Source organism: Amycolatopsis silviterrae, assembly GCF_042684085.1.
GTDB lineage: Bacteria > Actinomycetota > Actinomycetes > Mycobacteriales > Pseudonocardiaceae > Amycolatopsis > Amycolatopsis silviterrae.
In genome coordinates, this window is sequence record NZ_JBHUKS010000027.1 from 323,770 (window position 1) to 381,440 (window position 57,671).

Sequence of the window (57,671 nt, forward strand, 5' to 3'; positions counted from 1 at the left end):
AGCCATCTTGGCTCAGTTTGGCACCACTATGGCTCTAGTGGTGCCATATCCCCAGGTCAACGCGTGGTGCCACGCGAAAAATCAAGCCGGCTTAGCCGCCTTCGCGACCGGCAGTTCGATCCCGGCACGGAACCAAGGGCACTCGTCCAGAGCGCCGTCGTGCCGGCACGTCATGAGGTGATGCAGGTACGTTTGCGCGTCGAGCAGCCGCGTCACCTGCTCCTGGATCGCGTCGATCCGGGCGGTGACCGTGCTCCGCCAGCCGTCGTCCTGCCCGCGGCTGCTGAGCAGCACCGCGATGTCGTCCAGGCTCAGCTGCCCGGCCTCCCGCCAGGTGCGGATCAGCGCGATCCGGTAGAGCTGGTCGCGGTCGTAGTACCGCCAGCCGGAGCGGCGGTGCGGCTGGATCAGGCCGCAGCTCTCCCAGTAGTGCAGCGTCGACACCGGCACGTCGAAGCGCGCCGACACCTCGCCGATCGAGTACAGGTCCATACCACATTGCACCGCACCTCGACGACCGAAAGCAAGGTTAGGCTAAGCAAACCTTCTCTCTATTCGGCAGCCACAATCCGCTCGACCGCGTCGGTGATCAGTTGCTCCCGCTCCGCTTCGGAGAAGACGTCCGGCAACGTGAGCTGCTCGACGATCAACCAGTTCAGCGCGAGGATGAGCAGCTTGACCGCGGTGGCGTCGCCGGGAAGCCCGGACACCTCGTGGTACGCGACATTCGCCTCGACATCCGCGCGAACCCGCTCCGTGAGCACCCGGCGCAACTCCGGCCGCCGGGTCGCTTCCAGCCGCAACTCCAGCAACGCGAGATAGCCGGTGCGGAACGCCGCGATCCGGCTGACCAGCTCACGCATCAACTGCGCATACGCGGCCCGGTCCCCGTTTCCCGGCGGAATCGAGTCGTCGTCCGGCTGCAGCCGCTCGTACACCCGCGCCCCCGCCTGCGTGAACAACTCGTCCCGATTGGCGAAGTAGTTCGACGCGGTCCCCGCCGGCACCCCCGCCTCCCCGTCGACCGCCCGGAACGTAAGCCCTCGCGCCCCCTCGCGCGCCAGCACCTCGATCGCCGCGTCGACGAGCGCCGCCCGCCGCTGGTCGTTCCTCCGCACCATTTGACACCACTCCAGCTGTAGTTGTACGGTTCAAACCACTTCATCCATAGTACTACAGACGGAGTTACCAGATGCGAAAGCTCGTGTACTACATCGCAGTCACCCTCGACGGCCGCATCGCCGGCCCCGCGGGCCAGTTCGACTTCTTCCCGCAGGGCGATGCCCAGCAGACCGCCGCCTACATGGGATTCATGAACTCGCTGTATCCGGAAACAGTCCCGACCGCCTTCCGCGCCATGGCCGGCGTCGAAGACGCCCCCAACCGCCGCTTCGACACCGTCCTGATGGGCCGAGCGACGCACCAACTCGACCCGGCCATGCCCAGCCCGTACGCGCACCTACGGCAGTACGTCGTGTCAAGCACCCTGAAACCGGACGCCGCCCCCGACGTAACCGTCGTCCCCGGCGACCCGATCGGCCTGGTGCGCGACCTGAAGAGAGAGGAAACCGGCCTGGACATCTGGCTCTGCGGCGGCGGTACCCTGGCGGGCGCACTGATGCCGGAGGTCGACGAGATCGTGCTGAAGAGCTACCCGGTAGTGGCAGGCGCGGGCATCCCGATGGTGGACGGCGAGTTCGACCCGACGGTGTTCTCGGTCGCCGAACGGACGGCGTTTCCGAACGGGGTTACGGCTACCCGCCTTGTCCGGAACTGAGCAGTGCCGTTCTTGGGGGCTGGGGCGGTTGTACGAGTGCCCTGGACACTCGCCCCAGGCAGCCGATGAACAGCTGCCGTTGTCCGCGCCGGAGCTGGGGTGAGTTCGCCGGGCGCGGCGAAAAAGCTGTGGTCGGCGGCTCCGCCGTGGCCCCAATGTGACCATTGGGTGCGTTGAGCGAGTCTGCGGCGCGCAGCGCCTCCGTTGAGGGTGGTGGCGGGGGCATGGATGGAGCAACGAACGCCACATTGGGTGCGTCAGATGCACCCAATGCGGCATTGGGGCGCTCCTCGGCCGGAGCCGTCGCAGCCAGGCGAGAAATCTCGCGAGCCCTGACGCCGCACCATCGCTCGGCCAGCGACGAGCCTGATCACCCAGCGACCGCCCCGGCTTCGCGAACCTCGATCAGGCCAGCCACAGCGGATTACCCACCCGGCCCAACACCAGCTGGGGCAGAGCTGGACCAGACCCCGCACCAACCCACGCCACCTCAAGCAGGCCAGCCACCCCAGCCTCAGCTCCAATGCCAGGAATTTAAGGCTGCGTCATGTGTGCGGCGTGAGGCGCGTCCGCCCAGGCCAAAGGGGCGGTGGGCTCTTGCCACGCCCAGCACGAGCGGCAAGAGCAGGATCATCGTCTGTGAGGGCCTCCCTGAGGGAATCAGATTCCCTCAGGGAGGCCCTCACCGCCCTGCACACCCGGTCACATGGGTATCAATCAGGCATTTCGCCACTACTGGCGTCCTTTGTGGACGGTTGATAGGCACGGCGTCACGCAGCTGAAGTTCCTGGAATTGAGCCTCAGCGCTGCCGCGCGACCCACCCGAGCCAGAACTAAGCCAGATCCCGCACCAACCGCGCCACCTCCGGGAACTCCTCAGCCGGACCAGCCGCCGCGATGTAAGCATCCGGACGCAACAGCACGAACCCCTCCCGCGACCCGCCAGCACTGAAGTGCGCCACCATGCCCGGCATCCGCGTCGCCAGTGCGGCCGCGTGGGTTGCCAGATCGCTGCTCGGCGAGCCGAACGTCACGAGCTGGAACTGCCCCGCCAGGTCCCGGTCCATTTTCGGCAGCCATCGCGGGTCCCGGGTGCCCGGGCGCGGCCACGAGCGGGACGTGGCCGGTTTTCCGTTGCCCGGCAACGGGTTCGGGCATTCCGCGCGCCATCCGGCCAGGGTCGGGGCGAATTTCCGTTCCAGCACTCCGCTCGACTGCGCCAGCCGCCAGGTCAGGTTGCGCACCCGGCGCGCGATCGGGCCCGCCACCGATTGCCGGGCCATCATGCCGGTCGCGCGGAGGGTTTGCTGGATCGCGGCGCGGCGCTCGGGGTCGTAGGTGTCCAGGATCGCCGGGGCGAGGCGGCCGTGGTGCACGCCGGCCAGTTTCCACGCGAGGTTGCGGCCGTCGGGGATGCCGAGGTTCAGTCCTTGCCCGCCGATCGGGCTGTGCACGTGCGCGGCGTCGCCGACCAGGAAGACGCGGTCCGCGCGGAGCTTCGCGGCGATGCGTTCGTCGCTGGAGAACGTGGTAATCGTGCGCAGGCTCGTGACTTTCAGCCCGCCGGGACCCCGTTCGTCCAGGAGGCGTTGCACCTGGCGTTCGTCTGGTTTTTCGCCAGGCGGGAACGCGCCGGAGATCCGGAACTCGCCGCCGGGGAGCGGGGCCAGCAGCAGGACGCCGGAGTCGCTGAGGAAGTAGTGCACCTCGTCGCGGCGGATGTCCCCTTCGAGATTTCCTTCGGCCAGCAGGAAGGAGACCGGGATGTGCTCGCCGTCGAACGCGATGCCGAGCTGGGTGCGCACTTCGCTGCGGTGGCCGTCGGCGCCGATGACCCAGTCGGCCTCGAACTCGCGGGCGGTTCCGTCGGCGGTGGTGGCCGCGACGAGCACGGATTCCCCGCCGGGCACGACTTTCGTCACGCGCACCCCGCGTTCGACGGTCCCGCCGAGATCGTGCACCGCCTGTTCCAGCAGCACCGTCGTCTTCTCCTGCGGCAGCACGAGCGGCCGGTTGTCGTCGTTGAGCGCGACGCGCGCGCCCACCCCGGACGGCAGGTGGTAGTGCAGCGCCGCCGGCCCCAGCCCCTGTTCGCGCGCCCGGTCGGCAACGCCGAGTTCGGCCAGCACCTCCAGCACCGGCGGCCACAACAGGATCGCGCGGGACCCGGTACCCGGTTCGGGCTCGGCGTCCACGACGGTCACCGGCACGTCGAGCCGCGCCAGCTCGGCCGCGACCGCGAGCCCGCACGGCCCTGCTCCGATGACCAGGACTGTCGTTCGCTCAGTCATGACTTCTCCACCGCCAGCTTCTCCAACCATTCGTGTACCGCCTTCGCGGCGTCGTCGGCCTCGTCCTCGAGGATCGTGAAGTGATCCCCCGCCAGGTCCGTCGTGTCGTGCGGGCCCGGCCAGTGCGCGCGGGGTCCCGCGGTGGCTCTGGCCAGGAGCACCGGGGTGTCGATCTCCGCCGGGGCGAACGTGTGCAAAAGGCCTAAGTACGCACCCATCGCGGACAGCCGGGCGTCGTCGGCCAATCCGGTCTCGGCCAACCGGCTGGCCAGGCCCTCCAGGACACCAGACCACGATGCCCGGCCCAGGACGAACGTGTCGAGTAAGACCACTGCGGATGGAGTAGTACCCGTTCGCTCCAGCGCGGCGGTCACGGCGTTCGCGAGGAGGCCGCCGGACGAGTAGCCGACCAGCACGAAGGGTCCCTCGGTCTTCTTCACTTCGGCGACGAGGGTGTCGACCAGAGCTTCGAGGCTGTCCGGAAGTGCTTCTCCGCTCTGGAACCCCGGCAGGGAAAGCGCGGACACCGGCCGCTCGTCGCGCAGGGCCGCGGCGAACCGGGCGAACTGGTGCGGACCCGACGTGGCCAGCACCGACGGCAGACAAACCAGCCTTGTCGCGGTCCCCGTCGTGGTCAGCGGAACCGTCGCCGGCCGCGTCTCCGCGCCGGACGGCCGAAGTTTGGCCGCCGCCGCGAGGACGTCGAGAAACTCGGGCAGCTTGCCGGACTCCCGGGCTTGCGTCAGGAGAGTAGCCAGCGGACTGTATACAATCTCCTGTCCACCTAATTCATCATTCAGGTAAACAGTCAACGCTTCCGGCGTGGAGTGCTCGAGGAACGCGGAGACCGGCACTCGCAGCCCGGTCGCGGCGTTGAGCCGGTTGCGCAGGTCCACTGTGGTCAGTGAGTCGAAGCCGTGTTCCAGGAAGCGGCGGCGCGGGTCCACCGAGGTCGCCGAGGGATGGCCCAGCACGGCGGCGGCTTGGCTTCGGACCAGGTCGAGCAGGACCTCGTATCGCTCTTCGGCGGACAGTCCGGTGAGGCGATCGGGCTCAGCGGCCGCCGACACCGCACGGGCGGGTGCCAGGTCGGCGATCAGCGGCCGGTCGCCGGTGGCGCGGTAGGTGTCGGCGAACGTCGGCCAGTCGAGGTCGGCGAGCATGATCTGGGACTCGCCAAGGGACAGCGCGGACATTGCCCGGTCTGGGTCGAGCAGGCGGATTCCCCTGCTGCCCAGGCGTTCCCGACGTGCGTCGTCGCCGGTCTCCCATGGGCCCCAGGCGACGGAGAAGGTTCCGTCTTGCTCGGCCAGAGCGTCCAAAGTGGCGGTGACACCGGCGTAGACACCCTGGCCGACGCCGCCGAACGTGCCGGAGATCGAGGAGAACAGGACCAACGGGACATCGGCCAGGTCCTGGAGGTTCCGAGCACCGGACACTCCGGACTCGAACATCTCCGGCGTCAGGTTGTCCAGCGCGCCTTCCTCCAGGGGGACATCCGCGTGCACGATCGCGGAGAATTCTTTCGCGGCCAGCAGATCCACGACTGCGGCACGGTCGGTGAGGTCGCATTCGACGACGCGCTCGTCCAGCGGTTCAGCGTGTCCTGGTTGGACAGTCAGGACCAGCTCCGCGTCGGTGTTCTCGGCGAGCCACCGGGCGGTGTGGGCACCCACTGGAGTGTCGGCACCGGTCACGAGGACGGTTCCTTGCCACGACCAGGTTCCGGCGCGAGGTGTCGCGCGGACCAGGCGGCGGGCGAACAAACCGGTGTCCCGCACCGCGATCTGGTCCTCGCCGGTGTCGCCGGACAGCGCGGCTGACCACAGGGCGGCGGTCGGCCCGTCGAGTGCTTCCGGCAGGTCGATCACACCGCCCCATAGGCCCGGACGCTCCACTGCGACAGCGGCGGCGAGGCCCCAGATCGCGGCTTGGTCCGGATCGGGAGTGGTGCCGTCGGCTGTGACTGCGCTGCAGGTGGTCAGCCACAACGGGACGTCGGTGTCGAGGGTCTGAACCAGCGCGAGGGTGTCCGCGAAGTCGAGCAGCGAGATGATGCCCCGGGTGCCGGTCAGGAGGTCTCGGTCGAGTTTGGTGGTCCAGGTCAAGTTCACGCCGTGTCGGGTCAGGGCGTCGAGGCAGTGGTTGGCCCAGGTGCTGTCCGCTGGCACGACGGCGAGCCAGTTGCCGGAAAGTGTTGCTGTCGACGGTTCGGGCATTGGCTGCCACGCGATCCGGTACCGCCAGGAGTCCTCAATGGACTTCTCCTGCCGACGCCGGTGCCACGCGGTGAGCGCGGGCAGCACCTCGGACAACGGCTCTTCGTCAACATCCAGCGCCCGCGACAGCTCCCCCGTGTCGGAACGGTCCACGGCGTCCCAGAAACTGGCTTCGACCGGGTCCGCAGTGGACTGTTTGCGCGCTTCCGGCCAGTACGTTTCGTGCTGGAAAGCGTACGTGGGCAAGGTAACGCGTTGTGGTTCCGCGCCCTCGAACGCCGGGGTGAAGTCCACCGGCAAACCGTGCACTTGTGCGTCCGCGGCGGAAAGGAGGAACCGCGCCAAGCTGCCTTCGTCGCGACGGAGCGAGCCGATCGTCACTGCCTCGACGCCGGCGTCTTCACCGGTTTCCGTGATCGACGACGTCAGCACCGGATGCGGGCTGACCTCAATGAAGAACCGATGCCCGGCTGCGATCAGCGCACGGATACCGCCGTCGAAGTTGACCATTTCGCGGACGTTGTCGTACCAGTACTCGGCGGTGAGGGATTCGGTCGGGACGAACTCGCCGGTTACCGTTGAGCAGAAAGGAATTCCGCCCGGGCGCGGGGTGATGTCGACGACCATCTTCAGGAACCGCTCACGCAGCGGTTCGAGCTTCGGCGAGTGCGAAGCCACTGTGGACACTGCGCGAGTGCGGATTCCGTCCGCCGTGCAGTCCGCGACGAACTTCTCCAGCGGAGCGAGTTCCCCGACTACCGTTACCGCGCTCGGACTGTTGATCCCGCCGATCGTCAGCTGACCGCCGAAGGCAGCGAGGCGTTGTTCCACCAGAGCGGCCGGGGCGCCGACTGCGACTACGGCACCGCGGCCTTCCAGCTCCTCGGCGAACAACCGGCTGCGGAGGACGACGATCTTCGCAGCATCCTCAAGGGACAGTGCACCGGCGACACAAGCCGCAGCGACCTCCCCTTGGCTGCTGCCGACGACGGCGGCCGGGGAAACTCCGTAGGACTTCCAGAGCGCCGCCAGCGAGACCATCACCGAGAACAGCGCTGGCTGCACGACGTCGATCCGCTTCAGCAGCTCCGCGTCACGGATGGCGTCGTACAGCGACCAGTCGACCAGTCCGGAAAGGACAGACTCACACTCCGCCATGGAGCGAGCGAAGGCCGGAGCGGACTCCCACAGTTCGACGGCCATTTCGGTCCACTCGGAACCTTGGCCGGGAAAGACGAAAACCGCCTGCTCCACCGGATTCGCCAGCCCGCGCACCGCTGCTGCGTCTTCGTCGCCGGCGGCCAGCGCTCGCAGAGTCCGGCTCGCGGCAGCCCGGGTGTCGGCCACGACCGCTGCTCGATACTCGAACTCCGGCGAACGCAGCAGCGACCAGCCGAGGTCGGCAAGCCGCGCCGGTCCGTCGACGAACGGCAGCAAACGTTCAGCCTGGGCGCGCACCGCGGTTTCGCTCCGGCCAGAAAGCAGCAGCGGGACCGGCGCAGTGAACTCCGGAGGCACGACGTCGGGCTCGGGCTCGTGTTCCAGGATCACGTGCGCGTTGGTTCCGCTGATGCCGAAGGCGGATACCCCGGCCCGGCGCGGACGGTCGGACGCGGGCCACGGCTTCGGTTCGGTGAGCAGAGCGACGCCGCCTTGTGCGAAGTCGATCTTCGGCGACGGTTCGTCCACATGCAACGTTTTGGGCAGAGTTCCCGCGCGGAGCGCCATGACCATTTTGATCACGCTGGCCACTCCGGCGGCTGCCCCGGCGTGGCCGAGGTTGGACTTCAGCGATCCCAGCCACAATGGACGGCCGGCCGGCCGGTTCCGTCCGTAGGTGGCGAGCAGGGCGTTGGCCTCGATGGGGTCGCCGAGTTCGGTGCCGGTGCCGTGGGCCTCGACGGCGTCCACATCGGCAGCCGGGACGCCAGCGTCGGCGAGGGCTTGGCGGATCACGCGTTCCTGTGAAGGACCATTCGGTGCGGTGAGGCCGTTGCTGGCACCGTCGGAGTTGATCGCGGTTCCTCGCACGACCGCCAGCACCGTGTGTCCGTGTCGCTGTGCGTCGGAAAGTCTTTCCAGGACAAGGAGGCCAGCCCCTTCGGACCATGCGGTGCCGTCTGCAGCTGCGGCGAAGGCCTTGATCCGGCCGTCTGGAGCCATGCCGCGCTGACGGCTCATCTCGACGTATCCAGCGGGCGTGCTCAGCACGGAAACCCCGCCCGCCAGCGCCAGCGAACACTCATCGCGGCGCAGCGCGCGGCACGCCAAGTGCAGTGCCACCAACGATGATGAGCACGCGGTGTCCACTGTGAGCGATGGACCTTCGAAGCCATAGGTATAGGAAAGCCGCCCGGACAGCACGCTGCCCGCGTTGCCGGTCATCAGGTATCCGCCGAGGTCTTCGGCCGCCTGTGAGACGACCATGCTGTAGTCCGGCGCGCCGCTGCCGACGAAGACTCCGGTGGCGCTGCCGCGCAAGGCCGCGAGGTCGAGGCCGGTCCGTTCGAGCGCTTCCCACGAAACTTCCAGCAGCAGACGTTGCTGCGGGTCCATCGCTTGCGCCTCGCGCGGCGAGATTCCGAAGAACCCGGCGTCGAAACCGCCTACTCCGGAAAGGAATCCGCCCTCGCGCACGTAGGTCGTGCCGATGTGGTCCGGGTCCGGATGGAACAGCTCGTCAAGGTCCCAGCCGCGGTCGGCAGGGAACCCGGAGATCGCGTCGCGGCCCTCGTCGACCAGGTCCCACAGGTCTTCCGGCGACCGCACGCGGCCCGGATAGCGGCAGGCCATCGCGACGACCGCGATCGGTTCCGCGGCGCGGTCCTGGATTTCCTTCAGCCGCTTCCGGGTTTCGTGCAGGTCGACAGTGACCTTGCGCAGGTATTCGCGAAGCCGTTCTGCGTCGCTCATGTCAGGTCAACTCCATGTCGATGAACCGGAAGATCTCCTCGTCGGAGGCCGCCCCGAGCCGGTCCGCGACCGGTTCGTCCTTGGCTTCCGGCGTCAGCTCGGCGACGAGTGCCGCCAGTCGTTCCCGTACGCGGCGACGAGTGTCCTCATCGGACTCCGCGGTCAGCATCCCGTGCAGCCGGTCGAGTTCCTCGTCCACCGAACCCGCTGGCGCGCCGGGCGATTGCGCCGCGGTGAGCTGAGTGCGCAGGTGCCGGGCGAGGTCGGCGGGGGTCGGATAGTCGAAGACGACGGTAGCCGCGAGCCGGACACCGGTGGCCGCACCGAGCCGGTTCCGGAGGTCGACCGCGGCGAGCGAGTCGAAGCCGAGTTCGCGGAACGCCCGTCCGGACGGCAAGGTCGCCGGGTCCGGATGGGACAGCACGGCCGCGACCGCGCCGCGGACCAGGTCGGTCAGCTCGCGCAGCTGGTCCTCTTCGGACAGTCCGGCGAGCTTGGCCAGGAGCGTCGGCTCGGCGGCGCCGTCGTTCTCCGGGGCCGTCTCCAACTCCTCGAACAGTGCGCTCGGGCGGACCGCGGTGAACGCGGGGAGGAACCGAGCCCAGTCGATATCCGCGAGGACGACGGCGGGGTCGCCGTTGGCCACCGCATCGGCCATGGCAGGCAGAGCGCGTTCGGCGGGCAAGGCGAACACGCCGCGTCGCCGCAGTTGTTCCCGGCGGTCGCGTTCCGTTTCCTCGTCAGCTCCGCCGAGGCCCGCATCAGCCCACGGGCCCCAGGCTACGGACGTCGCGGGCAATCCCCGCTGACGCCGGTGCTCAGCCAACGCGTCCAGGAAGGCGTTGGCCGCCCCGAACGCGCCCTGTTCGGCCGCGCCCCACACGCCCGAAACCGAGGAGTAGAGCACGAAGGCGTCCACATCGGACACCAGCTCGTGCAGGTTGATCGCGCCGAGCACCTTCGTCCGCACAGCGGCGGCAAAGGCATCCGGCGTGGTGTCGGCCAGCGCGCCGGAAGTGACTTCGCCCGCTCCGTGGATGACGGCAGTCGGCTGATACTGGGCGAGCACCCGGGAAAGCGCCTCCCGGTCAGTCACGTCGCACACCTCCCGGATGACCGGCACGCCGAGGTCTTCTGGGAAGGGATTCCCGTCGCCGACCAGGACCAGTCGTTCCGCGCCGTTCTCCGCCAGCCAGCGGGCGGTCGGCTCGGTGAACTGGCCCTCGGTGAGCAGCACTGTGCCGCGCGGCTGCCAGCGGTCGTCTGTCCGCAATGGGGCGGGGACGAGCCGACGCGCGAGCACAGTGGACTCACGGATCGCCACCTGGTCCTCGTTCCCGTTCAGCACCACGGGAAGCAAGGCAGGGTCGGTGAGGTCCACGACGCCACCGCGGCGGCGCGGGTATTCGAGAGCGGCGGCCCGGGCCAGCCCCCACACCATGGCTTGCCGGGGCGTAGTGACCTGGTCGCCGACCGCACCCGAGGTGACCAGCCACAGTGGAGTGTCCCCAGCGGACTTGATCAGGTCGAGGGTGGCTTCGAGCCCGTCCTCGCCGAGCGCGAGCAGGGAGACAATGCCGTCCACCGCACCGATCGGCTCACCCGGCCGGACGGTGACCACCGAAGCGCCGGCGTTCTCCAGCGCCTGGACGTAGGCCTGGTTCTCCTCGCGGGAAACCACTGCCCAATGACCGGTGAGTCGGGCGTCGGCGGCGGGTTGCGGTCGCCATACCGTCCGGTATCGCCAGGAGTCCACATCGGAACGCTGCTGGCTCTTCTTGCGCCAAGCGGACAAGGCGGGAAGGACAGGGGCGAGCGTGTCCTCCTCAACCCCGAGCAACGTGGCCAGCGAGTCGCCTTCGACCGCCGCCCAGAAGCTCGCGTCCTCGGCATCGGCGCTGGTCGCGGGCGCGTCGAGCCAGTATCGCTGGCGCTGGAAGGCGTACGTCGGCGGCTCGGCGGGCTGGATCCCGGCGGGGAACGCCGCCGCCCAGTCGACCTTGACACCTTGCACGTAGGCCTCGGCTATCGACTCATGGAACCGGTCGAGCCCGCCCTCGTCGCGGCGGAGCGAGCCGGCCGTGATCGCGTCCGGCACGCTTTCGGCGATCGTCGGGACCAGCACCGGGTGGGGGCTGACCTCGATGAACGTCCAGTACCCGGCCGCGTACAGCGCGCGCACCGACTGATCGAATTGGACGGTCTGGCGGAGGTTCCGGTACCAGTAGTCGGCGTCGAGGCCGTCGGTGTCGAGCCAGTCGCCGGTGACCGTCGAATAGAACGGCACCGCGGCCGGTCCGGCGCTGCTCCCGGCGAGGTCCGTGGCCAGCTGGTCCTGAATGGACTCCACCTGGGTGGAGTGCGAGGCGTAGTCCACCGCGATCCGGCGGGCCCGGATGTCCCGGGATTCGCACACCTCCAGGAGCTTGTCGACGGCCGCCGGACTGCCCGAGACCACTGTGGACGACGGGCCGTTGACCGCCGCGACTTCGAGGTCCACGAGCAGGTCGGCCAGGTCGTCGACCGGCAGGGCGACCGAGACCATGCCGCCTTGTCCGGCCAGCACCTGCCCGATCAGCCGACTCCGCAACGCGACGATCCGCGCACCGTCCGTTAAGGACAGTGCGCCAGCGACGCACGCGGCGGCGATCTCCCCTTGGCTGTGACCGACGACGGCGGCCGGCTCGACGCCGTAGGAACGCCACAGTTCGGCCAGCGAGACCATCACCGCCCACGACACCGGCTGCACGACGTCCACCCGCTCCAGCAGCGCACTGTCGGTCAGCGCGTCCTCCAGCGACCAGTCCACGAACTCACTGAGCGCCGTGGCGCACTCCGCCAGCCGCGACGCGAACACCTCCGAGCCTGCCGCCAGCTCGCGGGCCATCCCGACCCACTGCGAGCCCTGGCCCGGGAAGACGAACGCCACCTGACCGGCGGCCCGGACCGTCCCCTCAACCAGCCCAGAAGTCGAGTTTCCGCTGGTCAGCGCATCAAGACCGGCAGCGAGCCCGACCCGGTCGCCCGCGAGCAGGACCGCGCGGTTCTCGAAGGCAGTCCGCGCGGTGGCCAGCGTGTAGGCGGCACCGGACCAGTCGGCGTCATCATCGAGCCAAGCGCGCAGTCGTGCGGCTTGGGCGCGCAACGCGGGTTCGCCCCGGCCGGACAGCACCACCGGCACCGGGCGTTCCGGCTGCTCCGGCAGTGCGGCGACCGGCGGCTGCTCCACGATCACGTGCGCGTTCGTGCCGCTGATGCCGAACGACGACACCGCCGCCCGGCGCGGGCGATCCACCTGCGGCCACTCCACCGGCTCGGTGAGCAGCTGGACCGCGCCGCTCTCCCAGTCCACATGCGACGTCGGCTCGTCCACGTGCAGCGTGCGAGGCAGCCGGCCGTCGCGCATCGCGAGCACCATCTTGATCACACCCGCGACCCCGGCGGCGGCCTGGGTGTGACCGATGTTCGACTTGATCGAACCCAGCCACAGTGGACGGTCCCGATCCTGTCCGTAAGTCGCGAGCAATGCCTGCGCTTCGATCGGGTCGCCGAGCGCGGTCCCGGTGCCGTGCGCTTCCACCGCGTCGATGTCCTGAGTGGACAGGCCTGCCGACTGCAAGGCGGTCCGGATGACGCGTTCCTGCGACGGACCGTTCGGTGCGGTCAGGCCGTTGGACGCGCCGTCCTGGTTCACCGCGGAGCCACGCACGACGCCGAGGATCCGGCGGCCGTTGCGTTTGGCATCCGACAGGCGTTCCAGCAACAGGATTCCCGCGCCTTCACCCCACACGGTCCCGTCCGCCGCCGACGAGAACGCCTTGCACCGGCCGTCCGGGGCGAGGCCGCGCTGACGGCTGAACTCGGTGAACAACCCGGGTGTCGCGAGCACCGTGACACCGCCGGCCAACGCGAGCGTGCATTCCCCAGCACGCAGCGACTGGGCCGCCAAGTGCATTGCCACCAACGACGACGAGCACGCAGTGTCCACAGTGACCGCTGGTCCTTCAAGACCGAACGAATACGAAACCCGGCCCGACGCCACGCTTCCGGCGGTGCCCGCGCCGAGGTAGCCCTCCGCTTCTTCTGGCAGGACTGGCATCCGGCTGGCGTAGTCGTGATGCATGACGCCAGCGAACACTCCGGTCCGGCTGCCGCGGACGGATGTCGGATTGAGCCCGGCGCGCTCGAAGGCCTCCCAGGACACTTCCAGCAGCAACCGTTGCTGCGGGTCCATCGCGACTGCCTCGCGCGGGCTGATGCCGAAGAACTCCGCATCGAACTTCGCCGCGTCAGCGAGGAAGCCGCCCTCGGTGACGTAGCTGGTGCCGGGATGATCGGGGTCCGGGTGGTAGAGCCGGTCGAGGTCCCAGCCGCGATCAGACGGGAACGCCGAGATGCCGTCTCCGTCGCGGGAGACCAGCTGCCACAGGTCTTCCGGGGTCTCGACACCGCCGGGATACCGGCAGGCCATGCCGACGATCGCGATCGGCTCGTCCGACGGAGCGGTCACCACGGTGCGCCGGGTGGTCGCCTGCTCGGTCAGCCTCGTCAGCAGGTAGTCCACAACGGACTCGGTGGTCGGATGGTCGAACACCAGCGTCGTCGGCAGGCGCAGCCCGCTCACTGTGGACAGTCGGTTGCGCAGTTCGACCGAGGTCAGCGAGTCGAAGCCGAGGTCGTTGAACGCACGGTGTTCATCGGCGGGTTCGTCGTGCCCGAGAGTCGCGGCGACCGCGGAGCGGACGGTGTTCAGCAGCAAGCGTCGACGGCTGGCTTCGTCGAGCGCGGCCAGCTCGGCACCCAGGCCGGATGTACTGACCACAGTGGACTTGGCGGGAACGCGGACCAGGCTGCGCAGCAGCACCGGGTTCTCCCCCGCCCTGGCGCGTTCGCGCAGCGCGGGGAAATTCAGCCGGAGTGGCAACGAAAGCGGTGGTCCAGCAACAGCGGCGTCGAACAGACGCAGACCTTCGTCCGGAGTGAGCGGGGTTAGGCCGAGGCGTTCGATCCGGCGGCGGGAAGCCTCGTCCAGCGCGCCCGCCATGCCGGAGGCCCACGGGCCCCAGGCCAGCGACACCGCGGAAAGCCCATCGGCGACGCGGCGGTGCGCTATCGCGTCGAGGAACGCGTTGGCCGCCGCGTAGTTGCCCTGACCGGGGCTGCCCAGGATGCCTGCGGCCGAGGAGAACAGCACGAAGCGCGGCACGTCCGGAGTCAGCTCGTGGAGGTTCCAGGCCGCGGTGGCCTTGGCACGGAAGACGTGCTCAAGGCGTTCCGGCGTCAGGGATTCCACGACGCCGTCGTCCAGCACGCCCGCTGCGTGGACGACCGCGCCGAGGTGGTCGATCGAGGCGAGCAAGGCAGCGGTCGCCTCGCGGTCGGCGACATCGCAGGCTTCAATCTGGACGGTCGCGCCGAGTTCCGACAGCTCGGCTTCGAGTTCCGCCGCTCCGGCTGCCGCGCGGCCGCGACGGCTGACCAGCACCAGGTCGCGCACGCCGCGTTCGGCAACCACGTGCCGGGCCAGCAGCGAGCCGAGGCCGCCCGTTCCACCGGTGATCAGGACAGTTCCGGTCCATTCGCCGTCCACAGTAGACGGGGCGCGGATGAGGCGCGGAACAAAGGCTTTTCCGTCCCGCAAGGAGATCTGCGGTTCGCCGGAGGCCAGTGCGCCAGCGAGGTCGGGCGAGTCGGTGTCGGCGTCCACCAGGACGAACCGGCCGGGGTTCTCCGCTTGGGCGGAGCGGACCAGACCGTGCACTGCGGAGGCAGCCGGGTTCTCAGTTGCGTTCTTCGTGAGCACGACCAGCCGGGACTGCCCGTCTTCCAGCCAGTTCTGGAGAATAGGCAACACCCGGTGCAGCTCGGTCAGCGCGTCCTCGGACGAACTCCGCAGCACGACGAACTCCGACGAGGGATCGGCGGCGGGAAGTTCGACCGGCTGCCAGTCCACAGTGAACAGTGCGTCGTCGACCTGCTGGTGCAGCGCTATCGGCCGCAGTGCCAGCGATTCCACTGACAGAACCGGTCGGCCGTGCTGGTCGGTCGCGGTCAGCGAATAGCCGCCGGGGGCCGGGCTCAGCCTAACCTGCAGCGCGCGAGCGCCCGTCGCGTGCAGCGTCACGCCGCTCCAGGAGAACGGAAGCGACGCGGTGCCCGATTCGTCCCGAGCAGCCAAGGCGTGCAGGGCCGCGTCTAGCAACGCCGGGTGCAGGCCGAATGCCTCCTGCTCGGTTTCGTCCGGGACCGTGACCAGGCCGATGAGGTCGCCGTCCGGAAGCCACACCCTCCGCAGGCCGCGGAACACCGGACCGTACTCGAGTCCGCGGTCCGCCATCGTCGCGTAGAGATCGTCTACGTCCACTTCGGACTCGCCGTCCGGAAGCGTCGGCCATTCCGCCTCGACCGGCTCAGCGGGAGCCAGGACCCCGCGCGCGTGCCGGGTCCACGGCAGCGCTGGGTCCGATCGCGAGTAGCAGGTCAGTTCACGGCGGCCGGACTCGTCCGGTTCACCCGCTGCCAGCTGGACCGTCACGCTGCCGTCCGCCGGAAGCACCAGCGGCGTGTCCAGGATCAGCTCGGCGACCGCCCCGCAGCCCAGTTCGGCACCGGCGCGAAGAGCCAGTTCCAGCAGCGAAGTCCCGGACACCACGATCTGCCCGGACACCACGTGGTCGGCCAGCCACGGTTGCGCGGAAACGGAAAGCCGGCCGGTGAAGATCGCCCGGTCGCCGTCGGCCAGCGCGACGCTCGCGCCGAGCAGCGGGTGTTCGATCGGAGCGAGACCGGCGGCAGCCGCGTCCCGTTCCGGCGTCGCGAGCCAGAAGTGCCGGTGCTGGAAGGCATACGTCGGCAGATCCACGACCGCGGCCTCGCGACCGGCGAACACCGCAGCCCAGTCCGGAGAGAAACCGTGCACGTGGAGCCGGGCCACAGTGTCCAGGAGTGCCGGAACTTCCGGGCGGTCCTTGCGCATCGACGGCACCAGCAACGCGGCCATCGATTCCGGCAGACAGTCCACAGTGGTCGCAGTCAGCACGCTGGCCGGGCCGACCTCCACAAAGGCCGTTACGCCCAGCTCCGCCAAACACTGCACAGCAGGGAAGAAACGGACACCCTGCCGCAAATGCCGCACCCAGTAGTCCGGAGTGCACATTTCGTCCGGAGCGACGAGCTGTCCGGTGACCGTCGAGACGATCGGGATCTCCGGTGCACCGAAGGTCACCGTGGCGACAGCTTCCCGGAATTCGCCGAGAATCTCGTCCATCTGCGGAGAATGCGCGGCGACACTGACTTCAAGCCGGCGCGTCCGGCGGCCCCGGGCACGCCATTGCGCGGCAATCTCCGTGACGACGGAATCGTCCCCGGACAGCACCAGCGACGTCGGCCCGTTGACCGCGGCGATTCCGACCTCATGGTCGCGGCTGACAAGAGTCGGGGCCATTTCGTCTTCGGTGGCCTCGATGGCGAACATCGCGCCGTTTCCGGACGTCTGGTCCATCAACCGGGCCCGCGCGCCGACCACCGCGGCAGCGTCGGCCAGACTCAACACCCCCGAAACGTGCGCGCAAGCCAGCTCGCCCGCCGAGTGTCCGGCGAGGTAGTCCGGGCGCAGTCCCCAGTATTCGAGCAGCCGGTACAGCGCGATTTCGGTGGCGAACAACGCGGCCTGGGTATAGCCGGTGCGTTCCAGCAATGCCGCCTCGGGCGTGCCTTCTTCGGCGAAGACGATCCCGCGAATTCCGCGCGGGAGGTGCGGGTCCAGCGCCTGGCATGCCTCGTCGAAAGCGGCCGCGAAGACCGGGAATTCCGCGCTGAGTTCGCGGCCTGCGCCGAGTCGTTGCGATCCTTGGCCGGAGAAGGTGAAGGCGAGTTTTCCGGCCTCGGCTCGCCCGGTGACCACATTCGGTGCGTCCACACCTTCGGCGAGCGCCGCGAGACCGGCACGGAAATCGGTGAGCACTGCCGCGCGATGCGGATGCGCCGTCCGTGTCGTGGCGAGCGCCCGGGCAAGGTCTGGCTCGTCCACAACGGACAGCAGGCGTGCGGCCTGGTCGGCGAGTGAGCGCGGGTTGCGCGCGGACAGCACCAGCGGCGCGTCGAGCGGCTCGCCGGACGGAACCGTCGCGGCTGGCGCCTGCTCAAGAATGATGTGTGCGTTCGTGCCGCTCACACCGAAAGACGAGACAGCGGACCGGCGCGGGCGATCCGTCTCCGGCCAGTCCGTCGGTTCGGTCAGCAGTTGCACCGCGCCGGAACGCCAGTCGACGTGCGGCGACGGTTCATCGACGTGCAGGGTGCGCGGCAGCAGGCCGTCCCGCATGGCCAGCACCATTTTGATCACGCCGGCCACCCCGGACGCCGCCTGGGTGTGACCGATGTTGGACTTGACCGAGCCGAGCCACAGTGGACGGTCGCGGTCCCTGCCGTAAGTCGCGAGCAGCGCTCCGGCCTCGATCGGGTCGCCCAGGGAAGTTCCGGTGCCGTGTCCTTCCACCGCGTCGATGTCCGTTGTGGACAGACCGGCGGACGCCAATGCCGCCCGGATCACCCGTTCCTGCGAAGGACCGTTCGGCGCGGTCAGGCCGTTCGACGCACCATCCTGGTTCACCGCCGAGCCCCGCACCACCGCCAAAACGCGGTGGCCGTTGCGTTCGGCGTCGGAAAGGCGTTCCAGCAACAGCATTCCCGCGCCTTCGGCCCACGCGGTACCGTCGGCGGCTCCGGCAAACGCCTTGCACCGGCCGTCCGGGGCCAGCCCGCGCTGACGGCTGAACTCGGTGAACAGACCTGGCGTGGCCATCACGGTCGCGCCGCCGGCGAGAGCGAGATCGCATTCGCCGCGGCGAAGGGCGTGCCCGGCAAGGTGCATCGCGACCAGCGACGACGAGCACGCCGTGTCGACCGTCATCGCCGGGCCCTCGAAGCCGAAGGTGTAGGACACCCGGCCGGACGCGACGCTCGCCGCGCTGCCGGTCAGCCGATGGCCTTCGCCGCCGGGAACCGGTTGGTGCAGCATCGGGCCGTAGTCCTGGCGCATCGCGCCGACGAACACACCGGTCTGGCTGCCGCGCACCGACGCCGGATCGATGCCAGCGCGTTCCAGCGCTTCCCACGACGTTTCCAGCAACAGCCGCTGCTGCGGATCCATCGCGCGAGCTTCGCGGGGGCTAATGCCGAAGAAGTCCGCGTCGAATTCGGCGGCTGACGCCAGGAATCCGCCCTGGGTGACGTAACTGGTGCCGGAGCGGTCGGGGTCGTCGTCGAACAAGGTGCCGAGATTCCAGCCGCGATCGCGCGGGAAATCGGTGACGCCGTCCCCGTCGGCCAGGAGGAATTGCCAGAATTGTTCGGGCGAACAGGTATCTCCGGGGAATCGGCAGGCCATGCCGATGATCGCGATGGGCTCGTCGTCGGCGACGGCTTGCTGCACCGGGATAACGGGTTCGGGTTCCGCGGAACGGCCGAGATGCGCGGCGAGCGCGGCCGGGGTCGGATAGTCGAACACCAGCGTCGCGGGCAGTGCCGTGGCGGTGGCGGCGGAGAGCCGGTTGCGCAATTCCACTGCGGACAGTGAGTCGAAACCGAGATCGGTGAACGCGCGTTGCGGGTCGATCGCGGAAGCTCCCGGATACCCGAGAACCGCGGCGACTTCCGCACACACGAGTTCCTCGAAATTGTCCACCCGTTGCGGAGCGGGGTCCGCGGTCTTCGCGGCGGCTCGACGGACCGGGGCTTTGATCAGGCCGCGCAATGCCCACGGCACCGTTTCCGCGCGTTCCGGGCGGAGCTTCAGCGGGACCAGCACCGGTTCATCCACCGCCATTGCGGCGTCGAGGAGTGCTAATCCTTCCTCGGCCGACAATGCTCCGACACCAGACCGGGCGATACGCGCCAGATCCGCTTCGGTCAGTTCACCAGTGAGCGTGCTGCTCGGTGCCCACAAGCCCCATGCCAGGGATTGCGCTGGAAGACCGGCCGCGCGCCGGTGCTGCGCGAGTGCGTCCAAGGCGGCATTCGCGGCGGCATAGTTCGCCTGCCCCGGTCCACCTAGGACACCTGTGGCGGACGAGAAAAGGACAAACGCGGCCAGGTCCAGGTCTTGGGTGGCGGTATGCAATTGCCACGCCGCATCGATCTTCGGCCGCAGTACGGCGTCGATTCGCTCCGGGGTGAGCGATTCGACCGTTCCGTCGTCGGTGATTCCGGCCGCGTGGAAGACCGCGGTGAGCGGATGGGCGGCCGGGATCTCGCTGAGCACAGTGGACAGTGCGGCCGGGTCGGTGACGTCGCAGGCCGCGACCGTGACCGTCGCGTCCAGGTCGGCCAGGTCCTCGGCCGTACCGCGACGGCTGAGCAGCAGCAGATGCCGGACGCCGTGTTCGGCGACCAGATGGCGGGCGACCAGGCGGCCGAGCGTGCCGGTGCCGCCGGTGATCAGGACGGTGCCGTCCGGGTCGAGCCGACGGGGCAGGGTCAGCACGACTTTGCCGGTGTGTTTCGCCTGGCTGAGGAACCGGAACGCGTCCCGCGCGCCCGAGATCGGCCAACTGGTGACCGGCGGCAGCCGCAACGCTCCCCGCGCGAACAGCGCGAGCACGTCGGCGAGCATCTGCTGGATCTCGTCCGGCGGAACGCGCATCAGGTCGAACGGCTCATAACGCAGTTCGGGATATGCGGCCGGGTCGCGCAGGTCGGTCTTGCCCATCTCCAGGAATCGCCCGCCGGGGCGCAGCAGGCGCAGCGAGGCGTCGGCGAAATCGCCGGTCAGGGAATTGAGGACGACGTCGATCTCGCTGAACTTGTCCGCGAATTCAAGAGTGCGGGACGACGCGATGTGCTCGTCGTCGAGGCCGAGTTCGCGCAGCGTGTCCCATTTGCCGGGGCTGGCGGTGCCGAATACCTCCGCGCCGAGGTGCCGGGCGAGCTGCACCGCCGCGACGCCGACGCCGCCCGCCGCGGAATGGATCAGCACCGATTCCCCGGCGGTGAGCCCGCCCAGTTTGACCAGGCCCAGGTACGCGGTGAGATAGGCGATCGGGACGGCGGCGGCCTGTTCGAAGGACCACCTGTCCGGAATGGACGCCACCAGCCGGTGGTCGGCGATGGCGGCCGGGCCGAAGGACCCGCCGAACATTCCGGTGACACGGTCGCCGACGGTCAGGCCCGAGACGCCGGGTCCGACCTCGGTGATCACGCCCGCGCCTTCGCCGCCGAGCGCGACCTCGTCCGGGTACATGCCGAGGGCTAGCAGGACGTCGCGGAAGTTCACGCCAGCCGCGCGGACGGCGATCCGGACCTGCCCCTCGGTCAGTGGTTCTCCGGCCTCCGGGCACGGGATGAGGGCGAGGTTGTCGAGCGTGCCGCGCGTGGTGACGTCCAGCCGCCAGTGTCCGTCGGGCGGGGTCAGCTCTGGACGGGCTAGCCGGGGAACGCGGACTTCCCCGTCGAGGAAGGAGAATTGCGGTTCGCCGGTGGCGAGTGCGGCTCCCAGCAAGGGCGGCGCGACGTTCGGGTCTTCCAGTTCCGCGATGACGATTCGTCCGGCGTGTTCGGCCTGCGCGGACCGGAGAAGGCCCTGTACCGCGGCGGCGGCGAGTCCTCCGGCGGTCACCACGACCAGCCGGCGGAACCTGTCCGTGACAAGGAATTCCTGGACGGCCCGCAGCATTTCGTGCGTGGCTGGGCCGATTTCCGCTGTCTCCGCGCGGACGACCACGGTGTCAAAGCCGTCCGGAACCGCGGCTAGGTCTACAAAGGATTCCGCGTTCAGGCAGTGCATCGGTGCGCCTACGATGGCCCAGCGTCCGTCGATTGAGGACGGTTCCAGCGGCAGCACTTCCCAGTCCATTCGGAACAGTGAGTCCTGCGCCGTACGTCGGACGGGGGCACCGATCGGCCGCAACGCCAGCGCGCCGATCGACGCGACGGGCGCGCCGGTGTCGTCGGCGAGGTCGATCGCCACCGCGCCGTTGTTCGGGGTGAGCCGGACGCGCAGCGAACGCGCGCCGGTGGCGTGCACCCGGATGTCCTGCCAGGAGAACGGAAGTTGCGCGGTTTCGCCGGTGAACGCCAGTGCGTGCAGAGAGGCGTCGAGGAGCGCGGGGTGCAGGTCGAAGCGTTGCGCGGCTGGGGTTCCGGTGGGCGCGATGTGGGCGTAGAGGGTGTCGCCGTCGCGCCAGGCCGCGCGAAGGTTGCGGAAGGCGGGGCCGTAGCTGAGGCCGGAGTTTTCCAGGCGTTCGTAGAGCCCGTCGAGGTCGACCGGGGTCGCGTTGGGCGGCCATTCCAGCAGGCTCTCCGCCGCCGGGGCGGGCTGTTCGCTGAGGAGGCCGGTCGCGTGCTGGGTCCACTCCTGGTCGCCGGCGGTCTCCGGGCGCGAGTGGATTTCCAGGGTCCAGCGGCCGGGCACGGTGTCCGGTCGCGCCCATACCCGCAGGTCAGCGGCTTCGCCGTCCGGCAGGACCAACGGGGCGTGCAGGGTCAGCTCGTCGACGGTCGCGCAGCCGGTGTGATTGCCCGCCTGCACGGCCAGCTCGACAAACGCCGCGCCCGGGAACACGACCGCGCCGGAGACCTGGTGGTCGGCCAGCCACGGCTGGGCGGCGACGGACAACCGTCCAGTTAGGAGCGTTCCGGCCGAGCCGGGCAGCGTGACGACCGCACGCACCAACGGATGTCCGGCGTCGCGGGCACCGGCCGCGGCCAGTTGCCCGCGTCGGGGCTGGGGTTCAAGCCAGTATTGGTCGTGCTGGAACGGATACGTCGGCAGGTCGATCCGGCGGGCACCGGTACCCGTGAAGACCGCGGCCCAGTCGACCTCGACACCTGCGGCGTGCAGGCGGCCAAGCGTGGTGAGCAGCGTGGCTGGTTCGGGGCGACCCTTGCGAGTGGCCGCACCGGCGACCGACTCAGCAGGCGCGAGCGCGGTCAGGACACCGTCCGGACCCAGTTCCAGGTACCGCGTGACGCCGTGGCCAGCCAGCGTGGTGAGTCCATTGTGGAACTTCACGGCTTCGCGGACGTGCCGTACCCAATAGGACGGTTCGTGCAGTTCGGTGCCGATTTCTCCGGTCAGGTTGGAGATCACCGGAACAGCCGGGGCGGTGTAGCCGATGCTTGCGGCGATTTCGCCGAACTCGTCCAGCATCGCCGTCATCCGGTGCGAATGGAATGCGTGCGACACCGTCAGTCGCTTCGTCTTGCGGCCTTCGGCTTGCCAAGCCTCGGCGACGCGCAGTACGGCGTCCTCGTCACCGGAGACCACGACCGAGCGCGGACCGTTGACCGCGGCGAGGTCCACCCCGTCGGCCAAACTCGGGACGATCTCGTCCTCGGTCGCTTCGATCGCCACCATCGCCCCGCCGCGCGGCAGCGCCTGCATCAACCGGCCGCGCGCGGCGACCAGTTTCGCCGCGTCCGCAAGAGAAAACACTCCGGCGATTTGTGCGGCGGCGAGTTCGCCGATCGAATGGCCGATCAGGTAGTCGGGCTTCACGCCCCACGACGACACCAGGCGGAACAGCGAGACCTCGACGGCGAACAGCCCGGCCTGCGTGTACTGCGTCTCGTGCACCAGGTCGCTGTCACCGAAGACGACGTCCTTTAACGGCTGGTCCAGCAACGAGTCCAGGTGTGCGCAGATCTCGTCGAAGGCTTCGGCGAAGACGCTGAACGTCGCGTACAGTTCCCGGCCCATGCCTGGCCGTTGCGCACCCTGACCGGAGAATGAGAACGCGAGGCGACCGGTGGCGGCGGGCGTCGAGGTCAGGTCGGCGAGGGCGGCTCGGAGTTCTTCCCGGTCAGCGCCGAGCACCACGACCCGGTGGTCGAGAGTGGCGCGGGTAGCGGCGAGCGAGTACCCGATGTCCATCGGGTCGGCGTCCACTTCGGCCAGTTGCCGCGCTTGTTCCTGCAGGGCTGCTTCGGTTTTGCCGGAGAGCACCCACGGGATGGCCGGAAGTGTCCGCCGTGGACTGTCCTCAGTCGCGGCTTCCGGTGCCTGCTCGATGATCGTGTGCGCGTTTGTCCCCGAGATGCCGAACGACGAGACGGCCGCGCGACGCGGGTGTCCGGTCTCCGGCCACGGCTGCGCTTCGGTGAGCAGTTCGACCGCGCCGCTGTTCCAGTCGACGTGCGGCGAAGGTTCGTCCACATGCAACGTCTTCGGCAGCGTGCCCGCGCGGATCGCTTGCACCATCTTGATGACACCCGCGACGCCGGAAGCGGCTTGCGTGTGGCCGAGGTTCGACTTCAGCGAACCAAGCCACAGTGGACGTTCACGCCCTTGGCCGTAGGTCGCGAGCAGCGCACCAGCCTCGATCGGGTCGCCCAGCGCGGTACCGGTGCCGTGCGCTTCCACGACGTCGATCTCGGCCGGGGTCAGCGCGGCGTTCGTGAGGGCCTGGACGATCACGCGTTCCTGCGACGGGCCGTTCGGCGCGGTCAGGCCATTGGACGCACCGTCCTGGTTCACCGCGGAACCACGGAGGACCGCCAGCACCTGGTGCCCGTTGCGCTCGGCATCGGACAACCGTTCCAGCACGAGCAGGCCGACGCCTTCCGACCAGCCGGTGCCGTCCGCGCTGGCGGAGAACGACTTGCACCGGCCGTCCGCGGCCAACCCGCCAAGTTTGCTGAATTCCACGAACGTGCCCGGATTCGGCATCACCGTGACGCCGCCGGCGAGCGCGAGCGAACACTCCCCCGACCGCAGCGACTGAGCCGCCAAATGCAGTGCCACCAACGAAGACGAGCACGCCGTGTCCACAGTGACCGCTGGGCCTTCAAGGCCGAAAGTGTAGGAAATACGCCCGGTGAGAATGCTGGCCGCGTTGCCGTGACCGACGAAACCGGCCAGCTCTTCCGGAACTGCGTCCATCAGGGTCGCGTAGTCGTAGTACATGACACCGGAAAACACCCCGGTTTGACTGCCACGCAAGGAAAGCGGATCTATGCCCGCGCGTTCGAAAGCCTCCCACGCGACTTCCAGCAACAGCCGCTGTTGCGGGTCCATCGCGAGCGCGGCACGCGGGCTGATGCCGAAAAGCGTCGGGTCGAAGTCGCCCGCATTGGCCAGAAAGCCGCCCTCTCCAACGGGAACGTCGCGGGTGTCCCAGCCGCGGTCGGCCGGGAACGGCGAGATCGCGTCGCGCCCCTCGGCGACCAAATTCCACAGATCCTCCGGAGTGGACACTCCACCCGGGTAACGGCACGCCATGCCGACGATCGCCAACGGTTCCCGACGCGCGTTTTCGACCTCACGCAGCCGTTGCTGCGCCTGCTGGGCTTCCGCGAGCGCGCGTTTCAGATATTCGCGGAGTTTGTCCTCACCGGCCATGCGTGTGTGTCCCCCTAGCTCAGTTCGCGCCGAGGCCGTCGACGAGGTCGAACAACTCGTCGTCGCTGGCGGAAGAAAGGTCTTGCTCGCCGGGCGAAGCCGGTTCGGTGCCGGTCCATTTCGCCATCAGCGCGGACAGGCGCATCGCGATCTTCGGCCGGTCGAGCGCGTCGGCGGTTTCCAGCGCCGCTTCGAGCCGGTCGAACTCCGCGCCGAGCGCCGGATCAGCGGTTCCCTCGGCCGACGGCAGGCAACGGTGCAGGTGTTCGGCGAGAGCGGCGGGCGTCGGGTGGTCGAAAACCACTGTCGGCGGCAGGGAAACGCCGGTGGCGGCACCGAGCCGGTTACGCAGTTCCACGACGGCCAGCGAGTCGAACCCGAGGTCGGCGAACGCGCGGTCGGGGCCGATCGCGTCCGGTGCGCCGTAGCCGAGGACGGTGGCGGCCTCGGCTCGGACCAGGTCGGCGAGCGCCTGCTGACGCTCCATTCCGGACAGTGCCGAGACGTCCAGGCGCACAGATCGCTTCGCAGTCCGCGTTTCTCCGGCCGGAACCAGTCGGCGCAGCATCGCCGGGACCGGTCCGGCCGCCCGCACCGCCGCCGGGTCCAGACCAATCGCGACCGGTGCCGCTTCGCCCGAGGCGAGGGCGGCGTCGAACAGGCCGAGCGCTGTTTCGGTCGGCAGCGGGGTCAGGCCGGCGCGGCTGATCCGCGCGCGGTCGGCGTCGCTGAGCTTGCCGGTAATGCCGCTGCTCTGTTCCCACAGCCCCCAGACGATCGACGTCGCGGGCTGACCAGCTTCCCGCCTGCGCCGGGCGAGCGCGTCGAGGGCCGCATTGGCGGCGGAGTACGCGCTCTGGCCGGGGTTGCCCAGCGTGCCCGAAGCCGAGGAGAACAGGACGAAGGCGTCGAGGTCTTCGGTCAGCTCGTCGAGGATGAGCGCGCCCTCGACCTTCGGGCGCGCGACGGCGGCCAGCCGCTCGTCAGTGAGCGAGGTGACGACGCCGTCGTCGGTCACTCCGGCCGTGTGGATTACCGCGGTGACCTGGTGTTCCTTCAGTACGCCAGCGACGGCTTCGCGGTCGGTGAGGTCGCAGGCGACGACGGTGACGTCGGCGTCCAGGCTCTCGACCTCCCCACCACTGCGGCTGAGCAGGACGAGCCGCCGGACCCCGTGTTCGGCGACCAGATGCCGGGCGACGAGCCGGCCGAGCGTGCCAGTGCCGCCGGTGATCAGCACGGTTCCGTCCGGGTTCCAGGCGAATCGCTCGTCCGCGGCGGGCAGGCGCACCAGCCGCGGTGCGGACACCCGGCCGTCCCGGACCTTGACCTGCGGTTCGCCCAGTTCGGCGAGACCGGCGGGCGGCGTGTCGGTGTCGAGGTCGGCCAGGACGAACTGGCCGGGGTGCTCGGTTTGCACCGACCGGACGAGGCCGGACACCGCCGCGGCGGCCGGGTCGGTGTCGGCGTTCCGGGTGCACACTACGAGCGGAGTGGTTCGCGGTTCGGCCACCCAGTCCTGCACCTTGGTGAGCACTTCAGCCGCAGTGGTCCCCGGAGCGAGCACGGCTTGCTCGCCGGCCGTTTCCGTGAACGGCACGTCGAACCACTCGACGCCGAACAGGGACTCGTGGTTTCCCAGCTGCCCGGCGGACACCGGACGGACGGCGAGGGATTCGATGGACAGCACCGGCGAGCCGTGGACGTCGGTCATCTCGACCGCCACTGTGTCCGTTCCGGTCTCGGTGAGCCGCACCCGCACGGACGACGCCCCGCTCGCGTGCAGGGTCAGGCCGCGCCAGGCGAACGGCAGCATCAACCGCGAGCCGAAGAAGTGCCGGACCGCGTGCAGGGCGGAGTCCAGCAATGCCGGATGGACGCCGTACCGCTCGGTGTCCGCCTGGTCCGCTTCGGTGAGGTCGACCTCGGCGAAGATCTCGGTGCCGGAACGCCAGGCGGCGCGCAATCCCTGGAAGGACGGCCCGTAGCCGAGGCCAACACCGGCGAGGTCCGCGTAGGTGGCGGAGACGTCGATCGGAGCGCCTTCCACAGACCACGACACCTGCAGTGGTGTGGTTTCCGCGGGTGACAGGGTGGCCCGCGCGTGACACGTCCAGTCGCCGCCGACGGGACGGGCGTGGACGGTCAGTTCGCGACGGCCGGTCTCGCCGGGTTCGCCGACCTTCACCTGCAGCTCCGCCGGGCCGTCGAGGACGAGCGGGGTTTCCAGGAGGAGTTCCTCGACTGTCGCACTGCCCACCTCGGCGGCGGCGTGCAAAGCCAGCTCGGCGATCGCGCTGCCGGGGACGACGGTCGCGCCCAGCACGACGTGCTCGGCCAGCCACGGTTGATCGCCGGTCGACAGCCGCCCGGTCAGCAGCAGACCGCCCCCGGCCACCTCCACCGTCTCGCCGACCAGGGGATGACCCGCGCTGATGCCGTCCAGCCAGTAACGGTCGCGCTGGAATGGGTAAGTCGGCAAGTCGACAAGATTGGCTTCGAACGACCGCCAGACGGGCGGAGTGCCGTGGAGGTACAGCTGCGCGGCGGTGGTGGTGATGGTGCGGGCCTCGGGCTGGTCGCGGCGCATCATCGGGAGGAAGGTCGCCTCGCTCAGGCATTCCGTGCCGGCGGCGGAGAGCGCGCGGTCGGGGCCGAGTTCGAGGAAGGTCCGAGCGTCCACAGTGGTGTTCGCCTTGCCGACCGCGTCGGCGAATCGCACCGTGTCGGCGATGTTGCGCACCCAGTAGTCGGGCGTCGTGGGGTCCGCACCGGAGATGAATGGGATACGCGGGCGGCGGTACTCCACCGACTCGGCGACCCGGCGGAATTCCTCGAGGATCGGCTGCATCCGCGGCGAGTGGAAGGCGTGGCTGACCCGCAGCCGCCGCGTCCGATGTCCTTCGGCGGCAAGGGTTTCCGCGAGCTTTTCGACCGCGTCCTCGTCGCCGGACAGCACCACCGACTCCGGGCCGTTGACCGCCGCCAGCGCCACGGCCGGGGTAAGCCTCGGCCGCACCGCGTCTTCCGAAGCCGACACCGCCACCATCGCGCCGCCCTCGGGCAGCGCGTCCATCAACCGGCCGCGCGCGGACACGAGCCGAGCCGCGTCGGACAGCGAGAAAATGCCCGCCGCGCAGGCCGCGGTGATCTCACCGACGGAATGTCCGAGCACGCAGGCAGACTCAATGCCCCACGACTCCACCAGCCGCCACAGTCCCATGCCGACTACGAACAGTCCACTTTGGGCATACTGCGTGCGCTCCAGCAGCTTTTCGTCATTGCCCCACAGGACTTCGCGCAGGTCTTGTCCGACCGCGGCGCATGCTTCGTCGAAGGCTTCCGCGAAGACCGGGAAGCGGTCGTAGGCGTCGCGGCCCATGCCCAGCCGCTGGGAGCCCTGGCCGGGGAACATGCAGGCGACTCCCCCGGGCGTGCGGCTCGCGTTGCCGTAGCGAACGTCGGGAAGGTCCTGGCCGGTGGCGAGGGCGTCGAGTTTGTCCAGCAGATCGGCGCGGTCGTCCGCGATCACGAAGCCTCGGTCCGGCAACGCCGCGCGGGTCACTGCGGAGGAGTAGCCGAGGTCGGCGAGGTCGACCTCGGGATGTATGGTCGCGTAGTCCCGCAGCTGGGCGGCCTGCGCCTGCATCGCTGGCACGCCACGGCCGGAGACCACCACGGGACCGGGCCCGGCGGCGGTGCGGGCCGGGATTTCTGCCGCCGGAGCTTGTTCCAGGATCACGTGCGCGTTGGTGCCGCTGATCCCGAACGACGACACCCCGGCCCGGCGCGGGCGGTCCACTTCCGGCCACGCCATCGGCTCGGCCACCAGCCGGACCGATCCGCTGTCCCAGTCCACATGCGACGACGGGCGGTCCACATGCAACGTCTTGGGCAGCGAACCATGGCGGATCGCCTGCACCATCTTGATCACCCCGGCCACGCCCGAAGCCGCGAGCGTGTGGCCGATGTTGGACTTCAGCGCGCCCAGCCATAGCGGACGGTCGCGGTCCTGCCCGTAAGTCGCCAGGAGCGCTTGCGCTTCGATCGGGTCGCCGAGCGCCGTTCCCGTGCCATGCGCTTCGACGGCATCGACGTCCTGTGTGGACAATCCCGCCGAGGCAAGCGCAGCCCGGATCACTCGTTCCTGCGAAGGGCCGTTTGGTGCTGTCAGCCCGTTCGAAGCACCGTCCTGGTTCACCGCCGAGCCGCGCACGACCGCCAGCACCCGGTGTCCGTTGCGCTCGGCGTCGGAAAGCCGTTCCAGCACCAGAAGGCCGACGCCCTCGGCCATGCCCATCCCGTTCGCGCCAGCGGAGAACGCCTTGCACCGGCCGTCTGGCGCGAGCACCCGCTGGCGGCTGAACTCCACAAAGGTGCCCGGGGTCGCGAGCACCGTCACCCCGCCGGCCAACGCGAGCGTGCATTCCCCGGCGCGCAACGACTGTGTCGCCAAATGCAGCGCGACCAAGGACGTCGAACAGGCAGTGTCCACAGTGACCGCTGGGCCCTCGAAGCCGAAGCTGTACGAGACACGTCCAGAAGCGACACTCGGCACGACGCCGGTGACGAGATTGCCTTCCACCCGTTGCGGTGCGACGGCCAGGCCTGGCCCGTACTCCTGGTAGTTCTGCCCGACGAACACCCCGGTCCGGCTGCCCCGCAAGGACAACGGATCGATCCGGCCGTGTTCCAGGGATTCCCACGCGGTTTCCAGCAGGAGCCGCTGCTGCGGGTCCATCGCCAGCGCCTCGCGCGGGCTGATCCCGAACAGCGCGGCGTCGAACGAACCGGGATCGTCGAGGAAGCCGCCCGCCCGGACGTACGACCGGCCGGAACGCGCCGGATCGGGGTCGTACAAGGCTTCGACGTCCCAGCCCCGGTCGTCCGGGAACGGCGAGATCGCGTCGCGGCCCTCGGCCACCAGCTGCCACAGGTCCTCGGGCGAGCGCACGCCGCCGGGGTAACGGCAGGCCATCCCGACGATCGCGATCGGCTCGCGCCGCGCGTCCTCCAGGTCCCGCACGCGCTGCTTCGCCTTGCGAAGGTCGGCAGTCACCCGCTTGAGATAGTCGCGCAGCCGGTCCTCGTCCGCCATCCGATTCCCCTTAGTCCAGGCCCAGTTCGCGGTCGATGAGGTCGAACATCTCGTCGTCGCTCACCGCGCCGAGGTCGTCGTCCGGTTCGTCCCGAACCGCCGCGAGCATCGTCCGCAACCGGTCCGCCACGTCCACTCGCTCGCTTTCGTCCACTTCGGACAGCCGGGCGGCGAGCCGGTCCAGCTCGGCCCCGATCGGCGGGGCCGCCGGGGCGATCCGCGCCCGCAGGTGCTCGGCGACCGCGGCCGGGGTCGGATGGTCGAACACCAGCGTCGCGGGCAGGCGCAGTCCGACGCGCTCGCCCAGCCGGCCGCGCAGCTCCATCGCGGTCAGCGAGTCGTAGCCGAGGTCGCGGAAGGGCTGGTCGTCACCGATCGCCTCAGGACTGCTGTGCCCCAGGACAAGCGCCGCCTGTTCGCGGACCAGCCGCAGCAGCGTCGCTCGTTGTTCCACTTCGGACAGTTCGGCCAGCCGACCGGCCAAAGCGGACTCTTCCTGCCGCACCGGCTCGCTCATCGCCTGCACGGCTTCCGGGACGCCAGTCAGCAGCGGCCGCGAACGCGCGGAGGTGAACAGCGGGACAAACCGGGTCCAGTCGACGTCGGCCACCGCGACCATCGCCTGCTCCTGTCCGAGAATCCGGCGCAAAGCCGCGAGCGCGGGCCGGGTACCGATCAACGGCAAACCCTGCCGCCGCAACTGATCCGGGTCGACTCCGTCGGGGAACCGGGCACCATCCCAGACGCCCCAGGCCACCGAGGTCACCGGGCAGCCCGCCGCGCGCAGCCGTACTGCCAGCGTGTCGAGGTAGGCGTTTCCGGCGGCGTAGGCACCGTGGTCGCCACTGCCCCAGACGCCCGCGATGGACGAGAAGAACACCAGCGCGTCGAGTTCGTCGTAGTCGAGCAGCCGGGCGAGGTTCTCCGCACCGGCGATCTTCGCCTCCACGACGGCGGCGAATTCGTCCAGGTCGATGTCCCGCACCGCACCAAGTTTCATCAACGCGGCGGCGTGGAATACCGAGCGCACCACGCATCCGCGCTCGCGGAGGCTGTCGAGCAGCTTCGCGACCGCGTCCGGGTCTGCGATGTCGCAGGCCGCGATGGTGACTTCAGCGCCCAGTTCGGTGAGTTCGGCTTCGAGGTCCGCAACGCCGTCGGCGGCCGGTCCGCTGCGGCTGACGAGGACGACGTGGTCCGCGCCTTCCCGAACCAGCCAGCGCGCGATGTCCGGGCCGAGCGCGCCGGTGCCGCCGGTGATGATCGCGGTGTCCCGGGCCTGCCAGTTCCCGCCCGCAGCGGCCGGGGCACGGACGAGGCGTGCGACCCGGACGCCGTCGCGACCGATCGAGAACTGGTCCTCGTCGCCCCAGCCGCCGGTGATGGCGTGCTTGACGGCCGTCAGCTCGGCCGGGCCGATCTCGTCCGGCAGGTCGATCAAGCCGCCCCAGGTCTTCGGGTGCTCCAGCGCGACAACCCGGCCCAGGCCCCAGATCTGCGCCTGCATCGGGTCGCTGACCGCTTTGCGGGTCAGTGTCCACAGCGGAATGTCGAGGTCGAGCAAGGCTTTCGACAACGCGAGGCTTCCGGCGACACCTCGCGACAGCAAGGGGTAGTCCGGATGCGGCCGGTCGTCCGCCGCGAGGAGGGACACCAGCGCGGCCGGGTGGCCGATTTGCTCCAGGACCGCACGGTCCGGGTCGAACTCGACCACTCGCGCGGAGAGTCCTTCCAGGACGGTCGCCGCCCACCCCTGGCAACCAGCTGGGACAAGCGCCACCAACGGGCCGGGTTCCGTTGGAGTCGGAGCACCGGCCGGTTGCCATTCGACCGAATACCGCCACTTGTCCACTGGGGACTGTCCAGAACCGACCGGCCAGAACCGCTGGTGCTGGAACGCGTAGCTAGGCAGCTCGACCGGCGTCGCTGGTGCGGCCGGTCGAGCCCAGTCGACCGCTATCCCGCGCACGTGCGCTTCGGCCGTGGAGGACAGGAACCGGTCGAGGCCACCGTCGTCGCGACGAAGCGTGGTGAGCACGATCGCCGGGCTTTCGGCGGCGTCGAGGGTTTCCTGGATCCCTTGCGCGGCCACCGGATGCGGGCTGACTTCGATAAAGGTGCCGAAGCGGTCCCACAGCGCCGCACGGATCGCCTCCTCGAAACGCACGGTTTGGCGGAGGTTCGTGTACCAGTAATCCCCGTCGAGGCCGTGGGTATCGATCACCGCACCGTGCACAGTGGAATAGAAGGCGACCTCTGCGCTGCGCGGCGAGATCTCGGCGAGCTGTTCGACCAGACGGTCCCGAATGGACTCGACCTGCGTGGAGTGCGACGCGTAATCCACCGCGATCCGCCGTGCCCGGATCTCGCGTGATTCGCACACCTCCAGCAGCTTCTCGACCGCATCCGGGCTGCCGGAGACCACTGTGGACGACGGCCCGTTCACCGCCGCTACTTCCAGCTCCCCCAGCAGATCCGCCAGGTCGCCGACCGGCAGCGCCACCGAGACCATGCCGCCCTGACCAGCCAGCACCTCACTGATGAGCTGACTCCGCAACGCCACCACCCGCGCACCGTCCCGCAGCGACAACGCACCCGCCACGCACGCGGCGGCGATCTCGCCTTGGCTGTGACCGACCACGGCAGCCGGTTCCACTCCGTACGACCGCCACAATCCCGCCAGCGCCACCATCACGGCCCACGAAGCTGGCTGCACGACGTCGACGCGTTCCAGCAATGCACTGTCCGCCAACGCTTCGTCCAGCGACCAGTCCACGAATTCGGCCAGGGCCGCCGCACATTCCGCCAGCCGTGCCGCGAACTCTTCCGACGCCGCAGCCAGTTCCCGCGCCATCCCCACCCATTGGGAACCCTGACCGGGGAACACGAACACCACTCGGCCCGGCGTGACAGCGGCGGTACCGCGGAGCACTCCCGGCACCTCACGGCCAGCGGCGAGAGCGTCGAGCTTCCGCATCAGATCGTCCCGAGTGGACGCTACGACGACGCCCCGGTCCGGCAGCACCGCTCGGGTTGCTGCGGATGCGTAGCCGAGGTCGGCCACGGTCAAGTCCGGTCGCGCATTCACGAACTCCCGCAAGCGCGCGGCCTGCGCACTCAACGCCGCTTCGCCGCGCCCGGACACCAGCACTGGAACCGGCCCAGTGGAAGGGATCTCCGTGCGTTCAACGATCGGCCCTTGTTCAAGGATGACGTGCGCGTTGGTCCCGCTGATCCCGAACGACGACACCCCAGCCCGCCGCGGCCGATCCACCTCGGGCCAGTCCACGTTGCCAGTCAGCAATTCCACCGCACCGGCCGACCAGTCGACGTGCGGTGAAGGTTCGTCCACATGCAACGTTCGCGGCAGCAGGCCGTCCCGCATCGCCTGCACCATCTTGATGACACCGGCCACGCCGGACGCCGCCTGCGTGTGCCCGAGGTTCGACTTCAGCGAACCCAGCCACAGTGGACGTTCCCGGTCTTGGCCGTAGGTGGACAGCAGCGCTTGCGCTTCAATCGGGTCGCCCAGCGCCGTGCCGGTGCCGTGCGCCTCGACGGCGTCAACGTCCTGAGTGGACAACCCAGCCGAAGCCAGCGCGGCTCGGATCACTCGCTCCTGCGACGGGCCGTTCGGTGCCGTCAGTCCGTTGGACGCACCGTCCTGATTCACCGCTGAGCCACGCACGACCGCCAGCACCCGGTGTCCGTTGCGCTCCGCGTCCGAAAGCCGTTCCAGCACCAGCATTCCGACGCCCTCGGACCAGCCGGTGCCGTCCGCCGCTGCCGCGAACGGCTTGCACCGGCCGTCCGGCGCGAGTCCGCGCTGACGGCTGAATTCGGTGAACGTCGTCGGTGTCGCCATTACCGCGACCCCGCCGGCCAACGCGAGCGAACATTCCCCGGACCGCAGCGACTGCGCGGCCAAATGCAATGCCACCAACGACGAGGAACATGCGGTGTCGACGGTCATCGCGGGTCCTTCGAGACCGAACGAATACGACACCCGGCCGGAGACGACACTGCCGCTCGTGCCGGTCAGCACCTGGCCTTCCAGCTCGTCCGGAATCTCGCCGAAGGCCGCACTGTAATCGTGGTACATGACGCCCGCGAATACCCCGGCGCGGCTGCCGCGCAACGACAACGGGTCGATCCCGGCCCGCTCGAACGCTTCCCACGAGGTCTCCAGCAGCAACCGCTGCTGCGGATCCATCGCCAATGCCTCACGCGGCGAAATCCCGAACAAGGCAGCGTCGAATTCCGCCGCGCCGGAAAGGAAGCCGCCCTGCCGGACGTAACTGGTGCCGGGGTGGTCGGGGTCGGCGTTGAAAAGCGCGTCGACGTCCCAGCCGCGGTCGGCCGGGAATTCGCCGATCGCGTCCCCGCCTTCGGCCACGAACTGCCACAACTGCTCGGGCGAGTCGATCCCGCCCGGGTACCGGCAGGCCATGCCGACGATCGCGATCGGCTCGTCCGCGGCGGCTGCCGGCGCAGTCGCAAGTGGACGTTCCTCTCCCGTCGACCGGCTGCGCAGGTAGTCCGCGAGCGCGGCCGGGGTCGGGTGGTCGAAGACGGCGGTCGCCGGGAGCCGCAGGCCGGTCAGCCGGCTCAGCCGGTTGCGCAGTTCGACCCCGGTCAGCGAGTCGAAGCCGAAGTCCTTGAACGGCCGGTCCGGGGACAGTCCCGCCGGGTCGGAATGCCCGAGCACCACCGCGGCCTGCGCCAGCACCAGGTCCAGCGCGTGCTGCTCGTCGGCGAGCCGGGTCAGCGGTGCACCGTCGGAGCTGGTCCGGGGCACCAAGCCGCGCAAAACCGCAGGTAGGAGACCGTCCCGTTCCTGGGCGCGCAACGCGGCGAGGTCGAGCCGGGCCGGGACGAGCACGGGCTCGTCGAGCGCGGTGGCGACGTCGAAGAGCGCCAGCCCCTCGGCCGCGGACAGCGGGATCACCCCGGCGCGCGCCATCCGGGACACGTCGACGTCGCTGAGGTGCTCGGTCATCTCGCTGCGGTCCGCCCAGAAACCCCAGGCCAGCGACGAGGCAGGCAAGCCGCGCGCATGGCGGTCCGCGGCCAGTGCGTCGAGAGCCGCGTTCGCCGCCGCGTACGCCGCTTGGCCGGGGCTGCCGAACGTTCCGGCGATCGAGGAGAACAGGACGAACGCGTCAAGGTCGCTGGTCAGCTCGTTCAGGTGGCGCGCGCCGTCGACCTTGGCGCGCATGACGTGCTCGATGCGTTCCGCGGTCAGCGATTCGATCACCGCGTCGTCCAGCACTCCGGCCGCGTGCACGACGGCGGTGACCGGATGATCCGCGAGCAACGCTGCGACCGCGTCCCGATTGGACACATCGCACGCGGCCACAGTGACCGCGCAGTCCAGTTCGGTACGCAGTTCCGCCATACCCGGTGTCGCGGCGCCACGGCGGCCGACCAGTACCAGTCGCCGGACGCCGTGCTCTGCCACCAGGTGCCGTGCGACTAGTCGGCCGAGGGTCCCGCCCGCACCGGTGATCAGCACTGTCGAATGTGGACCCCATGGGGGTTGGGCCGTGGTGCCGGTCATTCTGGTCAGCCGCGGCACGAGCACCCGGCCAGCCCGGATCGCGAGCTGCGGTTCGCCGGTGGCCACCGCCCGGCCCAGCAGCCGCTCGTCGCCGCCCTCGACCAGGACGAATCGGCCGGGATGCTCGGACTGTGCCGAACGCACCAGCCCCCACACGGCCGCCTCGCTGCTCACCACCGCCAGCCGGGATTGGCTGAACCGTTCTTCCGCGAGCCATTGCTGCACCAAGGCGAGGGCCCGGTCCGGCGCGTCCGCGCGGACCCCGACCACCGCCGGTACATCCTCCACTTCGGACAACTCGGTCACCAGGCGCAAAGAGCCCACGGCCGGAAGGGAAACCGGCGTCCACTCCACGCGGTAGAGCGATTCGTGCTGGCCGGTGCCGAGCTGGTTCAACGTCACCGGGCGGAGTGCCACTGAGTCCACAGTGGCCACCGGGCGGCCGTGCTCGTCGGTGAGATCGATGGTTCCAGTGGGGGTCACGCGGGCGCGCAGTGTCGTCGCGCTGGTCGGATACAGCCGTACACCGCTGAACGTGAACGGCAGCATCGTGTCGCCCTGGGAAGGGAGGATCGCGTGCAAAGCGGCGTCCAGCAACGCGGGATGCACGAGGTGGCCGCCCGGTACCTCCGGCAAGCCAATCTCGGCGAACGTCTCGTCGCCGCGACGCCACATCTTCCGCAAGCCTTGGAAGACCGGGCCGTAGCCGTACCCCCGATCGGCCAGCTCTTCGTACCTTGTGGACACTTCGACCGCATCGGCAGGCGGCCAGGCGCTGAGGTCGGACACCGGACGGCTGCCCGCGCCGAGGACGCCGGTCGCGTGCCGGGTCCATTCGGCACTCGCGTCGGTCCGGGAGTAGATCTCGACTGTCCGGCGGCCGTCGTCACCGGCGAGCCCGACGGTCAGCTGGATCGGGACGCCGCCCCGGTCCGGCACGACCAGCGGTGCCTGCAGGGTGAGTTCTTCGACGTACGGGCAGCCGAGCTGTTCCCCGGCCCAGGCCGCCTGCTCGACGAACGCGGTGCCCGGCAGCACGACGGTGCCCAACACAGCGTGATCAGCCAGCCAGGAATGCTGACGGACCGTCACTTTTCCGGTGGCCAGCAGGGAATACGACCCCGCTACCGACGTGAACGCGCCCAACAGCGGATGCGTGGCCGGCTGCAGTCCGAACGCTGCGGGGTCTGCGGAACCGGCTGGGGTTTCGAGCCAGAAGTGCTGGTGCTGGAACGCGTAGGTAGGCAGCTCGATCGCGGGCCCGGTGCCAGTGATCGGCCACTCCACGGCGACGCCGCGCACGTAGGCTTCGGCGAGCGAGGTCAGGAACCGTTCGGAACCTCCTTCGTCGCGGCGCAGCGACCCGACCGCCACCGCGCCGGGGACGGTGTCCTCCACATTGGCCACCAGCAGCGGATGCGGGCTGGCCTCGACGAAGAACCGGTTCCCCACCTCAGCCGCCGCCCGCAGCGCCTGGTCAAAGTGGACAGTCTCGCGAAGATTCCGGTACCAGTACTCCGCGTCCAGTTCGGTGGTGTCGATCCGGGCACCTGTGACGGTGGAGTAGAACGGGATGTCCGACGAACGCGGCACGATCCCGGACAGCAGTTCCACCAGCTGTGCACGAAGCGGTTCGACCTGCGCGGAATGGGCGGCATAGTCCACCGGGATCAGCCGGGCCCGCACGCCTTCCGCGGTGAATTCCGCCAGCAACTCCGTCAGCTCGGCCGGATCACCGGACAGCACGACCGCCGACGGGCCGTTCACCGCCGCGATCGAAACCTTCGGCGTCAGCCGGGGTTCCACTGAGGACTCGGGCAGCAGCACCGACAGCATTCCGCCAGGCTCGGACAACGTCGTGAGCACCTTGCCCCGCAACGCGACGACCGCCGCCGCGTCCTCCAGCGACAACGCGCCCGCGACACAAGCCGCAGCGATCTCTCCCTGTGAGTGCCCGATGACCGCCGACGGTTCGACGCCATAAGGACGCCACAGTTCAGCCAGCGACACCATCACCGCGAACAGTGCGGGCTGCACGACATCGACTCGTTCGAGCGCGGCCGGATCGCCGAGTACTTCGAGCAGCTTCCAGTCCACATGCGACTGCAAGGCATCCGCGCAGGCATTCAACCGCGCAGCGAACACCGGCGACTCGGCGAGCAACCGTTGTGCCATTCCCGCCCATTGCCCGCCCTGGCCGGGGAAGACGAACGTGATGCCGCCGGTGACGTCCGCGGTGCCTTGGACGATGCCCGGTAGTTCGCGACCGTCCGCCAGCGCGTGCAGCTGCTGCACCAGCTCGGCACGGTCTTCCGCCAGCACGGCCGCCCGGTGTTCCAGCGCGGCGCGGGTCGTCACGGTGGCATATGCGAGATCGGCGACTGTCGCTTCGGGACGGTCCGCCACGAAGTCCCGCAGCCGCGCGGCCTGCGCTTTTACTGCAGTCGGGTTCGGCCCGGAGAGCAGTACTGGTGCCGATCCCTCGACCGTCGCGCTCTTCGCCATCGGAGCCTGCTCGACGATGACGTGCGCGTTGGTCCCGCTGATCCCGAACGACGACACCCCAGCCCGGCGCGGCCGGTCCACCGCAGGCCAGTCCACGGACTCGGTCAGCAGCTCTACCGCACCAGCGGACCAATCCACCTGCGGCGACGGTCTGTCCACATGCAACGTCCGAGGCAGCACACCGTCGCGCATGGCCAGGACCATCTTGATCACTCCGGCCACGCCGGCCGCCGCCTGCATGTGCCCGACATTGGACTTGACCGAGCCCAGCCACAGTGGACGCTCCCGGTCCTGCCCGTAAGTGGCCAGCAACGCTTGCGCCTCAATCGGATCGCCCAGCTCCGTACCAGTACCGTGCGCCTCAACCGCGTCAACGTCCTGAGTAGACAAACCAGCCGAAGCCAGCGCCGCCCGGATCACCCGCTCCTGCGAAGGACCATTCGGTGCCGTCAGCCCGTTCGACGCGCCATCCTGGTTGATCGCGGACCCGCGCAGCACGCCGAGAATCCGCCGCCCGTTGCGTTGCGCCAGCGAAAGCGGCTCCAGCACCAGCATTCCGACGCCCTCGGCCCAGGCAGTGCCGTCCGCGTCCGAAGAGAAAGCCTTGCACCGGCCGTCCGGTGCCAGCCCACGCTGCCGGCTGAACTCGGTGAACATCCCCGGCGACGCCAGCACCGTCACGCCGCCCGCCAGCGCCAGCGCACACTCCCCGGACCGCAGCGACTGCCCCGCCAAATGCAGCGCCACCAGCGACGACGAGCACGCGGTGTCTACTGTCATCGCCGGTCCTTCAAGACCGAACGAATACGACACCCGGCCCGACGCGACGCTCGGCGTGGTCCCGGTCAGCACGTAACCGTCCCCTTCGGACGATTCATGCATCCGCGCGCCGTAATCCTGCGCTGTCGCGCCGACAAACACGCCCGTCCGGCTGCCGCGCAATGACTGCGGGGCAATTCCGGCGCGCTCGAACGCTTCCCACGAGGTCTCCAGCAGCAACCGCTGCTGCGGATCCATCGCCAACGCCTCACGCGGCGAAATCCCGAACAGCTCAGCGTCGAACTCCGCCGCACCGGACAGGAACCCGCCCTGCCGGACGTAGCTCGTTCCCGATTCCTCGGCACCGAACAACCGACTGAGGTCCCAGCCTCGATCATCCGGGAAGTCGCCGATCGCGTCGCCTTCCGCGCGGACGAACTGCCAGAATTGCTCCGGCCCGTCCAGGCCGCCCGGGAACCGGCACGCCATCCCGACAATCGCGACCGGCTCGTCGATCGGCTTCGCGACTTCCTCCGGTGCGGCCGCCGAAGTCCCGGCCAGCGCCGCGGCGACCGCGACCGGAGTCGGGTGATCGAACAGCACCGAGGGCGGGACCCGACGCCCCAGCGCCTCCGTCAGCCGGTCGCTCAGTTCGACCAGCATCAACGAGCCGAACCCCAGGTCCTTGAACGGCCGTCGCACGTCGACCGCATCCGGTGCCCCATACTCCAGCACCGCGGCCACCTGCCGCCGGACCAGCTCCAGCGTCGCGCCCTCTTGCTCCACAGCGGACTTCACCGGAGCCGGAGGCTGCTCGACCACAGCACCCGGCCAGTACCGCTGCCGCTGGAACGGATACGTCGGCAGCTTCACCCGGTGCGCACCGTGCGCGGCGTAGAACGACTGCCAGTCAACCGAAACTCCGCGAACGTGCGCCCGCGCCACCGCTTCGAGCAGTGCGCGGACCTCGTCCCGGTCCCGTCCCCGCAGCACCGGCAGGAACGCACCCTCGACGGAATCGCGGCCCAGCACGGACAGCGTCCCGTCCGGTCCCAGCTCCACAAAGGTCGTCACGCCGCGTTCAGCGCATCGCCGGATCCCGTCGGCGAACCGCACCGCCTCGCGCGCGTGCCGAGCCCAGTACTCCGGCGACCGGATCTCGTCGGCGGTCAGCTCCCGACCGGTCACATTGGACACCACCGGCAGCCGCGGCTCTCGCCACGTCACCGCTTCCGCGACGGCACGGAACTCCGCCAGCATCGGGTCCATCGACGGCGAGTGGAAGGCGTGGCTGACCCGCAGCCGCCGCGTCTTCCGGCCCTGCGCGGCCCACCGCTGCGCGATCTCCAGCACCGCTGATTCCGCCCCGGACAACACCGTCGCCGACGGCCCGTTGACCGCAGCGATCGAGACCGCGGGATGACCGTCCACATCAGACTGCAGCTCGGCTTCGCTGGCCCGCACGGACACCATCGCGCCGCCCGGCAACGCCTGCATCAACCGTCCCCGCGCAGCCACCAGCGCACACGCGTCCGACAGTGATAAGGCACCGGCGGCGTACACCGCAGCCAGTTCGCCGATGGAGTGTCCAAGAAGGACATCCGCTGTCAGGCCCCATTCCGTCAGCAGACGGAACAACGCCACCTCGATCGCGAACAGCGCAGGCTGTGTATACGCGGTCTCATCGAGAGTCGGTCCGGCAAAGAACATCACCTCGCGCAACGGGCGATCGAGATGCGCGTCGAACTCAGCACACACCTCGTCCAGCGCCGTCGCGAAGACCTCAAACCGTTCGTACAGTGCCCGGCCCATCCCGGCCCACTGGCTGCCCTGCCCAGTGAACAGGAACGCCACTTCCCCCGGCACCGGGGAACCCTGGATCGCCCCCGCGCCGGACGCGAGCGCCGCCAACCCGGAGTCAGCTTCGGCCGCGCCTGCCGCCACCACGACCGCCCGACGCTCCAGCGCAGCCCGGGTCGTCGCCAGCGAGTAGCCGAGGTCAGCCGGATCCGCCGCAACACCATGTACCGCGGCAGCCAACTCGCCGAGCGCCGCGTCGCTGCGCGCGGACAACGGGAGCAGTACCGGCAGGTCAGACTCGGTCTGCGCGGTGTCGGAGGCCCATCCCGACAGCACCAGGTGGCAGTTCGTCCCGCCCATCCCGAACGAACTCACCCCTACCCGCGCGGAGTCCGGCAGCGGCTCCGCCGAGGTGACGACGCGCAGGCGCAGCTCGTCCAGCGGAATGGCGGGATTGGGCGTCTCGAAGTTCCGGCTCGGCGGCACCGACTGATGCGCGACGCACAGCACCGCCTTGAGCAGACCGGCGATCCCGGCCGCGCCTTCGAGATGCCCGATGTTCGTCTTGACCGAACCGACCAGCAGCTCCCGTTCCGCCGAATACACCCGCCCGAGCGCGGCCGCCTCGATCGGATCGCCGAGCGGCGTACCGGTCCCATGAAGTTCCACATAGGACACTTCGGCCGGGTTGACCCCCGCGCGTTGGCAAGCGAGCCGCAGTACGTCCTCTTGCGACTCTTGGCTCGGCGCAGTCAAACCCGCGCCTCCGCCGTCGTTGTTGACCGCGCTCCCCTGAATCACCGCGTAGATCGAATCACCGTCCGCGATGGCTCGGGTCAGCGTCTTCAGCACGACGACACCGCCGCCTTCGCCACGCGCATAACCGTTGGCGCGCGCGTCAAAGGTGTAGCTGCGACCGTCGGGCGACAACGCGCCGAACGCCTCGATGACGTCGTGCGCACCTTGAGTGAGGTTGAGGTTCACCCCGCCGGCGAGCGCGATCTCGCACTCGCCGTCCCGCAAACTGCGGCAAGCCAAGTGCACCGCGAGCAGCGACGACGACTGTGCACTGTCGACAGTGAGGCTCGGCCCGCGCAGCCCGAGCGCATAGGAAACCCGGTTGGCGATGAGACCCCGGCTCAGCCCAGTGGCGGTGTGCTGCGAGACCGTGTCCGCGATCGACCCGAAATCCCCTGCGACAGCACCGAAAAACACCCCGACCGGGCCAGCGCCGGGCACTGCGCCCGCGTCCTCCAGCGCTTCCCAGGACAGCTCCAGCATCAGCCGCTGCTGCGGGTCGGTGACCGCCGCCTCGCGCGGGGAGATGCCGAAGAACTGCGCGTCGAAGGTGTCGACCTGGTCCAGGAAACCGGCTCGCAGCGGCCGGCCGTCCGGGGTGTGCAGCGGCTCGGGGCCGCCGGGGACGAAGCGGGTCGCGGGTGCTTCCCCGACCGCCTCCGTCCCGTCCGCCAGCAGCTTCCAGAACTCCGCCGGGTTCGCCGCCCCCGGCAGCCGGCAGGACATCCCGACGACCGCGACCGGGTCGTCTTCTCTCGCCGAACTCACTGGACGCACCACCCCCGGGTGTCGGTCAGGCCGCGTTGAGCAGGACCGGAAGATCCGCGTATCCGCGCAGCACGAGGTTGTCGATGCGGGTCGCGCCGGCGTCCGCGCGCTCGATCCGGTACCGCGTGACCAGTTCGGTGAGCGCGACCTGGGTGGACAGCCTGGCCAGCGGAGCACCGACGCAGAAGTGCGCGCCGACGCCGAAGCCGAGGTTGCGCTCGGGCTTGCGGCTGACGTCCAGGGTGTCCGCGTTCTCGAAGGCGCGCGGGTCGTGGTTCGCCGCGCCGACCATGATCGTGACCGCCTCGCCCGCGGCGACCGGCTGGCCGGCGATCTCGGTGTCCTCCAGCGCGAGCCGCATCCCGGCGACCTGCACCGGCGAGTCGAAGCGCAGCAGCTCCTCGACCACGCCGACAGCCTCGCCCGGGTTCGCGCGGAACCACTCCAGCTGTTCCGGATGACGCAGCAGCGCGGCGACGCCGTTGCCGATCAGGTGCGCGGTGGACAGGTAGCCCGCCGACAGCAGCAGGCGGCAGGTGCTGACCAGCTCGGTCTGGCTGAGCCGGTCCCCGTCCTCGGCGACCGCGACCAGCGCGCTCACCAGGTCGGCCGCCGGTTCCGTCTGGCGACGGCGGGCCAGTTCGGCGAAGTACTCGTCGAATTCGGCGCGGGCGCGGTTGCGCTGCTCGGCTTCTTCCGGGGTCAGCATGAAGTCCGGGTCGAGCCCGCGGCCGAGCGCGGCAGACCACTGCTCGAACAGTGGTTTGTCTTCGGCGGGCACGCCGAGCAGTTCGGAGATCAGCTGGGACGGCATCGCCAGCGCGAGCGAGGTCATCAGGTTCACCGGCTCGCCGGTCGCGGCCTTCGCGAGCAGCCCGCTGGCCAGTTCCTCGGCCCGCGAGCGCAGCTTCTCGATCATCGACGCGGAGAACGCCTTCGTGACCAGGCGGCGGATCCGGGTGTGGTCCGGCGGGTCGAGGAAGACGAACGGCCGGACCTCTTCGCCGTCGGCGTTCGTGGTGATCTGCGACGCGACCAGGCTGCCGTCGCCGTGCCCGAAGCTGCGGTTGCGCAGCACGTCGGAACACTCCGGGAACCCGGTCACCACCCACATCCCCGGCGCGGTCCGCAGCGCGGGGGCCTGCTCGCGCATCGAGCGGAACACCGGGTACGGGTCGGCGCGGAACCCGGGATCGGACGGGTCGAACGGGAAAAGATTCGCCAGCTCAGCGGTTTCGGACATGACGGGACACCAATCGGTTCGGCGGTGCGTCGGCCGGGTTCGGGAGGCCCGGCCGCGGGCAGGGGCGGCCGGGCGAGGCGCGTCAGGCGGGGACGAACTCCACCGGCATCTCGAGCGCGACCGTGTGCTTGTTGTTGCGGGCCCACGGAACCGGCCCGGTCAGCCGCACTTCGGCGACCTGGTCGAGCAGCTCCGTGAACAGCGCGCGCAGTTCGGACCGGGCGAGCGTGAGCCCGAGGCAGGTGTGCGTGCCGTGGCCGAACGCGAGATGCGGGTTCGGGTCGCGGCGGATGTCGAAGGTGTCCGGGTTCGCGAAGACCTCCGGGTCGCGGTTGGCCGACGCCCACCAGAGCGTGACCTTGTCGCCCTCCCGGATCTGCTGGCCGCCGAACCGGATGTCCGCGTTGGCCGTCCGCCGGTTGTACGGCGTCGGGCTCGACCAGCGCAGCATCTCCTCGATCGCACCGTCCAGCAGGGACCGGTCCGCGCGCAGGTCGCGCCACTGGTCGGGACGTTCGGCCAGCGCGAGCATGCCGATCGCGATCGCGTTGCGGGTCGGTTCGGTGCCGGCCAGCGAAAGCAGGTTGAAGAACACCTCGCGTTCGTAGTCCGACAGCGGGGCCACCCCGTCGACCGGCGGCAGGTCGGCGTGGATGATGCCGGACAGGAAATCGTCGCCGGGGTCCGCGCGTTTGGCCGCGACGAGTTCGCGGCTGTAGTTGTACATGTCGAGCAGCACCGACTGGCTGCGGTCGCTCGACTCGCCCGAATCGCGGTCCTCGTAGCCCATCGCGACGTCGGTCCAGCCGACCAGCCGGTCCCAGTCGCCCGCCGGGACTCCCAGCAGCGCGGCCATGATCTCGACCGAGAACCGGCCGGCCACCGCGGTCTGGAAATCGCCGGTGCCGCGCTCGACCGCTTTGGCCACCACGGCCGCGGCGCGGTCGCGGACCACCGGTTCCAGCTTGCCGAGCCCGGCGCCGGTGACCATCGGCGCGACGAGGTCCTTGAGCAGCCGGTGCCGCGGATCGTCCATCATGTTCAGCATTCCGCCGGAGTACGTCCCGGCGGGCAGGTCGTCGAGGTGCGTGCCGCCGCCCTCGCGGGAACCGCCGCCCTGGGAGGAAAACACCGGGTTCTGCGCCGCTTCGACGATGTCGTGGTAGCGGCTGAGCACCCAGAAGTTCTCGCCGTCGCGGGTGCGCCCCGGCGGATGCAGCAGCACCGGCGCGGACTCCCGGAGCCGGGCGAAAACGTCGTACGGGAAACCGGCGGCGAACCGGTCCTGATCGGATAAGTCGAAACCTCCGAGGACCTCGGGAAGATCCTGACCGGCGACTTCGGCAGCCCCGCGTGAAGTGGACAGGGCGGGTTGTTGTGCCACTCTTGCGACCCCCAGCGCATTCTGTGATTGAGCCCGACATTGCCGCACGGATCCGAACTTCGTCAAGACTCCGGTTGGGCCTATCCGGCCAGTACCGTTTCGGTCGCGCCGCGTGTTCGTCCCAACCGCAAGGCTGCGACCTGCGCAGATGCCGCGTCTCTCGTGGTCGGGTGACCACAAAGGACTACTGCGCGCACGCGTTCGATCACTTCCCGAAGCCGAGCGAAACCGCGCCCGGCTCCATTTCGTCACACGAATTCCGCCCTGCTCCATTCTCGACAGAGCCGTGCTACCGGAAACGTCAGCCATTTCCGCTGCACGCCGCAGCTTGCCCGGTCGGCAACTAGTGCGGATGGCCGCGAGAATTACGTTAAATGCTTCGCGAATCCAGGACGTAATGCGGTTGCGGAACTGCGCGCGGACGCGGTACGGCGGACCTTCGAGCCGTTTTCGAGCCAGCGTTCAGCGGCTCGTGCCCAGCCGCTTGTGGTCAGCCGCCGATCTCCACCGGCAGTTCGGCGAGCCCGCGCATCACGACGTTCGGCACCCGGCCCGGTTCCCCGGCGAGCGCCAGGTCGTGGTCGAGCAGCGCGGTCACCGCGGCCTGCGCGGCGAGGCGCGCGACCGGCGCGCCGACGCAGAAGTGGATGCCGAGCCCGAACGCGATATTGCGGCTCGCCGGCCGCGCGACCCGCAGCTCCTCCGGGTTCTCGAACAGCGCGGGGTCGCGGTTGGCCGCGCCGAGCAGCAGCATCAGCTGCTCCCCCGGCTGGAAGGTGGTCCCGCCGATCTCCGCCTCCGCGAGCGCGGTCCGGGAAACCACCTGGACCGGAGCGTCGAACCGCATCATTTCCTCGACCGCGCCAGGGATCGCGTCCCGGTTGGCGCGCAGCCATTCCAGCTGATCGGGCGCTCGCAGCAGCGCGAGCATGCCGTTGCCGATCAGGTTGACCGTGGTCGCGTAGCCGGCGCCGAGCAGCAGCGTGCAGGTGACCAGGATTTCGAACTCGGTGAGCCGGTCGCCCGCTTCCTCGGCCGCGACCAGGCTGCTGACGAGGTCGTCGCCCGGCTTGCCGCGCCGGGCTTCGACGAGCGTCGCGAAGTACTCGCGCAGCTCGCGGCGGCCGTTGTCGCGTTTGGCGATTTCCTCTGGCGTAAGGAAGAAACTCGGGTCGAGCCCGCGGGCGATGTCGCTGGTCAGCTGCCGGAACCGCGGCTCGTGCTCGGGTTCGACGGCCATCAGCTCGCCCAGCAGCAGCGCCGGGAGCGGGTGCGCGACCGCCGTCATCAGGTCCGCGGTCCCGCCCGCGGCCGCGCCGACCAGCTCGTGCGCCAGTTCGAGCGCGCGGTCGCGCATCCGGTCGACGCGCCGCGCGGCGAACGCTTTGCTGACCAGGGTGCGGATCCGGGTGTGCTCGGGCGGGTCGGCGAAGATGAACGGCCGTACGACGGACCCGTCCTCGGCCGTGTTGAAGTGATCGGCGACCGTGGCGCCGTCGCCCCAGCCGAAACGGGGGTCGCGCAGCACGGCGGAGCAGTCCTCGAAACCGGTGAGCGCCCAGAGCCCCGCCGGAGTCCGCAGGATCGGGCTCTCCTCGCGCAGCTTGCGGTAGGTCGGGTACGGATCGCTGATGAAGGCGGGATCGAACGGGTCGTAGGGCAGCAACTGGGCGAGCAGCCCGGCATCGGCGGTCATCGGCGTCCTCCTCGATGGACGGGGAGGCCCGGTGAGAAATCATTGCAGCACAAGGAGACGGATCAGCCTGCTGGCTCCCCCGAGTCCTCGTCGAACATCCCCAGTGCGGTGACCGACCTCGTCACCTGCGGCCACCTTTGCAGGCGGTCGCGCGGGTTGTCAACCGAATGCCGCACCGGCCGCCGGGAACCGCGAAGGCTCCCGGCGGCCGGGTTTTCGTTACTCTGTAACGAACCGTCAGTTCAGCTCGTCGGGATCCGGGCCGGTGCGCAGGCCGCGGTCGGACCCGGCGATCGCGGCGAGGTCCCTTTCGGTCAGTTCGAAGCCGAACACGTCGAGGTTCTGCCGGATCCGGGCGGGCGTGACCGACTTCGGGATCACGACGTTGCCCAGCTGCAGGTGCCAGCGCAGCACCACCTGCGCGGCGGATTTCCCGGTGCGCGCGGCGATCTCGGCGACGGCCGGGTCGGTCAGGACCGCGCCCTGGGCCAGCGGGCTCCATGCCTCGGTCGCGATGCCGTGTTCGGCGTGGAAGGCGCGCAGCTCGTTCTGCTGCAGGCCGGGGTGCAGCTCGATCTGGTTGACCGCGGGCACGAGTCCGCTGTGGTCAAGCAGCCGGCGCAGGTGCGCGGGCTGGAAGTTGGACACCCCGGCGGCGCGGATGCGACCGTCCTTGGCGAGCTGTTCCAGCGCGCGCCAGGTGTCGAGGTAGCGGTCGCGGGCGGGCGTCGGCCAGTGGATCAGGTACAGGTCGGCGTAGTCGAGACCGAGCTTGGCGAGGCTGGCGTCGAAGGCGCGCAGGGTGGCGTCGTAGCCCTGGTCGTCGTTCCACAGCTTGGTGGTGACGAAGAGGTCCTCGCGCGCGATCCCGGACTCGGCGATCGCGCGGCCGACGCCGGCTTCGTTGCCGTAGATCGCGGCGGTGTCGATGCTGCGGTAACCGGCTTCGAGCGCGCTGGCCACCGCGGCGGTGGTCTCGTCGTCCGGTACCTGGAACACGCCGAAGCCGAGCTGCGGGATTTCGACGCCGTTGTTGAGACGGACATTGGGGACAGTCATGCGAATTGCCTTTCTCAGTGCTGGACAAGGGGTTCGGCCACCGCGACCCGCGGCCTGCGCTCGAGCGCGGCCGACCAGACCGCGAGCCCGAGCGCGGAACCGGCGAGCGCGGCCCCGACCCAGTTCGGCGCGGTGTAGCCGAATCCGGCGGAAATCACGACGCCGCCGAGCCACGCGGACAGTGCGTTGCCGAGGTTGAACGCGCCGATGTTGACGACGGACGCGAGCGTCGGCGCGCCGTGCGCCTGGTCGAGAACGCGCTTCTGCAGCGGCGGCACGGTGGCGAAGCCGAGCGCGCCGATCAGCAGAATCGTTGCCGCGGCGAGGATTTTGCTGTGCGCGGTGAGGGTGAACAGCGCCAGGACGATCGCGAGCCCGCCGAGGCTGACGTACAGCAGCGGCATGAGCTTGCGGTCGGCGAACCGGCCGCCGGTGAGGTTGCCGAGGAACATGCCGATGCCGAACAGCACCAGCAGCCAGGTCACCGCGCCCGCCGAGTACCCGGCGACCTCGGTCATCATCGGGGCGATGTAGGTGATCGCCGCGAAAACGCCGCCGAAGCCGAGCACCGTCATCGCCATCGCGAGGACAACCTGGATATTCCGGAACGCGGCCAGCTCCTTGCGGAGATGCGCGCCCTCCGGCCGAGGCAGATCCGGCACCAGCTTCGCGACCCCCGCCAGCCCGACGACACCGAGCGCCGCGACGATCCCGAAAGTGACCCGCCAGCCGACGGCCTGCCCGACAAACGTGCCAAGCGGCACGCCGACGATGTTGGCGACGGTCAGCCCGGTGAACATGATCGCGATCGCGCCGGCCCGTTTGTCCGGCGCGACCAGCTCAGCCGCGACGACGGAGCCGATCCCGAAAAACGCCCCGTGCGCGAGCGACGCGACGATCCGCCCGGCGAGCATGACCCCGAACGCGGGCGCGACGGCCGACAGCAGGTTCCCGGCGATGAACAGGCCCATGAGCAGCATGAGCATGGTTTTGCGGTTGATCTTCGTGCCGAGGATCGTCATCACCGGGGCGCCGGCGACGACGCCCAGCGCGTACCCGGTCACCAGGAGGCCCGCGGACGGGATGGAGACGCTGAATTCCGCGGCGATCTCCGGAAGCAGGCCCATGATGACGAATTCGGTGGTTCCGATGCCGAAGGCCCCGATGGCCAGGGCTACCAGTGCTAGTGGCATGAGCCCGCATCTCCTTGGTCTGTGGCCGGGTCTGTGGTTGCCGGGTCTGTGGTGGACGCTGTTTGTCGGCCTTCGCAATAGTTGCATACGCGGTATGTTGTTGGCGCGTGTTGTTGATGAGGGTCACAGTGGGCGGAGTGGCGGGGCGGGCGGGGCGACGGTCCGAGCAGCGAGCCGGCGGCCGCGGGCAACGGGGAGGGGACTGCAGTGGCCGGAGATCGCAGCAACGAGTCAGCGGGCACGGGCTCCGAGCACTGGGCGGCACGGCGACAAGAGTGCAGCGACGACGGCAGCGACGACGGCAGCGGCAGCGACGGCGGCAGCGACCGGCGGGCGGCAGCCCGGGGCAGCAAGCGGCGAGTCGAAGGTCGTGGGCAACGGACACGGGCAGCGAGTCGGCGGGCAGCAGGCAGCGGGCAGCGAGCAGCGAGTCGACGGTATGCAATCGCCCGGGATCCATGCGGCTGGTATCCGAGCCGACGGAATACCGCCGCCTGAATCCACGCGGAACGTCCACCGGATTCAGTCGCCGGAATCCCGGCCGACTCCATCCGTGCAGCAGGCCCGCAGAATATCGGCCGACTGTATACAAAAGACAGCATCCGGGACGTTCATCTGCCACATCCAGGCGACGACATTCAGGAGACGACATTCAGACGGCAGAATCCCGGCGACTGAATCCAGCCGCCGCCGGGATACAGGCGACGAGATACAGGCGACGAGATACAGCAGGCGAGATACAGCAGACGGGATGCAAGCGACCGGATTCACCGGACTGTCTTCCGGATTCAGGTCCGTCACAGGGGAACCCGCCTCTAGGATAGAAAGCGCTTACTATCCCCGGAGGTGTCCATGACGCAGCGGCCCCGCGCGATGTTCGCGATGGCGTCCCGCTATGTGCCCGGTCTGTTTCCCGCTGCGGTGCTCGACCGGGTGCGCGCGGTGGCGGATCTCGATCCCGACGTGGTGGTCGAGGACTTCGCGGAGGCCCGGCTCGCGGAGGTCGACGTGCTGATCACCGGGTGGGGATGTCCGCCGATCACCGCTGAGGTGCTTGCGCGGGCGCCTCGGCTGCGGGCGGCGTTTCACGCGGCAGGCGGGGTGAAAGTGCACGTCACCGAGGCGTGCTGGGACCGCGGGCTGCGCATTACCTCCGCGGCGGACGCCAACGCGCTGCCGGTCGCCGAGTTTTCGCTGGCGGCGATTTTGTTCGCGGGCAAGGACGCGTTTCGGGAGCGCGAGAGTTACCGCGGCCATCGGACGCCTGGGGATCCGGCGTCGGGTGGGGAGCCGGGCAATTACGGTGCGCGCGTCGGCGTGATCGGGGCGTCGCGGACTGGGCGACGGCTCATCGAATTGCTGCGGCCGTTCGATCTTCGGGTTGCGGTGACTGATCCGTTCCTGGACCGGGACGGGGCGGCGGCGCTCGGGGTCGAGCTTCTTGAGCTGCCGGAATTGCTGGCGGTCAGCGACATTGTCACGGTGCAGGCACCGGATCTGCCGGAGACTCGGAATCTGCTGAACACCGCGGAGCTGGCACTCCTGCGGGACGGCGCGACGCTGGTCAACACCGCCCGGGGCGCGCTCGTCAACACTGCGGCGTTGACCCGGGAACTCGTGAAGGGGCGGATCAGCGCGGTATTGGACGTTACCGAGCCGGAAGTCCCGCCTGTGGATTCTCCACTGTGGACATTGCCGAACGTTTTCCTCACCCCGCATCTGGCCGGGTCACGGGGCAATGAGCTGGCCCGGCTCGGCGCGAGTGCGGTCCGGGAGCTGGAGTTGTTCGTGGCGGGCCGGCCGGCCGCGTATCCGGTGCATCGCGCTGAGTTGGCGCGGCTCGCTTAGAAGGGGGCGACGGATCCTCGGACCACCACCGAGGTTTCGAGGATCTCGTGTTCCGTGCCGCCGGACAGAGCTAAGTGGACGGCCGCGCGGCCTAGTTCCTCGTACGGCACTCGGACGGTGGTCAGGTTTAAGTCTTCGGCTAGGGCTAGGTCGTCGTAGCCGACCAGGGAAACGTCTTCGGGCACGCGCAGGCCGTGTGCGCGTAGAGCGGCTCGGGCACCGGCGGCGACTAGGTCGGTTGCGGCGAAGACGGCGGTGAAGTCTTCTGGCAGGCGTGCGCAAAGCTGCTGGTAGCCGGATTCCCGGGTGAATTCGGCTGGTTGCGTCCAGCCTGGGTGACCCAGTGCACGACGGTAGCCAGCCAGTCGATCGGCGACGGTCGTGGTCGCTGGGCCGGAGAGCGGGCCGCCCAGGAAGAGGATTCGTTGGTGGCCTGCGGAAAGCAGGTGCTGGGTTACCGCATGGGCACCGGCTTCGTTGGCGTATTCGACCGCGGGGACTTGGCCGACTGGTGGACGTCCACACAGGACTAGTCGTGATCCTTGGGCGAGGTCGATGATTCGGGCGCGGTATTCGGCGTCGTCGATTACGCCGCCGATCAGGATGACCGCGCTGGCTCGTTGTTCGCGCAGCAGCTGGAATACGGCGCGTTCTCGTTCCGGGTCGCCTTGGGTGGTGCAGATCAGGCAGAGCGCACCGTGCTCGGCGCTGGCTTCCTCGACCCCTTGCGCGGCATGGGCGAAAGCTGGTGCGCGGACGTCCGGCAGTACAAACGCGACTGTTCGAGGCGCGACGCCAGCCAATGCTCGGGCGTGCACGTTGGCCACGTAGTCGAGCGCTTGGATCGACTGCTCGACGCGGCGGCGGGTTTCGGCCGCGACCGGGTAGTTTCCGGCCAGTACTCGGGAAACGGTCGCCACGGATACCTTTGCGTGGTCGGCGACTTCACGCAGCGTCACCCGGTTCGCGCCTTGTCTGCCCGGCATGCCGGAACAGTACTCGGGGTCAAGCCGGCAGCAGCTCCGGCGGTACGAAACCCTCAGCGGCGAGCCGTTTCCACAGCTCACCCGGTATCGGTGCGCGAAAGTCCGCCGCGTTGCGCGTGACCTCGGCGGCGGACCGGCAGCCGACGACCACCGACCGTACCGCGGGATGCAGGAAGGGGAATTGAATCGCAGCCGCAGTCAGCGGCACGTCGAATTCCGCGCACAGTTCCGCACAGCGACGAGCCCTAGCCAGCGGTTCGGCGGGCACCGGGCGGTAGTTGAACATCGCCGCCGCGTTCGGGTCGGCCAGCAGGCCGGTGTTGAACACGCCGCCGACGACTACCTCGGTGCCGCGTTCGGCGCACAACGGCAACAAAGTCCGCAGGGCCTCATGGTCAAGCAGGGAGAAGCGGCCGGCGATGAGCACGACGTCCACTTCGTACTCGGCGGCGTACGCGGCCAGCTTCTCGGCGTGGTTCATGCCGAAGCCGATCGCGCGGACCAAACCCTCGTCGCGGAGCCTCCGTACGGCTGGGTATGCCGAAGCTCTGACCTCGTCGGGGAATTCGTCCGGGTCGTGCAGGTAAAGAATGTCCACTGAGGACCGACGAAGCCGGGCGAGACTGGACTCCAGGGACTCCCGGATCCCGCGTTCAGTCCACACGGGTTCGACCTTGGCTCCGGGACGCAGCAGCCAGCCGGTCTTGGTGGAAATGACCGGCTGAGCGATTCCAGCGCCGGGAAGGAGGCAGCCGAGTCGTTCCTCCGCCTGGCCGTGGCCATAGCGTGGCGCGGTGTCGAAGTAGGTGATCCCGGCATCGGCGGCGGCGCGAATAGTCGCTGCCGCGTCCTCTTCGGACACTTCCTCGAACAGCCCGCCCAGCGGTGCCGTGCCGATGCCGAGACGGGGCAGGTCGACGTTCACTGTTCGTTCTCCCAGGGTGCGCGCATGGTCGGCTTCTCGGCCCGCAAGGTCAGCGACAAAGTCAGCTGGATCGCGCTCGACGGGGGCAGTTCCACGCGCAAGTATCGGCCGTCAACAGGAAGGAGTTGACCGTCCGCTTGCACCGAGTCAAGCCGGTGTTCGGCGAAAGTGCCGGACTGCAGGACGAGATTCCGGGTAGTGGCACCGAGATTCACCAGGTCGACCACGGTGTGGTCGGTCGCGATGTCGGACACGAGCGCGGCGACATCCTCGGGCAGGCCAGCGCGCCGCAGGTCCGCGTCGAAGTACCGCAGGTGCAGCTGTGCCAGGCCGCCGTTGTACAGGATCTGCGGCGACCCGGTGGTCAGCTGCAGCAACGCCTCGGTGACGACGGGGTTGTGGTCCTGCCAGTGGTGGATGTCCAGCGCGCTGGGGATCGCCGACGAATCCCGCTCGATGGCGGCCAGCTTCGCCGCGCTGCTGTCCAGTGCGCTGCGCAGCATCCGTTCCGGGAAGTCCGGATTGCGGCCGTGCAGATACTCGAACCACGGTTCCTCGTGCCCGGCTTCGTCCTTCAGCCGTTGAGTGTGGACGGTTGTCCAGTCCCAAGTGGACTCGGCCCGCAACTGCTCGATCCGCTCGAAGTCCGCGGCGGCACGGCTGAACTGCCACAGCGAAACGGGCAACTGAGTCGGCATGATGTTGTAGTCGAACCAGCCGGAATCGTCGTGCCGTTGCGGGACCATCAGGGTCGGGCCGCCGTCCAGCTCGCGCAGGTGCGGCTGCCAGCGCTTCTTCAGCGTGCCCATCTGCGCGCCGGTGCGCGGTTCCGCTTGTTTCAGCACAACGTCTTGCGGATTGCGCGCCAAGTCCAAAAAGGACTCATTGCCGGTCAGGAGTACGGCGTTCATCGCCCCGACCAGAGTGGCGGTGCCGACGGGGTTGAGGCCGTGCGGCCACGCCCAGCCGTAATGCCCGCCGTACCAGCGGCCGTCCAGGTGCTCGCCGACCTCGCCGTGCAGGCCCGCGTTGTCCGGCAGCACTTCGCGACCGGCCAGCCGATCGCGCCACCCGCCGACGTATTCCGCGACCCAGTCCGCGTACCGCTGTTCGCCAGTGAGCAGGAACGCGATAGTGACGAGGCTGGTGACGGCCAGGTTCACCACGACGTCGCCGCGGCCCATCCGCTCCCACATTTCGCGGCCGTACGCGCGGGCTTTCTCCGGGTCCTTGAGGTCGTCGAACTCCGTGATGCCCAGCCAATCCAGCGGGAGGCCGTACGGACGCAGCGCTTCGCTCCACGGGAAGTACTCCTCGTGGTCGCTGAATCCCCAGCGCGGACCCGCCGCGCCGGTGTGCGGGGCGCGGATCACGCGGTGCTCGGCGGAGTAGTTCGGCCCGCCGGGCAGGTACAGGTCGGCGAACCGGACGGCCAGGTCGCGCAGTTCGGCGTCATCCGGGCGCGCCAGGCACAGCGCGTAATAGAGCAGCAGGCCTTCGCCCTGGTGGAACCAGTCGTAGCCGCGCTCGATGCCGTCGACGACCATGCCCATTTCGGCCAGTTGCGTGGTCACGCCGCGCCAATGCCGGTGCGCGGCGTCGAGCACCTCCGTGCTGCCACCGAGGAGGTACAGCGTCGGCCAGTTGAAGAACGGTTCGTAAAAGTCGTCGACGCCGTCGCGGTCGTCGTGGCCCTCGCCGAGCTTGTCGCGGAAGACCAGCCGGCCGTCGCCTTCGGTGTAGCGCGCGGAAAACACCGGCCACGCGCGGTCCAGCGCGGCGAACAGCTCGCGCTCCAGCCGCGCCCATTCCGGTGCCGCCGCCAGCTCGCGACCGGCCCGCACCCCAGGCACGTCCTGCACCGCCGCCACCCGCTCTCTATTGCTGATCGATAACCGATGGCTATCATCGAGACCGGGATTCCCCGTGTCAATACTCCCGGAGGCCGCGAGATGTTCGACTGCCACGCGCACCTGTGGGACCCGGCCGCCGGGTTTCCCTGGATCAAGCCCGGATCGCCGCACTGCCGCGCCTTTGGCCCGGGCGATCTGGCGGCCGCCGGAGCCGGACTGGGACTCAGCGGAACCGTGCTGGTCGAGGCGTCGCGCGGGGACGCTGGCGAGACACTCGCGTTACGGGATTTACGGCGTCGCCAGCCGGAACTGGTCGCGGGATATGTCGGGAACCTGCACGTCAGCGAAGCTGCCGCGTTGCGGACGCTGCTGACCGAACCGGACCCGCCGAACGGGATGCGGATCGGCGGCGCGGAGTGGGCCGCCACCCCTGCCGAAGCTCGCGCACTCGTGCCGATGCTGGCCGGCGCGGGGCTGGTCCTCGAACTCAACCTCCACCGGCACGCTCTGCGGACCGCGGCCGAGACGGCAGCCGAATATCCGGAGCTGACCGTGGTCGTCGATCACCTCGGCAACCCGGCTGACCTCGACGAATGGCGGCAAGAACTCCAGGACGCGGCGACGGTGCCGAACGTCGTCGTGAAGCTGTCCGGCTTGCTGACCCAGCCGCACGGCACTCCGGCGATCGTCCGGGAGGTGCTCGACGCAGTCGGCACGGACCGGTGCGTCGCCGGCTCCGACTGGCCGATCTGCCTGCCCCGTGGTTCTCGCGCGGACTCGCTGACCCGCGCGACCGACGCCCTCACCCCGGCTGAACGGGACCAAGTCCTGGTCGGCACACCGCGCCGGGTCTACCGGCTGGCTGGTTGACAACGTTCCCGCACGGCTGGTTCGATTCAATGATCGATAGGCGATGGTTGACCGTCGCCCCGGGAGTCCTGGAGATCCGACGCATGGCCTTCTTCGACCTGCCCCTCGACGAGCTGGAGCGCTACCTGCCGGCGCTCCCCGAACCGGCCGACTTCGACGAGTTCTGGGCGAAAACGCTCGCCGAGCAGCGGGCCGCCGACGTCGAGGCGACCTTCGAGCCGACGCCGAACGGCCTCGCCACGATCGACACCTTCGACGTCACCTTCCGCGGTTACGGCGGCGCCCCGATCCGCGGCTGGCTGCAGCTGCCGGTCACGCGCACCGGCCCGCTGCCCGCGGTCGTGGAATACCTCGGCTACGGCAGCGGGCGCGGGGTGCCGCACGAGAAGACGTTGTGGGCCAGCGCCGGATACGCGCACTTCATCATGGACACCCGCGGCCAGGGCGCGGAAACGCCCGACCCCGACCCGTCGACCGGCGACATCGCCGCCCCGGGCTTCCTCACCCGCGGCATCCTCGACCCGCACCGCCACTTCTACCGCCGGGTCTACACCGACGCCGTCCGCGCGGTCGACGCGGTGCGCACGCATCCGGAGGTCGACCCGGCCCGCGTCGTGGTGACTGGCACCAGCCAGGGCGGCGGCATCGCGCTGGCCGCGGCGGGCCTCGTGCCGGACCTCGTCGCGGCGATGCCGGACGTGCCGTTCCTGTGCCATTTCCCGCGCGCCACCACGATCACCGACAAACCGCCGTACGTCGAGGTGCAGCAGTTCGTGAAGCTGCGCCGGCAGCACGCGGAAACGGTGAACCGCACGCTCGCCTATCTCGACGGCGCGAGCCACGCCCGGCGAGCGAACGCGCCGGCGCTGTTTTCCACCGCGTTAATGGATCACATTTGCCCGCCCTCGACGGTGTTCGCCGCTTTCAATCACTACGGCGCGCTGAACGGGCTCGCGCCGGAACGCAAGAGCATCCGCAGCTATCCGTTCAACGACCACGAAGGCGGCGCGGCCCCGCACGAAACGGTGAAACTGGCCTGGCTGGCCGGACTGCTCGGAACCTGACCCGGTCCATCGATACCTGTTAGGCGATCCCGCCTATCATGGCAGGACGGTTCCGGCAGCCGCACGATGGGAATCTCATGGCACCGACACGGCAAACCGACAACGCACCGGCGGGTTTCGCCTCCACGCTGGCCACGAACAAGGACCAGTTCCGCAACCCGCTGATCTCCGACCGGGTGTACGCGCTGCTGCGCCAGGCCATCGTGGACGGCGAACTCGAGCCGAACGAACGCGTCGTCGAATCGGAAATCGCGCGCCGGCTCGGGGTGAGCCAGGCCCCGGTCCGCGAGGCGGTCAAGCAGCTCGCCCGCGAAGGCCTGCTGACGCACATCCCGCGGCGCGGCAATTTCGTCGTCGAGATCTCCGAACAGGACGCCGAACACGCCCGGCAGGTGCGCGAACCGCTCGAACGGCTCGCCGCGCGGCTGGCCGCCGAGCACATCACCGACGAGCATCTCGCCGCGCTCGACGAACTGGTCGAAGACATGCACCGCGCGGTGGCGCTCAACGACGTCGGCAAGTTCCGGGACGCCGACATCGCGTTCCACACGCTGGTCAGCCAGATCCCGGGGAACCCGTTCCTCACCCGGATGTGGGAGGTGCTGGAGCCGAGCCTGCGCGCGCTGCGGGCGATCGCGGACCCGCTGTTCGACGGTGATTGGCACGCGATGGCGGACGAGCACAGCCGGCTGGTGTCGCTGCTGCGCGAGCGGGACGGGGAGGCCGCGGCGGAGGCTTTCGCGGCGCATGCGGCGGGGTTGTCGCCGGTGCCGGATCCTCGGGCGCAGAAGAAGCGGGCTGCTCGTGGGGGTGCTGGGCGGAAGAAGTGAGGGGTCGTGAGTGGCTATGCCGGTTCTAACCGGGATTGCCGCTCACGACGTTCCTTTGGCGGGCTCCGGGTGCGGTGGGCGCGTCGCTTGCGGGCGGTCGGCAGGTGGGTGCGGCTGGTGCGTTGCTCGCGGGGCGGCGGGCAGGTGGACGGCCGGGTGCGGCGGGTGCAGCGCTCGCGGGCGGGTCGGGTGAGCGGACGGGTGCGGTCGGGTCTCCGGCAGCGCACCAATGTGGCATTGGGTGCATGCGACGCACCGAACGCCACATTGGGCGCATGCGACGCACCCAACGCCACATTGGGCGCATCTGACGCACCCAATGCCGCATTGGGGCGGTGAGGCGGGGGCAGGTCTGGGGGCGGTTTCGGCGGCGGGGTTGGTCGCGGACGTTCGGGGAGGCGGCGTTGGCGGCCTGCCGGGGTCGCGCATCCTGCCGCTGTCCGAGACACGGCCGCGTTCGGGAACCCGGGGGTTCTCGCACCGCTCCATCGTTCGATGGCTCAGCCGCACCCACCAGGTTCGCGCAAAGTCCGCGGGTCAGCTGCGTTCGTGGTCGGTTAGCACTCGTCCCAGCAGCCGCACCAACGTCTCCCGCTCCTCTGCCGACAGATCCCCCAGCAGCTCGTCCTGCACGCCGTCCAGGATTTTGTCCATCCGGCGCAGCTGCCGGGCCCCGGGCTTGGTGAGGTGCACGATGTTGCGCCGCCCGTGGGCCGGGTCGGGGGTGCGGTCCGCGTAGCCCAGGTCGGTCAGCTGGTTGACCGCCGCCACGACGTCGCTGCGGTCTACCCGGCAGCGGCGGCCCAGGTCGGCCTGGCTGGACGGGCCGAACTCGTCCAGTGCGGCCAGGATCCGGTAGTGGTAGCCGCGCGCTCCGGCCTCCGCGAAGCCCTCC

Annotated in this window: 19 protein-coding genes and 2 pseudogenes (1 of these 21 running past the window's edge); 5 read left to right on the top strand and 16 right to left on the bottom strand. The window is 69.4% G+C overall.

The features are described 5' to 3' along the window. Positions 1-81: 81 nt before the first annotated feature. Both ACFSVL_RS35340 and ACFSVL_RS35345 read right to left on the bottom strand, forming a co-directional pair. Entirely contained in the window at positions 82-492 is a 411-nt protein-coding gene (locus ACFSVL_RS35340; protein WP_378310619.1) for a MerR family transcriptional regulator, read from the bottom strand. Positions 493-551: 59 nt separating this feature from the next. Then, positions 552-1,121: a TetR/AcrR family transcriptional regulator gene (locus ACFSVL_RS35345; RefSeq protein WP_378310621.1), complete on the bottom strand. Its 570-nt coding sequence runs from the start codon at positions 1,119-1,121 to the stop codon at positions 552-554. 71 nt (positions 1,122-1,192) lie between these two features. Here ACFSVL_RS35345 and ACFSVL_RS35350 point away from each other — a divergent pair, with 71 nt between their 5' ends. Continuing rightward, positions 1,193-1,777: a dihydrofolate reductase family protein gene (locus ACFSVL_RS35350; protein WP_378310623.1), complete on the top strand. Its 585-nt coding sequence runs from the start codon at positions 1,193-1,195 to the stop codon at positions 1,775-1,777. 833 nt (positions 1,778-2,610) lie between these two features. On the opposite strand, the gene ACFSVL_RS35355 is transcribed toward ACFSVL_RS35350, so the two are convergent. From ACFSVL_RS35355 to ACFSVL_RS35400, 10 genes and pseudogenes are all read right to left on the bottom strand, one after another. Further along, on the bottom strand, positions 2,611-4,068 hold the full coding sequence (locus ACFSVL_RS35355; RefSeq protein ID WP_378310624.1) for an FAD-dependent oxidoreductase: 1,458 nt from the start codon (positions 4,066-4,068) through the stop codon (positions 2,611-2,613). Then, positions 4,065-9,176, bottom strand: a pseudogene (locus ACFSVL_RS35360) (type I polyketide synthase); the annotation flags it as partial. The pseudogene ACFSVL_RS35360 and the gene ACFSVL_RS35355, both read right to left, overlap by 4 nt. Before the next feature lie 25 nt (positions 9,177-9,201). Beyond that, positions 9,202-24,507: a type I polyketide synthase gene (locus tag ACFSVL_RS35365; protein ID WP_449224399.1), complete on the bottom strand. Its 15,306-nt coding sequence runs from the start codon at positions 24,505-24,507 to the stop codon at positions 9,202-9,204. Between the two features lie 49 nt (positions 24,508-24,556). After that, positions 24,557-29,599: pseudogene (locus tag ACFSVL_RS35370) on the bottom strand (SDR family NAD(P)-dependent oxidoreductase); the annotation flags it as partial. A 46-nt stretch (positions 29,600-29,645) separates the two neighbouring features. Then, the gene (locus tag ACFSVL_RS35375; RefSeq protein ID WP_378310631.1) at positions 29,646-41,825 is read right to left on the bottom strand and encodes an SDR family NAD(P)-dependent oxidoreductase; all 12,180 of its coding nucleotides are present in this window, start codon (positions 41,823-41,825) and stop codon (positions 29,646-29,648) included. Between the two features lie 25 nt (positions 41,826-41,850). Continuing rightward, positions 41,851-43,068: a cytochrome P450 gene (locus ACFSVL_RS35380; protein ID WP_378310633.1), complete on the bottom strand. Its 1,218-nt coding sequence runs from the start codon at positions 43,066-43,068 to the stop codon at positions 41,851-41,853. An 82-nt stretch (positions 43,069-43,150) separates the two neighbouring features. Further along, positions 43,151-44,452 carry a cytochrome P450 gene (locus tag ACFSVL_RS35385; protein WP_378310635.1) on the bottom strand — a complete coding sequence of 434 codons (1,302 nt, stop codon included), beginning with the start codon at positions 44,450-44,452 and terminating at the stop codon, positions 43,151-43,153. Positions 44,453-44,942: 490 nt separating this feature from the next. After that, positions 44,943-46,148, bottom strand: coding sequence for a cytochrome P450 (locus ACFSVL_RS35390; RefSeq protein ID WP_378310637.1), 1,206 nt, complete (start codon positions 46,146-46,148; stop codon positions 44,943-44,945). Positions 46,149-46,385: 237 nt separating this feature from the next. After that, a complete protein-coding gene (locus ACFSVL_RS35395) occupies positions 46,386-47,207 on the bottom strand; it encodes an aldo/keto reductase (protein ID WP_378310639.1) in 822 nt (273 codons plus the stop codon). A gap of 14 nt (positions 47,208-47,221) precedes the next feature. Continuing rightward, entirely contained in the window at positions 47,222-48,400 is a 1,179-nt protein-coding gene (locus tag ACFSVL_RS35400; RefSeq protein ID WP_378310641.1) for an MFS transporter, read from the bottom strand. An 852-nt stretch (positions 48,401-49,252) separates the two neighbouring features. Between ACFSVL_RS35400 and ACFSVL_RS35405 the strand changes: the two genes are divergently transcribed. Further along, positions 49,253-50,248 (top strand): hydroxyacid dehydrogenase, encoded by a 996-nt coding sequence (locus ACFSVL_RS35405; protein WP_378310643.1) that lies wholly within the window; start codon positions 49,253-49,255, stop codon positions 50,246-50,248. Here the strand turns inward: ACFSVL_RS35405 and ACFSVL_RS35410 are convergent. From ACFSVL_RS35410 to ACFSVL_RS35420, 3 genes are read right to left on the bottom strand one after another with little or no spacing between them, the layout of a single operon-like run. Beyond that, entirely contained in the window at positions 50,245-51,234 is a 990-nt protein-coding gene (locus ACFSVL_RS35410; protein WP_378310645.1) for a LacI family DNA-binding transcriptional regulator, read from the bottom strand. The genes ACFSVL_RS35405 and ACFSVL_RS35410 overlap by 4 nt on opposite strands. Positions 51,235-51,253: 19 nt before the next feature. Continuing rightward, on the bottom strand, positions 51,254-52,159 hold the full coding sequence (locus tag ACFSVL_RS35415; protein WP_378310647.1) for an aldo/keto reductase: 906 nt from the start codon (positions 52,157-52,159) through the stop codon (positions 51,254-51,256). After that, positions 52,156-54,030 carry a hypothetical protein gene (locus tag ACFSVL_RS35420; RefSeq protein ID WP_378310649.1) on the bottom strand — a complete coding sequence of 625 codons (1,875 nt, stop codon included), beginning with the start codon at positions 54,028-54,030 and terminating at the stop codon, positions 52,156-52,158. Before ACFSVL_RS35420 ends, ACFSVL_RS35415 begins: the two co-directional genes overlap by 4 nt. A 27-nt stretch (positions 54,031-54,057) precedes the next feature. Between ACFSVL_RS35420 and ACFSVL_RS35425 the strand changes: the two genes are divergently transcribed. From ACFSVL_RS35425 to ACFSVL_RS35435, 3 genes are all read left to right on the top strand, one after another. Further along, positions 54,058-54,882, top strand: a complete 825-nt coding sequence (locus ACFSVL_RS35425) for an amidohydrolase family protein (RefSeq protein WP_378310651.1) — start codon at positions 54,058-54,060, stop codon at positions 54,880-54,882. A gap of 83 nt (positions 54,883-54,965) precedes the next feature. Next, positions 54,966-55,946, top strand: coding sequence for an acetylxylan esterase (locus tag ACFSVL_RS35430; RefSeq protein ID WP_378310653.1), 981 nt, complete (start codon positions 54,966-54,968; stop codon positions 55,944-55,946). A 77-nt stretch (positions 55,947-56,023) separates the two neighbouring features. Continuing rightward, positions 56,024-56,776 carry a GntR family transcriptional regulator gene (locus ACFSVL_RS35435; RefSeq protein ID WP_378310655.1) on the top strand — a complete coding sequence of 251 codons (753 nt, stop codon included), beginning with the start codon at positions 56,024-56,026 and terminating at the stop codon, positions 56,774-56,776. A gap of 537 nt (positions 56,777-57,313) precedes the next feature. Here ACFSVL_RS35435 and ACFSVL_RS35440 read toward each other — a convergent pair. Further along, a protein-coding gene (locus ACFSVL_RS35440) for a MarR family winged helix-turn-helix transcriptional regulator (RefSeq protein ID WP_378310657.1) crosses the window boundary here: on the bottom strand, positions 57,314-57,671 show its 3' portion. 83 nt of this gene lie beyond the right edge of the window; only the last 358 of its 441 coding nucleotides appear in the window; the start codon falls outside the window, past its right edge — the gene reads right to left on this strand; its stop codon occupies positions 57,314-57,316.

Bases quoted from the DNA above. Each gene is read 5' to 3' on its own strand.
- ACFSVL_RS35435 (WP_378310655.1), top strand. From the start codon at position 56,024: ATGGCACCGACACGGCAAACCGACAACGCACCGGCGGGTTTCGCCTCC.
- ACFSVL_RS35395 (WP_378310639.1), bottom strand. From the start codon at position 47,207: ATGACTGTCCCCAATGTCCGTCTCAACAACGGCGTCGAAATCCCGCAG.
- ACFSVL_RS35405 (WP_378310643.1), top strand. From the start codon at position 49,253: ATGACGCAGCGGCCCCGCGCGATGTTCGCGATGGCGTCCCGCTATGTG.
- ACFSVL_RS35390 (WP_378310637.1), bottom strand. From the start codon at position 46,148: ATGACCGCCGATGCCGGGCTGCTCGCCCAGTTGCTGCCCTACGACCCG.
- ACFSVL_RS35355 (WP_378310624.1), bottom strand. From the start codon at position 4,068: ATGACTGAGCGAACGACAGTCCTGGTCATCGGAGCAGGGCCGTGCGGG.
- ACFSVL_RS35340 (WP_378310619.1), bottom strand. From the start codon at position 492: ATGGACCTGTACTCGATCGGCGAGGTGTCGGCGCGCTTCGACGTGCCG.
- ACFSVL_RS35350 (WP_378310623.1), top strand. From the start codon at position 1,193: ATGCGAAAGCTCGTGTACTACATCGCAGTCACCCTCGACGGCCGCATC.
- ACFSVL_RS35345 (WP_378310621.1), bottom strand. From the start codon at position 1,121: ATGGTGCGGAGGAACGACCAGCGGCGGGCGGCGCTCGTCGACGCGGCG.
- ACFSVL_RS35430 (WP_378310653.1), top strand. From the start codon at position 54,966: ATGGCCTTCTTCGACCTGCCCCTCGACGAGCTGGAGCGCTACCTGCCG.
- ACFSVL_RS35400 (WP_378310641.1), bottom strand. From the start codon at position 48,400: ATGCCACTAGCACTGGTAGCCCTGGCCATCGGGGCCTTCGGCATCGGA.
- ACFSVL_RS35380 (WP_378310633.1), bottom strand. From the start codon at position 43,068: ATGTCCGAAACCGCTGAGCTGGCGAATCTTTTCCCGTTCGACCCGTCC.
- ACFSVL_RS35425 (WP_378310651.1), top strand. From the start codon at position 54,058: ATGGCTATCATCGAGACCGGGATTCCCCGTGTCAATACTCCCGGAGGC.
- ACFSVL_RS35410 (WP_378310645.1), bottom strand. From the start codon at position 51,234: ATGCCGGGCAGACAAGGCGCGAACCGGGTGACGCTGCGTGAAGTCGCC.